At 55.8% G+C, this 50236-nt stretch carries 41 protein-coding genes, 2 pseudogenes and 2 riboswitches; of the genes and pseudogenes, 25 read left to right on the forward strand and 18 right to left on the reverse strand.

Features of this window, described 5'->3' with window-relative positions; all coding sequences use genetic code 11:
* Nucleotides 1-677, forward strand: a 677-nt coding sequence (locus THISIDRAFT_RS00435) for an RNA-guided endonuclease TnpB family protein (RefSeq protein ID WP_221913923.1), incomplete at its 5' end; no start/stop codon positions are given.
* Nucleotides 678-829: 152 nt separating this feature from the next.
* On the opposite strand, the gene hisG is transcribed toward THISIDRAFT_RS00435, so the two are convergent.
* The 4 genes from hisG to THISIDRAFT_RS00455 all read right to left on the reverse strand — a co-directional run bounded on the left by hisG (nucleotide 830) and on the right by THISIDRAFT_RS00455 (nucleotide 3761).
* Nucleotides 830-1474: an ATP phosphoribosyltransferase gene (gene hisG / locus THISIDRAFT_RS00440; RefSeq protein ID WP_006787209.1), complete on the reverse strand. Its 645-nt coding sequence runs from the start codon at nucleotides 1472-1474 to the stop codon at nucleotides 830-832.
* Between the two features lie 14 nt (nucleotides 1475-1488).
* Nucleotides 1489-2748, reverse strand: a complete 1260-nt coding sequence (murA, locus tag THISIDRAFT_RS00445; RefSeq protein WP_040852052.1) for a UDP-N-acetylglucosamine 1-carboxyvinyltransferase — start codon at nucleotides 2746-2748, stop codon at nucleotides 1489-1491.
* 67 nt (nucleotides 2749-2815) lie between these two features.
* A complete protein-coding gene (locus THISIDRAFT_RS00450) occupies nucleotides 2816-3136 on the reverse strand; it encodes an STAS domain-containing protein (protein WP_050984871.1) in 321 nt (106 codons plus the stop codon).
* Nucleotides 3120-3761: an MlaC/ttg2D family ABC transporter substrate-binding protein gene (locus THISIDRAFT_RS00455; RefSeq protein ID WP_006787212.1), complete on the reverse strand. Its 642-nt coding sequence runs from the start codon at nucleotides 3759-3761 to the stop codon at nucleotides 3120-3122. Before THISIDRAFT_RS00455 ends, THISIDRAFT_RS00450 begins: the two co-directional genes overlap by 17 nt.
* Nucleotides 3762-3924: 163 nt before the next feature.
* Here THISIDRAFT_RS00455 and dut point away from each other — a divergent pair, with 163 nt between their 5' ends.
* The 3 genes from dut (at nucleotide 3925) to THISIDRAFT_RS00470 (ending at nucleotide 7536) form a co-directional block, all read left to right on the forward strand.
* Entirely contained in the window at nucleotides 3925-4404 is a 480-nt protein-coding gene (dut, locus tag THISIDRAFT_RS00460; RefSeq protein ID WP_006787213.1) for a dUTP diphosphatase, read from the forward strand.
* Nucleotides 4405-4416: 12 nt separating this feature from the next.
* Nucleotides 4417-6702 (forward strand): carbamoyltransferase HypF, encoded by a 2286-nt coding sequence (hypF, locus tag THISIDRAFT_RS00465; protein ID WP_006787214.1) that lies wholly within the window; start codon nucleotides 4417-4419, stop codon nucleotides 6700-6702.
* 41 nt (nucleotides 6703-6743) lie between these two features.
* A protein-coding gene (locus THISIDRAFT_RS00470) for an IS5 family transposase (RefSeq protein WP_169312427.1) occupies nucleotides 6744-7536 on the forward strand; the annotation gives its coding sequence in 2 pieces (ribosomal slippage) (nucleotides 6744-7003 and nucleotides 7002-7536; 795 coding nt in all).
* 9 nt (nucleotides 7537-7545) lie between these two features.
* On the opposite strand, the pseudogene THISIDRAFT_RS14550 reads toward THISIDRAFT_RS00470, so the two are convergent.
* The 10 genes and pseudogenes from THISIDRAFT_RS14550 to THISIDRAFT_RS00515 all read right to left on the reverse strand — a co-directional run.
* Nucleotides 7546-7718 (reverse strand): annotated as a pseudogene (locus tag THISIDRAFT_RS14550) (nicotinate-nucleotide--dimethylbenzimidazole phosphoribosyltransferase); the annotation flags it as partial.
* Between the two features lie 8 nt (nucleotides 7719-7726).
* Nucleotides 7727-9022 (reverse strand): cobyrinic acid a,c-diamide synthase CobB, encoded by a 1296-nt coding sequence (locus THISIDRAFT_RS00475; RefSeq protein WP_006787218.1) that lies wholly within the window; start codon nucleotides 9020-9022, stop codon nucleotides 7727-7729.
* Nucleotides 9019-10422 (reverse strand): siroheme synthase CysG, encoded by a 1404-nt coding sequence (gene cysG / locus THISIDRAFT_RS00480; protein WP_006787219.1) that lies wholly within the window; start codon nucleotides 10420-10422, stop codon nucleotides 9019-9021. The genes THISIDRAFT_RS00475 and cysG overlap by 4 nt, the downstream gene beginning before the upstream one ends.
* A gap of 37 nt (nucleotides 10423-10459) precedes the next feature.
* Complete coding sequence (gene cobJ / locus THISIDRAFT_RS00485) at nucleotides 10460-11710, reverse strand: precorrin-3B C(17)-methyltransferase (protein ID WP_006787220.1); 1251 nt, start codon at nucleotides 11708-11710, stop codon at nucleotides 10460-10462.
* On the reverse strand, nucleotides 11703-12113 hold the full coding sequence (locus THISIDRAFT_RS00490; protein WP_006787221.1) for a cobalamin biosynthesis protein: 411 nt from the start codon (nucleotides 12111-12113) through the stop codon (nucleotides 11703-11705). Before THISIDRAFT_RS00490 ends, cobJ begins: the two co-directional genes overlap by 8 nt.
* Complete coding sequence (locus tag THISIDRAFT_RS00495) at nucleotides 12114-12854, reverse strand: cobalamin biosynthesis central domain-containing protein (RefSeq protein ID WP_006787222.1); 741 nt, start codon at nucleotides 12852-12854, stop codon at nucleotides 12114-12116.
* Nucleotides 12844-13569, reverse strand: coding sequence for a precorrin-2 C(20)-methyltransferase (gene cobI / locus THISIDRAFT_RS00500; protein ID WP_040852055.1), 726 nt, complete (start codon nucleotides 13567-13569; stop codon nucleotides 12844-12846). The genes THISIDRAFT_RS00495 and cobI overlap by 11 nt, the downstream gene beginning before the upstream one ends.
* Nucleotides 13566-14897 (reverse strand): bifunctional cobalt-precorrin-7 (C(5))-methyltransferase/cobalt-precorrin-6B (C(15))-methyltransferase, encoded by a 1332-nt coding sequence (locus THISIDRAFT_RS00505; RefSeq protein ID WP_006787224.1) that lies wholly within the window; start codon nucleotides 14895-14897, stop codon nucleotides 13566-13568. Before THISIDRAFT_RS00505 ends, cobI begins: the two co-directional genes overlap by 4 nt.
* 8 nt (nucleotides 14898-14905) lie before the next feature.
* The gene (gene cbiM / locus THISIDRAFT_RS00510) at nucleotides 14906-15529 is read right to left on the reverse strand and encodes a cobalt transporter CbiM (RefSeq protein ID WP_006787225.1); all 624 of its coding nucleotides are present in this window, start codon (nucleotides 15527-15529) and stop codon (nucleotides 14906-14908) included.
* 14 nt (nucleotides 15530-15543) lie between these two features.
* Nucleotides 15544-16389 (reverse strand): sirohydrochlorin chelatase, encoded by an 846-nt coding sequence (locus THISIDRAFT_RS00515; RefSeq protein ID WP_006787226.1) that lies wholly within the window; start codon nucleotides 16387-16389, stop codon nucleotides 15544-15546.
* Between the two features lie 278 nt (nucleotides 16390-16667).
* Nucleotides 16668-16897: riboswitch (cobalamin riboswitch) on the reverse strand.
* A 281-nt stretch (nucleotides 16898-17178) separates the two neighbouring features.
* Here THISIDRAFT_RS00515 and THISIDRAFT_RS00520 point away from each other — a divergent pair.
* Genes THISIDRAFT_RS00520 through THISIDRAFT_RS00530 form a run of 3 tightly spaced genes read left to right on the forward strand, consistent with a single transcriptional unit; the run spans nucleotide 17179 to nucleotide 19854 of the window.
* Nucleotides 17179-18879, forward strand: a complete 1701-nt coding sequence (locus tag THISIDRAFT_RS00520) for a choice-of-anchor I family protein (RefSeq protein ID WP_006787227.1) — start codon at nucleotides 17179-17181, stop codon at nucleotides 18877-18879.
* Between the two features lie 28 nt (nucleotides 18880-18907).
* Nucleotides 18908-19498: a molybdenum cofactor guanylyltransferase MobA gene (gene mobA / locus THISIDRAFT_RS00525; RefSeq protein WP_006787228.1), complete on the forward strand. Its 591-nt coding sequence runs from the start codon at nucleotides 18908-18910 to the stop codon at nucleotides 19496-19498.
* 44 nt (nucleotides 19499-19542) lie between these two features.
* A complete protein-coding gene (locus THISIDRAFT_RS00530) occupies nucleotides 19543-19854 on the forward strand; it encodes a hypothetical protein (RefSeq protein WP_006787229.1) in 312 nt (103 codons plus the stop codon).
* Nucleotides 19855-19890: 36 nt separating this feature from the next.
* Here the strand turns inward: THISIDRAFT_RS00530 and rlmB are convergent, their stop codons facing one another.
* Together rlmB and rnr are read right to left on the reverse strand one after the other, a co-directional pair.
* Nucleotides 19891-20661: a 23S rRNA (guanosine(2251)-2'-O)-methyltransferase RlmB gene (rlmB, locus tag THISIDRAFT_RS00535; protein WP_006787230.1), complete on the reverse strand. Its 771-nt coding sequence runs from the start codon at nucleotides 20659-20661 to the stop codon at nucleotides 19891-19893.
* Nucleotides 20658-23075 carry a ribonuclease R gene (rnr, locus tag THISIDRAFT_RS00540; RefSeq protein WP_040852068.1) on the reverse strand — a complete coding sequence of 806 codons (2418 nt, stop codon included), beginning with the start codon at nucleotides 23073-23075 and terminating at the stop codon, nucleotides 20658-20660. The genes rlmB and rnr overlap by 4 nt, the downstream gene beginning before the upstream one ends.
* A 201-nt stretch (nucleotides 23076-23276) precedes the next feature.
* Between rnr and rsxA the strand changes: the two genes are divergently transcribed.
* From rsxA to THISIDRAFT_RS00595, 11 genes are all read left to right on the forward strand, one after another.
* Nucleotides 23277-23855 carry an electron transport complex subunit RsxA gene (gene rsxA / locus THISIDRAFT_RS00545; protein ID WP_006787232.1) on the forward strand — a complete coding sequence of 193 codons (579 nt, stop codon included), beginning with the start codon at nucleotides 23277-23279 and terminating at the stop codon, nucleotides 23853-23855.
* A complete protein-coding gene (gene rsxB / locus THISIDRAFT_RS00550; RefSeq protein ID WP_006787233.1) occupies nucleotides 23852-24412 on the forward strand; it encodes an electron transport complex subunit RsxB in 561 nt (186 codons plus the stop codon). Before rsxA ends, rsxB begins: the two co-directional genes overlap by 4 nt.
* Nucleotides 24413-24419: 7 nt before the next feature.
* A protein-coding gene (locus THISIDRAFT_RS00555) for an IS3 family transposase (RefSeq protein WP_139064041.1) occupies nucleotides 24420-25593 on the forward strand; the annotation gives its coding sequence in 2 pieces (ribosomal slippage) (nucleotides 24420-24715 and nucleotides 24714-25593; 1176 coding nt in all).
* A gap of 168 nt (nucleotides 25594-25761) precedes the next feature.
* On the forward strand, nucleotides 25762-27183 hold the full coding sequence (gltX, locus tag THISIDRAFT_RS00560) for a glutamate--tRNA ligase (RefSeq protein WP_006787235.1): 1422 nt from the start codon (nucleotides 25762-25764) through the stop codon (nucleotides 27181-27183).
* 9 nt (nucleotides 27184-27192) lie between these two features.
* Nucleotides 27193-28572, forward strand: a complete 1380-nt coding sequence (locus THISIDRAFT_RS00565; RefSeq protein ID WP_006787236.1) for a DegQ family serine endoprotease — start codon at nucleotides 27193-27195, stop codon at nucleotides 28570-28572.
* 134 nt (nucleotides 28573-28706) lie between these two features.
* A protein-coding gene (prfB, locus tag THISIDRAFT_RS00570) for a peptide chain release factor 2 (protein ID WP_006787237.1) occupies nucleotides 28707-29802 on the forward strand; the annotation gives its coding sequence in 2 pieces (ribosomal slippage) (nucleotides 28707-28778 and nucleotides 28780-29802; 1095 coding nt in all).
* Nucleotides 29803-29854: 52 nt separating this feature from the next.
* Nucleotides 29855-31360 carry a lysine--tRNA ligase gene (gene lysS, locus THISIDRAFT_RS00575; RefSeq protein WP_006787238.1) on the forward strand — a complete coding sequence of 502 codons (1506 nt, stop codon included), beginning with the start codon at nucleotides 29855-29857 and terminating at the stop codon, nucleotides 31358-31360.
* A gap of 233 nt (nucleotides 31361-31593) precedes the next feature.
* Complete coding sequence (locus tag THISIDRAFT_RS00580; protein ID WP_006787239.1) at nucleotides 31594-33228, forward strand: methyl-accepting chemotaxis protein; 1635 nt, start codon at nucleotides 31594-31596, stop codon at nucleotides 33226-33228.
* A gap of 513 nt (nucleotides 33229-33741) precedes the next feature.
* Nucleotides 33742-35769 carry a HAMP domain-containing methyl-accepting chemotaxis protein gene (locus THISIDRAFT_RS00585; RefSeq protein ID WP_006787240.1) on the forward strand — a complete coding sequence of 676 codons (2028 nt, stop codon included), beginning with the start codon at nucleotides 33742-33744 and terminating at the stop codon, nucleotides 35767-35769.
* Between the two features lie 96 nt (nucleotides 35770-35865).
* Nucleotides 35866-37266, forward strand: a complete 1401-nt coding sequence (gene cysS, locus THISIDRAFT_RS00590) for a cysteine--tRNA ligase (RefSeq protein WP_006787241.1) — start codon at nucleotides 35866-35868, stop codon at nucleotides 37264-37266.
* Between the two features lie 70 nt (nucleotides 37267-37336).
* Nucleotides 37337-39289 carry a PIG-L family deacetylase gene (locus tag THISIDRAFT_RS00595; protein WP_006787242.1) on the forward strand — a complete coding sequence of 651 codons (1953 nt, stop codon included), beginning with the start codon at nucleotides 37337-37339 and terminating at the stop codon, nucleotides 39287-39289.
* Here THISIDRAFT_RS00595 and hcp read toward each other — a convergent pair.
* The gene (gene hcp, locus THISIDRAFT_RS00600) at nucleotides 39286-40584 is read right to left on the reverse strand and encodes a hydroxylamine reductase (RefSeq protein ID WP_040852082.1); all 1299 of its coding nucleotides are present in this window, start codon (nucleotides 40582-40584) and stop codon (nucleotides 39286-39288) included. The two genes, THISIDRAFT_RS00595 and hcp, sit on opposite strands and share 4 nt — an antisense overlap.
* 396 nt (nucleotides 40585-40980) lie before the next feature.
* Nucleotides 40981-41199, forward strand: a riboswitch (cobalamin riboswitch).
* 316 nt (nucleotides 41200-41515) lie between these two features.
* Here hcp and THISIDRAFT_RS15220 point away from each other — a divergent pair.
* From THISIDRAFT_RS15220 to THISIDRAFT_RS15015, 7 genes and pseudogenes are all read left to right on the forward strand, one after another.
* Nucleotides 41516-41735, forward strand: a pseudogene (locus THISIDRAFT_RS15220) (transposase); the annotation flags it as partial.
* A gap of 478 nt (nucleotides 41736-42213) precedes the next feature.
* Complete coding sequence (locus THISIDRAFT_RS00610) at nucleotides 42214-43539, forward strand: hypothetical protein (protein WP_006787245.1); 1326 nt, start codon at nucleotides 42214-42216, stop codon at nucleotides 43537-43539.
* A gap of 772 nt (nucleotides 43540-44311) precedes the next feature.
* Nucleotides 44312-45319 (forward strand): antA/AntB antirepressor family protein, encoded by a 1008-nt coding sequence (locus tag THISIDRAFT_RS00615; RefSeq protein WP_006787246.1) that lies wholly within the window; start codon nucleotides 44312-44314, stop codon nucleotides 45317-45319.
* A gap of 604 nt (nucleotides 45320-45923) precedes the next feature.
* The gene (locus tag THISIDRAFT_RS00620) at nucleotides 45924-46538 is read left to right on the forward strand and encodes a hypothetical protein (protein WP_006787247.1); all 615 of its coding nucleotides are present in this window, start codon (nucleotides 45924-45926) and stop codon (nucleotides 46536-46538) included.
* Nucleotides 46535-47851, forward strand: a complete 1317-nt coding sequence (locus THISIDRAFT_RS00625; protein ID WP_050984874.1) for an Lcl domain-containing protein — start codon at nucleotides 46535-46537, stop codon at nucleotides 47849-47851. Before THISIDRAFT_RS00620 ends, THISIDRAFT_RS00625 begins: the two co-directional genes overlap by 4 nt.
* A 46-nt stretch (nucleotides 47852-47897) precedes the next feature.
* Complete coding sequence (locus THISIDRAFT_RS15090; protein ID WP_006787249.1) at nucleotides 47898-48545, forward strand: type II secretion system protein GspG; 648 nt, start codon at nucleotides 47898-47900, stop codon at nucleotides 48543-48545.
* 257 nt (nucleotides 48546-48802) lie between these two features.
* Complete coding sequence (locus tag THISIDRAFT_RS15015; protein ID WP_269468765.1) at nucleotides 48803-49546, forward strand: type II secretion system protein GspG; 744 nt, start codon at nucleotides 48803-48805, stop codon at nucleotides 49544-49546.
* Between the two features lie 62 nt (nucleotides 49547-49608).
* On the opposite strand, the gene THISIDRAFT_RS00640 is transcribed toward THISIDRAFT_RS15015, so the two are convergent.
* Nucleotides 49609-50236 (reverse strand): E3 ubiquitin ligase family protein (locus tag THISIDRAFT_RS00640; RefSeq protein WP_221913924.1); only part of this gene is annotated, 628 nt, incomplete at its 5' end.

Consider the following 50236-nt stretch of genomic DNA (forward strand, 5'->3'; position numbering starts at 1 on the left):
CCGTGTCGAAGGACACGGCGGGGCGGTATTTCGTGTCGCTGCTGTGCGACGACACAGTATCGCCGAAGCCCGAAGTCACCGGCAAGGTGGGCATCGACCTGGGCCTAACCCACTTTGCCATCCTCTCGACCGGCGAGAAGATCGCCGCGCCGAACACGTTTCGCAAAAATGAAGCCAAGCTCGCGAAGCTGCAGCGGCGGCTGGCGAAGAAGCAGAAAGGCTCACGCAACCGGGCCAAGACACGTTTGAAGGTTGCACGGCTGCATACACGCATCACAGACGCCCGCAAGGACTTCCTGCACACGCTTTCAACCCGGCTGGTCAACGAGAACCAAGTGATCGCCGTCGAGACGCTGGCCGTGAGCAACCTGCAGAAGAACCGCTGTCTGGCAAAGTCGATCAGCGATGCAAGCTGGTCGGAGTTCGTCCGGCAGTTGAAGTACAAGGCGCAATGGTGTGGGCGAATGCTGGTGGGTATCGACCGCGGGTATCCGTCGAGCAAACGCTGTTCTGAGTGTGGACACACCGTAGCGAAAATGCCGCTGTCTGTCCGAGAGTGGGTCTGCCCGGAATGCGGCAATCTCCACGACCGCGATGTGAATGCAGCGCGCAATGTGTTAACCGCCGGGCTGGCGGGGTTAGTCTGCACAGAGAACGTAAGTCCCGTGTTGCTGTAAAGCGGCATCGGCTGATCTCGTTGAAACAGAAAGTCCTGATCGTGAGGTTAGGAATCCCCCGCCTTCAGGCGGGGGAGGATGTCAATCTACGAATGTGCTATTGAGTTGGGGCCTGGATGGGTAGGCAACCACCGCCCGCGCAGAGGCCAATGCTAGGGCCCCTGCTGGGCAACCGCTTGCCTGAGCTGCTCAATCAGGGTCTTGATCTGCTGTGAATGCAATTTCAGCGAGGCCTTATTGACAATCAAACGCGAGCTGATATCGGCGATATGTTCCAGGGGCACCAGGCCATTGGCCTTAAGCGTGTTGCCGGTATCGACCAGATCGACAATCGCATCCGCCATGCCCACCAACGGCGCCAGTTCCATGGAACCATAAAGCTTGATCAACTCAACCTGCTTGCCCTGGGCGGCATAATAGCGGCGGGTGATATTGACGAATTTGGTGGCGATACGCAAACGGGTATTGCTGTCATTGGCGCCCGGTCGCCCTGCCACCATCAGGCGGCAGCGGGCAATGCGCAGATCCAGTGGCTCATACAGGCCCTCGCCGCCATGCTCCATGAGCACGTCTTTACCCGCCACGCCCACATCAGCTCCGCCATATTGCACATAGGTCGGCACATCGGTGGCACGAATCACCACCAGCTTGACCTCCGGCTGGTTGGTATCCAGGATCAGTTTGCGGCTTTTTTCCGGGTCATCTTGCGGCACAATGCCCGCGTGAGCCAGCAAGGGCAGGGTGTCTTGATAGATGCGCCCTTTGGAGAGCGCGATCACGAGCGTTGATGTTGACATATCAGACTTGCATATTATCCGGGGACACGGCGAATGGTCGCGCCCAGTTGGGAGAGTTTTTCTTCGATGCACTCATAGCCACGGTCGATATGATAAATCCGGTCCACCAGCGTTTCCCCTTGAGCGACCAATCCGGCCAGAATCAGACTGGCAGAGGCACGCAGGTCGGTAGCCATGACGGGAGCAGCGGTCAGGCGCTCAATGCCGCGCACAATGGCGGTATTGCCTTCGATGCGAATATCCGCCCCCATGCGCTGCAGTTCCAGGGCGTGCATAAAGCGATTTTCAAACACCGTTTCCGTGACCGCTGCCGTGCCCTCGGCAATGGTATTCAGGGCCATAAATTGCGCCTGCATATCGGTAGGAAAGCCCGGATAGGGCGCGGTGCGCAGATTGATCGCCTTGGGGCGCTGGCCGCGCATGTCCAGGCTGACCCAATCCGTGCCGGTATCGATCCAGGCTCCGGCATCTTCCAGCTTGACCAGCACCGCATCCAGCAGGGTGGGGTCGGTGTTTTTCAACCGCACCCGCCCGCCGGTGATGGCCCCGCCAACCAGGAATGTGCCGGTTTCGATACGATCGGGCAAGACTTCATAATCGCAGCCCGTGAGCTGCTCGACCCCCTCGATGGTGATTTTATCGGTACCCGCCCCCTGAATATGGGCACCCATCCGTTGCAGACAGCGCGCCAGATCCAACACCTCGGGTTCACGGGCAGCATTTTCAATCACCGTGATGCCATCGGCCAGGGTCGCCGCCATCATCAGGTTTTCCGTGCCCGTGACCGAGACGATATCCATGACAATATGCGCGCCATGCAGGCGTTTTGCGCGTGCATGGATATAGCCGTTTTCGGTGCGAATCTCGGCACCCATCGCCGCCAGGCCGTTAATGTGCAGGTTGACCGGACGAGAACCGATGGCACAGCCCCCCGGCAAGGACACCTCTGCCTGTCCAAAGCGCGCCAGCAAGGGCCCAAGCACCAGAATCGAGGCGCGCATGGTCTTGACCAGATCATAGGGTGCCACGCAGGCCCGCACCATGGAGGCATCGACCTCAATGCGCATTTTTTCATCGACCGTCAGGGCAACGCCCATGCTGCCCAGCAGTTCCATGGTGGTGGTGACATCCTGTAAGTGTGGCACATTGCCGATGGTCATCGGAGTACTGGCCAGCAGGGTGGCCGAGACAATCGGCAACACCGCGTTTTTGGCCCCCGAGATGCGCACATCCCCCATCAGCGGCTGACCGCCGCAGATCATCAATTTATCCATCGTGTTGTTGTCGGCTCATGCAGGGAATGGCGCTAAAGTGTACGGGTTTAAAAGGATTCACGAGGCGTTAATCCATCGGTAACAGGCCATCTAAGTCACTGACCTCGATAATGGCCCGCGTTTCCGGGGAAATGCCGGTATAGCGGATATCCTTGCCCGCTGCCCGGCGCAGGCGCAGCCACTCCACCATCAAGGCCACCCCGGCACTGTCAACGCGCGCCAGCTGACTGCAATCAATCTGACAGGGATCGGCGGCGGCTTCAAGCACCGGAGTGGAATGCACCAGCACCTCGCCGACGGTGGCAAAACTCAACTCGCCCAGGATGCAAAAGCCGCCGTTTGCATCGGCTTCCAGACGCGCCGGGGAGGGCTTAGGAGGGTTGCTCAATGATTTTCTCCACGAGGGACTCATCACCGCGTTCCAGGCGTGCAATCAAGGCCTCCAGGCCGTGACGGTCAATCTCGGCGCCGAAGTTGGTGCGAAAATTGGTGATAAAGCTCAGGCCCTCCACTTCCACATCAAAGACCTTCCACTGCCCCTGCACCGGGCGCAATTTGTAAGTCACCGGGATGTTCGGACGGCCCTGACCGACGATGATTTCTGTAGCCACCAGCGCCAGGCGATCCGTGGTCTGTGAGCGCTGCGCAATCACCCGCACCCGCTTGTCGGCATGCTCCGCCAGTTGCAGGGCATAGGCGCGTACCAGGGTATTGCGAAAAGCCACGGTAAAGCGGGTGCGCTGTTCGGGAGTAGCACTGCGCCAATGTTGTGCCAGAATCAGGCGCGATACCCCGTCAAAATCCAAAAGCGGAGTGAGCATCTCATTGACCAGATCGTATAAAAACGCCGGGTCAGTGCGAATGCGGGCCGCGTTTTCATCCAGCGCCGCAAATAATTGATCGGCGCTTTCTTCTACCAGGCGAAGCGGTGCATCATCGGCTTTGCTCGGCAGGCTGAAAATCAGGGTGAAAAACAACAAACTGATAAATAAGGCAAAACTTCGCAAGCCCATGAAAAATCTCCCGTGATGGATGCAAGCAAACGTGCTGTGCGGCATCATGCCTCAAGCAGCACAGAGGCATCCTGAATAAAATCAAGCGTGCTAATATAGCGCCTAAACCGCTAAAAACCAAACCGCCGTCCGCGCAAGGCCGGCACAGCACCGAAAACACCCAATGCATACCGTTGAACTTAAACTGCTTGACCCGCGCCTGGGAACAGAGATTCCCCATCCGGCCTATGCCACGCCCGGCTCTGCCGGACTGGATCTGCATGCCTGTCTGCAAGTCCCATTGACCCTGCATCCCGGCGAAACCACCTTGATTCCGACCGGCTTTGCCCTGCATCTGCACGATCCCAATCTGGCCGCATTGATCTTGCCGCGTTCCGGGCTGGGGCATAAGCATGGCATTGTTCTGGGCAATCTGGTGGGGCTGATTGATTCAGACTATCAGGGACAGATCATGGTTTCATGCTGGAATCGCGGACAAACCCCTTTCACCATTCCCGTGGGGGAGCGCATCGCGCAACTGGTTCTGGTGCCGGTAGTGCAGGCACAGTTTCAGTGTGTCGAAGCATTCAGCCAGGACAGTAGTCGCGGCAGCGGCGGTTTTGGCTCCACCGGTCGCGGCCCCCTGTCACCCGCATCAAGTTAAGGTGCTCGTCGGATGTCCGCCGCAGACAGCCGCCTGCTGACGGTGGGCGGACAGGTTCAGGGGGTGGGCTTTCGGCCCTTTGTGTATCGGCTGGCGCATCAGCATGGCCTGAGCGGCTGGGTACGCAATCAGGGCGGGCAGGTGCAGATATTGATACACGGCCTGCCCACCGCGCTGGATGCCTTTGAACACGCGCTGTGGCAACACCCGCCACCGCTTGCACAGCCCCAGCGTCTGGCATCCATGCCCGCAGATGCCAGGGCTGATCTGCAGGGCTTTAGGATTCTGCCCTCTGCGACGCATGAGCAGGCAGAGATTTACATCCCGCCGGATTATTTTTGCTGTGATGAGTGCATCGCTGAATTAAACGACCCCCAGGCCCGCCGTTATCGCTACCCCTTCATCAACTGCACCCAATGCGGCCCGCGCTATACCCTGATTCAGGCGCTACCTTATGACCGCCCGCACACCAGCATGGCGGCTTTTGCGCTCTGCCCGGCCTGCGAGGCGGAATACCACAACCCGCTGGACCGGCGTTTTCATGCCCAGCCGCTGGCCTGTCCACAGTGCGGGCCACAGTTGCACCTGCACTATCAGCACCAGCATAGCCACGATACGCAGACCGCCCTACGCGAGGCTATCACCCTATTGCAGGCCGGGCAGATTCTCGCGGTCAAGGGCGTCGGCGGCTATCACCTGCTGTGCGATGCCTGCAATGATCAGTCCGTAAGCCGCCTGCGCCAGCGCAAACAGCGTCCCCATAAACCCTTCGCGGTGCTGTTTGCGTGGCAGGGCGCTGATGGCCTGGACTCCGTGCGTACCCATCTGCACCTTGACCCGCACAGCGCCCAGATCCTCACCGATCCGCAGCGTCCGATAGTATTACTGCCCAAACACCCGCACAGCCGACTTTCTGCACAACTGGCACCGGGGCTTGACGAAATCGGCGCCCTGTTGCCCTATAGCCCCTTGCATCATCTGCTGGCGGCAGACTTTCAAGGGCCATTGCTGGCCACCTCCGCCAATCGCAGTGGTGCCCCGGTGCTCATCGACCCCGCGCAGGCCGAGCAGGAACTTGCCGACATCTGCGATGGCTTTTTGCATCATGATCGCCCGATTCTTCGCCCGGCGGATGACAGCGTAATCCGCGTCATTGCCGACAAACCCCGATACCTGCGCGCCGGACGTGGCCGGGCACCGCTGAGCCTGCGCTTGCCCAGTGCCGTGAGTGAGCCGATGGTTGCCCTGGGTGGGCACGATAAAAACACTGTGGCACTGGCCTTTGAGCAGCGCGTTGTGATTTCGCCCCATATCGGTGATTTGGGCAACCCGCAATCCCTGGCGCTGTTTGAACAGCTGATCCATGCGTTGTGTCGCCTGCATCAGCTACGCCCCCGCCACATCGTCGGCGATACCCATCCCGGCTACGCCAGCACCCAGGCCGCCGCCCGCCTGTGTAGTCACTATGGCGCGCAATGGCACCCGGTGTATCACCATCATGCCCATGCCGCCCAGCTTGCCGGAGAATATCCCCACGAAACGCGCTGGCTGGTGTTTACCTGGGATGGGGTGGGACTGGGCGAAGATCATACCCTGTGGGGCGGCGAGGCCCTGCTTGGACAGGCCGGAGCATGGCAACGTGTCGGAAGTGTCCGCCCTTTTCATCTGCCCGGCGGCGAACGCTGCGCCCGTCAGCCGTGGCGCACCGCCCTGGCACTATGCTGGGCCAGCGACCTGGCATGGACACCGGCCAAGATCCCACTTCAGACACAAACACTGTTGCAACAAGCCTGGCAACGCCGCATCAACAGCCCGCAAAGCAGCGCCGTGGGTCGGCTGTTTGATGCTGCCGCTGCCTGGCTGGGGTTACTGACCGAGGCCAGCTACGAAGCCCAGGCGCCCATGCTTTTAGAAACCCTCGCCCGACAGGCCAAGATCAGCGCACCATCCTCCATCCGCCTGCCGCTGTATGAAAGAGACGGCCTGTGCTGCATCGACTGGTCCCCGCTGCCCGCACTGATGCTTGATGGCACACCGCCCACCGCCCAGCGCGCCTTATGGCTACATCACCTGCTGGCCCAGGCACTGCTAGATCAAGCCTTACACCTACACTCACAGCACGGCGACTTTGCCATCGGCCTTAGCGGCGGCGTCTTTCAAAACCGCCTGCTCAGCGAACACGTCCTGCACTTGCTGCAACGCCACGGCCTGCGCGCCTATCTCCCCCAAACCCTCCCCTGCAACGACGCCGCCCTAAGCTATGGGCAAATCATCCACGCCAGCACCGGCTGTGCTTAGAACCTGTTCAAAGTCTTCTAAAAATAGCCGACAATAGCAAGATGAGACATACCTATCCCAGTGACCTCCGTCGAGAGCCGTTCGAGCAGATTCGTGCCTTACTGGAAAGTGGACGCAAGAAGACGGCCCCCCGGCGGGTGGATCTGTACGATGTATTCTGTGCGGTGCTGTATCGGCTAGGTACGGGTTGTCAGTGGCGAGCCTTGCCAAGCGAGTATCCGAAATGGCGCACAGTGCATCACTCTTTCACGATCTGGAGTGAGCCGCGCGAAGGCGGCAGCCTGCTGGAGCAGGCTTTAAAAAAATCAGGTGAGCGCAGCCCGCAAAAAACAGGGGCGCAATGCCAGTCCCACGCGGTTAATCGTGGACGCACAAAGCGTCAAGAACGCAGACACCGCAGAACACAAAGGTTATGATGCGGGCAAGAAGGTTTCAGGCATCAAACGCCCTGTGGCGGTGGATACACAAGGTCTACCCCATGCCGTGGCGGTGACGACAGCCGAGGTCACAGATCGCCAAGGCGCCGTGCAAGCCTTGGCGTGCTGCAAGACGGGGTTGGGTTGTGTGCCAAGCGTGCTGGCCGACGGTGGCTATACCGGCCGACCCTTTGCCGAGCACGTGCAAAAGACCCTGGGCGAGCACGTGACCGTACACATCGCCAAGCGCAGCGAATTGCATACCTTCAAGGTCATCCCCACGCGCTGGGTGGTAGAGCGCAGCTTCGCCTGGCTGGAAAAGCACCGGCGATTTTGGAAAAACGCTGAGCGCACGCTCAACACGAGCTTACCATTTATTCACCTGGCCTTCCTGGGCATCTTGCTTAAGAGACTTTGAACAAGTTCTAAGCAAGGGTTCTGCGTTGAGGGCCTGCAAGATATGCTGATGGCCGGTTCGGCGGAGGTATGCGCAAACAGCATCCATTGCGTGGCCTGCGGGCAGATGCGCGCCGTCACCAAAGCGGCGGCGGTGCTGATAAAGCCATCAATCAGCGTCGGCAGGCCCATCTGTGCGCTCGCGGCTGGCTTCACGCGCCCAGTAATGCGGCCACGGCCTGCGGACTGGATGGAAAATACCAATGCACATAACTCGCGGTCACTCGGCCTGTGCGGTATACCGCCTCGCGATGGGGCCGGCCGTTGGGGCATACGGTCTGGGCCCAGGGGGTAAGCGGCGTGTGCATGGTGGAATAATGAAAGCGATGCCCGCGCAGTGTGCCTTCTGGCAGGCTTAGCGCCTGTGGCCCCAGACCGGCCAGGCGCTTTTGCATCCGCGCCTCACCGGGCAAAATTCCGGCCAGCGGCGCCGTGTGTCCAGCCAGATCGGATAAATATTCCAGCAGATACAGCATCCCGCCGCATTCTGCCAGCACGGGCCGACCGGCCTGCACATGCCCGGTGAGATCAGCTTTGAGCTGTTGATTGGCGGCTAATGCCGATAAATGCAGTTCGGGATAGCCGCCGGGCAAATAAACGGCATCCACGGACGGCGGCAATCCTTCCCCGGCTACGGGTGAAAAAAAGTGCAAATGCGCACCCAGCTGTTCAAGGGTTTCCAGATTGGCCGGATAGATAAAGGCAAAGGCGGCATCACGCGCCACGGCGATATGCTGCCCGGCCAGCAGAGGCGGGGGCGGGCTGTCGGCGACCGGCGCAAAGGCCACTGGCGGTGGCAAGGCAGGCTGGGTCCACTGCAGTTGGGCCGCCGCGTGATCCAGGCGCGTTTCCAGGTCCGCCACTTCACTTGCTTGCACCAAGCCCAGATGACGGCTCGGCAGGGCAAAATCCGGCCTGTCTGGCAGATAGCCAAAGGCGGTCAAGCCCGGCGCCAGGCCTTCTTGCAGCAGCGCATAATGGCGCTCTCCGCTGACCTGATTGGCAAAGACCCCGGCCACCGGCAATCCGGGGCGATACGTTGCCAGACCGTGGGCAATCGCGGCAAAGGTCTGCGCCATCGCGGCCCCACGGATGCACAGCAGCACAGGAATCCCCAGCGTGCAGGCGATGTCGGCACTGGAGGGCTGGCCATCAAACAGCCCCATCACCCCTTCCAGCAGAATCAGATCTGCCTCGCCGGCCGCCTGATACAGACGCCGGCGGGCATCGGCCTCGCCAGTGATCCACAAATCAATGGAATGCACTGGCGCGCCGCTGGCCTGCTCGTGAATCATCGGATCAAGGAAATCTGGCCCGGCCTTGAACACGCGCACCCGCCGCCCCTGTTGGCGGTGATAACGGGCCAGTGCCGCCGTCACGGTGGTCTTGCCCTGCCCGGACGAGGGCGCCGCCAGCAGCAGCGCGGGACAATGACGCAGCAGACTCATGCGGTGCATCCGGGGGCGCGATACTGCGGACTGAGCGTGACCGTCTGGCCAATAATCACCAGACCGGGATGGGTGTGATCCATCGGTGGCTGGCGGCTGAGATGTGCGAGCGTGCTAAAGGTCAGTTGCTGATTCGCCAGACTGCCATTTTGCACAATAGCCACCGGCGTTTCCGCTGCCATTCCCGCACGCAGTAAACGCTGACACAGACTTTCCAGATGGAAAACCCCCATATAAAACACCAGCGTATAGCCCGACTGGGCCAAGGCTGGCCAATCAAAGGCGCTGGCTTCATCGGCACAATGTCCGGTTAAAAACAGACAGCCCTTCGCTACCTCACGATGGGTCAGCGGAATCCCGGTACTGGCCGCACAGCCGGTGGCTGCGGTAATCCCCGGCACAATATGAAATACAATCCCGGCGGCCTGCAAGGCCAGCATTTCCTCTCCGCCGCGTCCAAATACGAAAGGATCGCCGCCTTTCAGGCGTACTACCTTATGCCCGGCCTTGGCGTATTCGATCAATAACTGATTGATGGTTGCCTGTGTGCTGGAGTGATGCGCTCGCGCCTTGCCCACATAATAACGCCTGGCATCTTTACGCAAGAATTTAAGGATTTCAGGGCCAATCAGGCGATCATAAATCACCACATCGGCCTGCTGCATGACACGCAACGCTTTTAAGGTCAATAGCTCAGGATCACCAGGTCCGGTACCGACTAAATAAACCTCACCCTGCGTAGCATAAATATCTTTTGCAATACGCTGCTTTACCAACTCACACGCATCATCATAGCGTTGTGAAAACACTGTTTCTGCAATCACGCCATCCACAATTTTTTCATAAAAATGTCGTCGTTTATGTATATCAGGAAAGTGGGTTTTTATGCTTTCACGAAAGCGCTGCAACAGCTTTGCCAGATCACCATAATGCTGCGGAATCAGCGCATCCAGATAGGCACTGAGACGACGCATCAGCAGCGGTGACGCCCCACCACTGCACAGAGCAATCTGCACAACGCCGCGCCGCAAGGTGTTAGGCAAAAGCAGGGTGCTGAGATGACCAGGATTGGCAACATTGACCGGAATATTCAAGCGCTGGGCCACCTGGGCAATGCGCGTATTCAGCACCGCATCATCCGTTGCCGCAACAATCAGCTGATAATTCTGCATATCTTCTGCCGTATAGCAGCGTGGCTGATACTGTATCTGTGCAGGATAGGCCTGCATCAGCCGCTGCATGGGGGCACTGAGATCCGGGGCAATGAGCGCCAAGTGTGCGCCGGCCTCCAGCAGCTTTTTGGCTTTGCGTGTTGCCACGCGCCCGGCACCCACGACCAGACAGCGACAGGACGTGGTTGCCAGAAAAACCGGCAACCATCCGCTTACATCATGCGCCATACATCATTTTACAAACAAGGTATATCAAAGCGTAACCTCAAGCAGGATGTGATTTTGCAGAAAACACCAGTGCATCTTTTTGATCAATCGCATAAACGATTTCTCCCATTGGCGCACGCAATAACCAGGCGCTGTGAATGCGCCCCATATCTACACTGATCTGCATTGATTCATTCTCTATGGCTATCTGATTTTTATCGGGTTTAAAGTCACTGGCATTCACGCTTAAACATCCCGTCAATCCCTGATGAGGCAGCTTAATATCCACGCGCCCCCATGCCTGAAAAATCGCCAAAATCTCTGCCTGATCTGCCAGACTGATTGGCGTAGCATGTATATTGAGCGCCTCTTTAGCTGCATCACGAAAAATAAGATCCAAAGCCATGCCTATCGGCATCTCAATAGCCTCGGTAATCTCTTCAAGTTTAGCATCTGATTCTTTTTTTAGCGTCGCAAAAAAATGATTTTTCCAGCCATCCAATCCCATGCGCAATGAATGACCCGGCCTCTCATCATTGATGCTGCGCTCATCGGAGATATTATATTTGTGCGCATAGCCACGCGGGGTCAGCATCAAGCCATCTTGCATATAACTTTGGCTATTGCCGATCAACACCAGGCTTTGCATATTGATAGCGGCGCTTTGCAAATCAGCCAAAGTACAGGCGTCGATATTCTGCGTTGAACGATACGCCGCCTGTACAATCATCACCGGGGTTTCAGGCTGGCGATATTGCGCAATAATGCGCTGAGCTTCGTTGATCTGTTCGGTGCGGCGGCGGCTTTTAGGGTTATACAAGGCGATCACATAATCAGCCTGTGCGGCGGCCTGCAAACGCTTGGCAATCACCGCCCAGGGGGTCAGCAAATCGGATAAGGAGATGGCACAAAAATCATGTGCCAGCGGCGCCCCGACCAGTGCCGCACTGGCTGATAGGGCGCTGATGCCCGGAATCAGCTCAACCGCGATGGCGTCCCCCGGACGCCATCCGGCCTGCAAAAATATCTCATACGCCAAGGAAGCCAAGGCATAAATCCCGATATCCCCGGAAGATACCAAGGCCACGCGGCAGCCCTGCTGTGCGTAGGCATAGGCCGCTTTGCAACGCGCAATTTCCTCCGTCATGCCGCTGGCGATCACAGTTTGTCCAGTGAGCAGCGGCTTACAGAGCTCAATATAGGCGTGATAACCGATCACGATCTCGGCCTCACATAGCGCCTGCTGGGCCCGCACGCTCATATATTCCGGCGCGCCTGGCCCGAGACTGACAAGAAAAATCTTAGCCATTTGCGCAATTCATATCTTGGCATGCAATCGCGAGTGTGACATGCTTTGCATCCTTCCCACGATATTTATATTTTTCCAATATCAGATTTTCCATAGTAGTTTGTGCGCCAAGCAACGCCGCAGCCTCAGCAACCGCCGGGGTTGCCATATAACGCTGTACCGTGCTGGATGGATTGGGTACACTGACCTTGGCTAAGATCGGCGCATCGAATATATGAAGTGGGCATTGCAGGTCATGTGCTAATTGCAGAATTGCCGGCTCTTCTGACTTTTTTTCAATCGTGGCAAGCGCAACAATCTCATGTATTTCAATATTCACCTGCTGCAACACATGATGTAAGGCTTCTTTTACCGTTTGTACGCTGGTATTACGATCACAGCCAATGCCAATAACATACTTCATTTAATTTCCAAATCCAGGACGATAAACGACCAGACGTTCATGTAATTGCTGCCATATATCAGGAGGGATGGCGGCGTGCGTTACCCATAAAATACCCTGATATCGCTGTAAATTGACGGCGGTAAACTGGCTAAAGCGGGTGACATTTTCAGGCCAGGCATAAGGCCAGTCATACAAGCATTCATCCTCTTCGATCAAGGCAATCGGTTCTGCATTCACCAGCATTGCCGCGACGCGGGTTAGATTGATGTTTGGCGCCTCAACCTGCCAGCCTTGTTCACGTCCAAGAATATCCACACTAAAGGTCTGGCTGGCATCAGAAGCGGTGGTTAATATCGCCTGCGCATCGATTAAGGCTGCAATTTTTTCTGCATAGGCATTGGCATAGCCCACATGGCCGGAAAGCACCGGAATGACAAAACGCGTTTCCTGATCAATCACCAGCACGCCAGGATCTTGATATTTGCAGCGTAGATGGGGGGCCACTAAACGCACCACAGCGCCCAGCGCCAGAAAAAAAATCAGCTGATCAAAGGCTTTGAAAATCCGCTCTATATGTGTGTTAAGCGCATTTTCATACAGGCAAATATCCCTGCTTTCAGGTTTTTTTGCAGACAGCAGATAACCGAATTTTTGGGGACAAAAAAGCGTTCCATGTCCTATTTTTAAAGCCAGTCTTTCGCCAGACATGACGCCTTTTTTTGTGACCGTAATCAAGGCAACTTTTTTATCAGCCGTCATGTTTGTTTTTTATCATCAGCAAAGATAGATAATGCATTTCTTTTGCAGACAGTGTTCTGAGATCATGCGTCACACGCTCCATCGACGTTCCCATCCGCTCACCAAAATACACTTCCGGCATTTTTTCAAGCAGATTGAGCTGTTGAAAAATCTCACGCCAGTGAGGCTTTATTTTCAATAAAACAATGGTATTAAAATTTGCAAACAGGCTATCCCACTGCACCAAAGCGCGCACTGCGGGTAAAATCGCAATGGCATCATGCGCACACGCCAGCGGCTGATTGAGCTTCGCGGCGAGATCTTGATATGCACTGATACCGGGCAGGGTCACAATGACAGCAGCAGGGTTGATGCTTTGCAAGGTGCGCGCAAGATAAGTGAAGCTGGCATAGGTCGATGCATCACCTTCCACCAAAAAATGGACATCCTGTCCGCACAGCAAGCGATCATTGACATAGGATGCGGCCTCAAGCCAGGCTTGCGTCAAACAGGCTGAATCATGGGTCATCGGAAACAGCAAAGGCGTGGCATTGATCGGAATCTTTAGCCCGCTGCGCTGGAGAATTTCCAGGGCATAACTGGGTCGATTGATCTGACTCACTGGATACACCCACTGGGCATTCTTTTGTAATATCTCCCAGGCTTGGCGGGTAATCAGTGCAGGATCACCCGGCCCCAGAGAAACACCATATAATCTGCCGAGTTCTTGCATCATTGCAGCTGGGATTTAAGCAGTGAGGACGTCTGTACAGACATCATCCAAACGGGATTATCTGCGACAAAGCGATGCATATTTAAAATAGGTCGCGTCTGTGCGCTTTGTAATTGTGTAATTTTCCAAGGAACGTGCCATTTTTTTAAACACGCTATGGCGCTATGCAGATTTTCAAGCGTCACAAAATTCATGAGCAAAAAGCCGCCGTTTTTTAAACGATGCAGACTTAAACGCATCAGCTCCGTGAGCTGGCCATCCGAACCGCCGATAAACACAGCATCAGGGGCGGGCCAATGTTCCATGCCATGAGGGGCTTTATTCAATACCAAGGAATAATTATATACACCAAGCTTGATCGCATTCTGTAAGGCAATCTTATAGGTTTTTGGATTTTTTTCAATCGCATAAACATAGCCATCCGGGCAAAGTCTTGCGGCCTCTAAACCCAGCGCACCAAAGCCCGCGCCGATGTCCCAAACAATGCTATCGGAACATAACTGCATCTGTGCCAGCGTCACTGCTCGCACGTCGCGCTTGGTCAACAGGCTGTGTGGATTGTCTGCCGGTTGATAGTTTTCGTCGTCCAAACCAAAGCGCACCACCGATTTCACTGCAGACATACGCCATAATAAAACCAGATTAGGCGCAGAGAATGTTATTTTGGCAATGTCAGAAACGCTGCAATTATCCACAATACGTTCAGCAGTTCCGCCGAGTTTTTCAAAGATGACCATCTTGACACTATCCGCCAAACCTGCAGCAAGCAAAAGCCGGGCGATACGATCCGGACTATTTTCCGGACTGGTAAAAATCGCCATGTGTGCATGTGTATGACAGGCTTTAATAATGGGATAAAGATGATGTTCAGGGCCTGCCGTCGGCGTCCATTCCCCATCATCCCGATGATGCACGGAAATAAGCTTGATATTTTGCCAGGGACGGTGAATCCGCGCACAGGCAAGTTGCACTGCTGATAGATTAGGAATCACCGTCGCACGGTATTTGCTGTTTTTGCTTAAATAGCCCCCGATACCATAACACAACGGATCACCACTGGCCAGTACCACAAGCTGCTTTTGCTGGGATAATGCAGTATCTATCCAGAGCGGAACCTGCGCTAAAACCTCGTCCAGTTCATAACATTGTGCGCTGGCCTTGATGTGCTCATGCACTAAGGCCAAAAGATGGACCGCCCCAATCACAACATCTGCATTTTGCAGGCATCGTAATGCCTGTTGGCACAGACTGGAAGAACCGTCCCCCAAGACACCAATAATATGGTAAGTGGGCGCATTGACAGGCGTGCAGGTATCTAAAGCGGTGTTCATTTTAAGGTTTATGGTGTTGTGTTTTTCCAGAAGGTTCTGGCAAAAATATCAGGCTTTACTTTTTTGATCAAAATGACAGCAACTGCGCACAATAAGCCTTCAATGATCATCACGGGAAGATGTGCAATGATGGCAAACTTGGCGATCATGAAAAACGCCTCACCTGAGAGCATCAGCACCAGCGCAATGCTCAAAGCCGTCAAGAGAATCGCACCGCCGCCGGCAATGGCACCCCACACAGCCGCAATCCGTATATCTGGATGACGCACGCCGTGAATACACAGGTAATGTAAAAGTACCGCAGGCAAGGCAACGCTTAAAGTATTGATCCCTAATACCGTTATTCCACCGAACCCCAAAAACACCGCTTGTAGAAGCAGCGCAATGAATAATGCAGGAAAGGCTGCAAATCCGAGTATCAGACCCGCCAGGCCATTCATCAAAAGGTGAACACTGGATGGCCCTAAAGGCACATGAATCAATGAAGCAATGAAAAATACCGCTGAGATAACCCCGGCAGCCGGGATATTTTCCAAGGTCAAGCGATGCAGGCCGATAGCAATCCCGGCAATGGCGAGAAGACTGCCTGCAATCAGTACTTCATGTGTAACCACACCATCAACGATATGCATAAATCTGGATTTTTTCAGTGTTGATGATGGCTGTGATGATGATCATGATGATGCGTATGATCAGACGCCGCTTTGTGTGGGCAACCATCACAAGGCATGTGATGCTCTGGTGTATCAGCCTGTGTGACGCGCTGCGAAACCAGCATGAAAATCTCGTCTTCAAAACCAAAATAATCACCACAGCTAAACCGTATCTGCGGGTATTGTTGTTTTAAATGCTGTACTTGCCGCTGGATTCGTTCGATCAAAACGCCTGTAAATAAATAATACGGCAAAATAATCAGCTGCATCATTCCCAACCGTACCTGCTGCTGCACCACTGTTTCCAGGCGCGGATAGGTAATTCCGGTAAAGGCGATATCAATCATGTGCCGATGCTCTGTGCTTTCCTGTAGCCAGCGCGCTATTTTTGCCACATCGCCATTGGCCATAGGATCCGATGAACCACGACCGAGAAGGATAACTCCAGTGCGTGTGGGGTCAGGATGATCCAAATCACGCATGGCCTGCTGCAGGCGTCTTTTTAAAATCGAAAAAATGGCATCACAGGCGCCCAAAGGTGGCATATAAATAAATTCAGTCTGCGGATATTGCCTACGCGCCGCTGCAATATATTCAGGGATCTCGGCTTTGACGTGACCCGCCGCGTTTAAGATCAATGGCACGACAATGACACGTTCAGCCTGTTTGGCCGCTTTTTCCAGACCTTCATCGAGCAAAACCTCTGCAAGCTCGATAAAACAAACCTCAATATGCCATTCAGGCATCTGGCGTTGCCAGCGTTGGGCAAAGGCTGTGATTTCTTCATTACCCGGTGCATGACGTGATCCGTGACCCACTAATAAAATGGTTTCTTGCATAGCGTATTACACCTGAAGCAATAATGAAGTCTATGGATGGTACACCACGCGACCGTCAGCCTGAACACCACCAAGGCCCGCCACGTCGATACATGAGCTGTTAGAGGGAAAAGCAAAGGGGGATGGATAGCGAGAACATCGCACGCTAACGACAACAGCAAACGCATTGCTGCCGCGCTGACTCGGCTGGAGATTGTTTTTCAGGTTATCCGGCATGAACTACCACGCCGCACACACCCAAGGTCCAGTCGGCCCATTCCACACCCCGTGGCATGTACCTCTAAAACACTCAACAGGTCGGTCTTCTGGCTTACCCTGCAAACGGTTTGCGCTTGCCTTCCCAAGTGATAAAACCACTCAGTGGCATAGATGAACGCAATACCTCAGGCTTACAGCAGCGGGGGCTGCGCCGGAATGGTTTAAGCCTGTTGGCTCAAACGGCACCGGTCTTCCCGTTTCACCCTGACACGCGATCGCCTGTCAGGACTCCTGATGAACGTGCGCGCAAGAATAGGCGATCTTTCGCCATGAATCAAGGTATCTGCTTAATTTTCCGCTTGCTCAGTTCGAGCGCCGGCGTGGAACGTTCATCCATTTTGTGCGAAAAATTCGGCCTTGCATATTGAGGTGGGGTAGTACGTCGGTGCAAGCTGACCCTAACGCACCACGCACCCGGCGGGTGTTCCGCGCCAAGATCGTCTTTGCCGCTTCATCTGTTCGTCATGGGCATTTCATCATTTATTCATGCGGATGGTTGAGACTCTCGTATTTTGGCAGGAGATCACGTCTATGCAAGCACGTTTATTGACAACCACGGCGGTGACGCTTATCGGCGCAGCCGTTTTATTATCTGGCTGTAATTCTTCCTCATCTTCATCCAGTGCCACTGAGCCAAGCGATGGCGCGGATTCTGCGACCACGGTTTCTTTGTCGGTACTGGGCCAATATCGTAGCGGGGAATATGCCCGCAGTGCGGCCGAGATCGTAAGCTATGATCCGGCAAGCCGCCGGGCCTTTGTGATCAATGCCGCCACTCGGCAGGTGGATGTGCTGGATATGAATGATCCGGCCAATCCGGCGCGGCTGTTTTCCATTGATGTCTCCGATATCGGTGCTGATGCCAATAGTGTGGCGGTCAAAGATGGCATGGTTGCCGTCGCGGTCGAAGCCTATGAGCGAACGGATAACGGTTTTGTGGTGTTACTGGATACGGATGGCAACCGCTTGAACGTGCTTGAGGCTGGCGCTTTGCCGGATGCCCTGACCTTTTCGCCCAATGGACGCTATGTGCTGGTGGCCAATGAGGGCGAGCCCAACGGGGAGTATACGATTGATCCTGAAGGCTCGGTTTCCATTATTGACCTTAGTGGCGGTGCGCAACAGGCCACAGTGCGCACGGCTGATTTTCGTGCCTGGAATGGCCGCGAGGATGCGCTGCGCGCTGCCGGTGTGAGAATCTTTGGACCCAATGCCAGTGCCGCTCAGGATCTTGAGCCAGAGTGGGTGGAGGTGACACAGGATTCCCGCACGGCGTATGTTTCTTTGCAGGAAAACAATGCCATCGCGGTGATTGATATTGAGCAGGCCACGGTGACGAATATCTTTGCGCTGGGATTTAAAGACTGGTCAGAAAATGGCGCGTGGTCAGGGCGTGGTTTTGATGCCAGTGATCGTGATGGCGGCATCTATATCCGCCATTGGCCTGTGCGGGGGATTTATCAGCCTGATACCATTCGTCTGTATGAAACCGCTGGCCAGACCTATATCGTGACCGCCAATGAAGGCGATGCCAGGGATTATCCCGGCTGGACGGAGGAGTTCCGGGTAGGCCAGTTGCAGCTTGATCCGCAGGCCTTTCCAGATGCGGCGGTATTGCAGCAAAACGATCAATTAGGCCGCTTGCGGGTGACGTCTACCATGGGGGTGAGCAATGGCTGCAATCCTTCAGACAAAGCAACCCATGTGGTGACGGAGTGTGTCTATGATGCCCTCTATGCCTTTGGGGCGCGCTCCATGTCCATCTTTCGTGTGACTGACAATGGATTGGTCAAGGTCTATGATACAGGCTCGCAGATGGAGGAGATCACCGCACAACGCTATCCGCATGATTTTAATGCTAATAACAGCGAAAACAACAGCTTTGATAGCCGCTCTGATGATAAAGGCCCCGAGCCAGAAGGCATTGCGCTGGGTGAGGTTGATGGGCGCATGTATGCCTTTGTAGGTCTTGAGCGCATTGGTGGGGTAATGGTGTATGACATTACCGAACCGGAGCAGACGGTTTTTGTGCAATACATCAATAATCGTGACTTTAGCCTGCCCAACACCCCCGAGGCACTGACCACCACGGATCTAGGCGCTGAAGGTCTGCATTTCATCCCGACGGTGCACAGTCCCGACCGTGAAGGACGGCCTTTGCTGCTGGTGGGCAATGAAGTCAGCGGGACCACCACCGTTTTTGTGATCGATCGCGTCGCGGTTGAGGATTGATCGTCTCTCATGTGAAAACCGGAGCTTTATGCAAAGCATCACAGGCATTGTGCTGGCGGGTGGATTGAGTCAGCGCATGGGCGGGGAAGATAAGGGCTTGCGGCTATTGGCGGGGCAGCCTTTGATTTGTTACGCCCTGGCGCAGTTGGCACCGCAGGTTGATGAGGTGGTAATCAGCGCCAATCGCCATCTGGCGGCTTATCAGGCCTTGGGTTATGCGGTGGTTTGTGATGATCCGCGCTTTGCCCGGCAGGGGCCGTTGAGCGGGGTGCTGGCAGTGATGCAGACCCGACCTTCGCCGTGGTTTGCGCTCAGTGCCTGTGATACGCCGATGCTTGCCGGGGATTATGTGCAACGGTTGCAGCAGCAGGCTATGGCACACGGAGTGCCGTTGGCCTGTGCGCATGATGGGCAGTCGCTGCAACCGTTGGTGGCTGTGCTGCATCGGGAACTTTTGCCGGATTTGGCTCACTATCTAGCCAGTGGCGGGCGCAAGGTGGGTCAGTGGTATGCCCGCCACCCTTATCGGTGTGTCGATTTTGCCGATACTACTGAGCATTTTGTCAACCTGAACACCCCGTTGGAATTTGCGCGCTTTGCACGACAAAATATGCTATAATATTATTTCCATATAACAATAAATATTGTTGCAGGAGAGTGATCGTGGATAAACATAGCTTTGCTGTGGATCATCATTACACCGTAACCCTACGCGAGGCCGGTGATAAATTGCGGCCTGCCAATCTGTATGTGCATCAACTGGCAGACGCGTATATGATCGCACGTCGTACCGACGGCACCCGTTCGGGTGTGCTGTTCAAGATCAACTATGAGGACATTCAGCGGGTAGTCAAGGATATGGAGGTGGGCAGTGAAAAGCGCTTTCAACTGCCACAGGCTTTGCTCAATCCCAAGGTCTGGGCTGAGCGCGATGTCTTTAATGCCTACGCCTCTGGCCCTGGCTTGGGTAAATAATCACCGCAACTCATCACCATTTCCCATCCTGCGATGTTAAGCCGTCCTGGCCTGAGTGTGTCGCTGACGCAGGGCTTCGTATAAGCAAACCCCCGTCGCCACGGAGACATTCAGGCTTTCTACCTGGCCGAGCATCGGGATATGCACCAGCACATCACAGGCCTCCTGGGTCAGGCGCCGGGCGCCTTGGCCCTCCGCCCCCATCACCAGCGCCAGTGGCCCATCCAGTGGGGTGGCATACAGGCTCGCCGGGGCTTCTCCGGCGGTGCCGACAATCCATACGCCAGCCTCTTTCAACGCTTTAAGGGTGCGTGCCAGATTGGTGACCTGCACCAGCGGGACGATCTCTGCCGCCCCACAGGCCACTTTGCGCACCACCGGAGTGAGTCCCACGGCCCGATTGCGCGGAATGATGACCGCCATCACACCTGCGGCCTCGGCGGTGCGCAGACAGGCGCCCAGGTTATGTGGATCGGTCAGGCCATCCAATACCAGCAGCAAGGGCGCGGATTGATGACTCACGGCGTCCAGCAAATCCCCTTCTGACCACGCCAAGGCGTGATCACGCTCCGGGGCGCGACACTGCGCCATCACCCCTTGATGTACGCCGCCGGGACAGCGTTTGTCCAGCGTTTTTCTATTGACCCATTGAATCTGCACCCCCGCAGTTTTGGCGGCCTCAATCAACGCCTTGACCCGTTGATCCTGGCGTTGCTGGTCGGCCAGCAGGGTTTTGATGCGTAAAGGCTCATGCTGCAACAGCGCCAAGACCGCATGCCAACCAAACACATCATGCGAGGCGCTCATGGCGTATCTTTAGCGGCGGGTTTGCGCCGTCTGGAACGACCTGAGCGCGAGCGCCGCCCCGGAGAGGCCGTGTCAGCAGCTTTGGTTTTCTTTTCGGCAGGCAGCTCGGTTTGGGTCTGAGTCTGGGCCTGTGTTTTGGCCTTATGGCGCTTTCTTCTGGACTTTTTCGGTGCGCTGCCTGGCGTGGCCGCTGGGAGCTGCGCAGCTGGCTTTTTGCCAGAGGCGCTGCTTGGACCTTCTTCCAGGGCAAAATCAATCTTGCGTTCATCCAGATTAACCCGCGCCACCCGCACCCGCAGACGGTCCCCCATGCAGTAAACCCGCCCGCTGCGTTCACCGCGCAGACGGTGCCCGGCAGGATCAAAGACATAGTAGTCATTGTGCAGGCTGGTGACATGCACCAGACCTTCGACATAGATCTCTTGCAGCTCGACAAACAGTCCAAAAGAGGTCACGGTGGTGATCAGGCCATCAAAACATTCGCCGATCTTGTCCTGCATGTATTCGCATTTGAGCCAGCCGATGGCATCCCAGGTGGCTTCATCGGCGCGCCGTTCGGCCATGGAGCTGTGTTCACCCAGACTCACCATGTCGTTCAGGCTGTAGTGAAATTCGCGTGGCTTGCCGCCATTGAGCACATGACGAATCCCGCGATGCACGAGCAGATCAGGATAGCGGCGAATCGGTGAGGTGAAATGGGCGTATTTTTCATGCGCCAGGCCAAAATGGCCGATATTGTCCGGGCTGTAGACGGCTTGCGACAGCGAGCGCAGCAGCAGCGTCTGGATCAGTGAGCGATCCGGGCGCTCAGCAATGCTATGCAGCAGCTGGGCGTAATCTTTGGGGCTTGGCACCTCGCCGCCGGGCAGACTTAGCCCCTGTTCGCCGAGAAAACGGCGCAGATCCTGAGCCTTTTCCTCGGTGGGGCCTTTATGGACACGATACAGGGTGGGCATGCGGTAACGGCGCAAAAAACGCGCCGCGCAGACATTGGCGATAATCATGCATTCTTCGATGATCTTGTGAGCGTCATTGCGCTCATAAGGCACGATGCGCTCAATTTTGCGGTTTTCGCCAAAGACAATGCGGGTTTCGGTGGATTCAAAATCAATTGCCCCGCGCTTTTCTCGCGCCGCCCGCAGCACCTGATATAAGCCATACAGCGCCTGCAAATGCGGCAAAAGGGCCTCCAGACGCTGGCAGGTTTTAGGCTCCTGATCCATCAGGGCCTCAGCGACCTCGGTATAGGTCAAACGGGCATGAGAGCGGATCACCGCCTCATGAAACTGATAGGATTTCACATTGCCGCGTGAGGTGATGTGCATCTCGCACACCAAGGCCAGCCGGTCCACCTTGGGCTTGAGCGAGCACAGGCCATTAGACAGCGCCTCGGGCAACATCGGCACCACCCGTTCAGGGAAATATACCGAGGTGGCGCGGTGCTGGGCCTCTTTATCCAGGGCATCCAGAGGCTGCACATAATGCGAGACATCGGCAATCGCCACCCACAGCCGAAAGCCGGAACGCGGCAGGGCTTCGCAATAGACGGCATCATCAAAGTCCTTGGCATCTTCACCGTCAATGGTCACCAGAGGCATTTGCCGCAAATCCAGGCGTCCCTGCTTGGCACGGGGATTGACCCGTGTGCCCATGGCATTGGCCGCCTCCACGACAGCATCCGGCCACTCAAAGGGAATGCCGTGGGCGCGAATGGCAATGTCGATTTCCATGCCCGGCCCCATGTGTTCGCCGATGATCTCCACAATCTGGCCAATCGGGCGGGTGCGTTTGGAGGGCTGCTCACGGATCACCACCATCACGATCTGCCCCGGTTTGGCGCCATTAAAGTGTTCCGGGGGAATCAGAATATCCTGGGTGATGCGCTTGTGATCCGGCATCACAAAGCCGATGCCGCCCTCCATGAACAAACGGCCCACCACTTGCTGGGTATTGCGCTCCAAGACCTCAATCACCGCCCCTTCGCGCCGGCCGCGATGATCAATGCCAATCACCCGCGCCAGGGCACGATCACCGTGAAACAAGGCGCGCATCTGTTTGGGCGATAAAAACAAATCTGCCCCCCCGGCATCAGGCACCAAAAAGCCAAAGCCATCAGGATGACCGATCACCCGGCCCCGCACCAAATCCGCCTGATTGACCGGGAGCCACGCGCCTTTGCGATTGCAGACCAATTGTCCGTCGCGTTCCATCGCCCGCAAGCGGCGGCTCAAGGCTTCCAGGGCCTGCTCATCGTTGAGCTCCAGCATCTGCGCCAAGGGCGTAAACTGCATCGGGCCATCGGCCTGCGCGATCACCTCCAGGATGAACTCACGGCTGGGGATGGGGTTTTCGTATTTTTGCGCCTCACGCTGAAAATGTGGGTCATGCAAGGTTTTTTTGTTTTTCTTGGTCATATCACTGAACACTTGAGTGGATTCGCCCACGGGCGCGAGATGCCTCGATGCTTAGGCCGAGGGCGTTGAATTTGGAGTCGGTTTCGGCGGATCGTGTGCCGTGTGTGGCGCGCTCCAAGGATGTGCATGCCGTTGCGTTGCTTGTACTGCCCATGATTGCGCTTTATTCTACGCTTTACTCTCAGATGATGCACATTGAGCATGAGCGAATATCTTTTAATTCTGGTCGGCACGGTCTGGGTGAATAATTTCGTGCTGGTGAAATTTTTAGGCCTGTGTCCTTTTATGGGGGTGTCGCGCAAGGTCGAAACCGCTATGGGTATGGGGCTGGCGACGATGTTTGTGCTCACCCTGTCGGCGGTATGCAGCTATGTGCTCAATGCCTATCTCCTGGTGCCGCTGGGACTTGAGTTTTTGCGCATTCTGGCGTTCATTCTGGTGATTGCCGCCGTGGTGCAGTTGACTGAAATGGTCGTACAGCGTACCAGCCCGCTGCTGTATAAGGTCTTGGGGATTTTCTTGCCATTGATTACCACCAATTGTGCCGTGCTGGGCGTGGCCTTGCTCAACGTGCGCGAAGATCACGGCTTTCTCGCCTCGGCGCTGTATGGCTTTGGTGCGGCCAGCGGCTTTGCCTTGGTGCTGGTATTATTTGCGGCCCTGCGCGAGCGGGTCGCCGCGGCGGATGTCCCGGTGCATTTTCGCGGCAGCGCCATCGGCCTGATTACCGCCGGTCTGATGTCTTTGGGGTTTATGGGCTTTAGCGGCCTGGTGCCATGAATACCGCATCACTGTTCATGCTGGCAATGGTGCTGATGGCGCTGCTGGCAGGGGTGTTTGGGCTGATTCTTGGCATCGCACATGCCCGTTTGCGGCGGCAAGGCGACCCGGTGGCCGAGCAAATCGACGCCCTGCTGCCGCAAACCCAGTGCGGTCAATGCGGCTATCCGGGGTGTAAGCCCTATGCCAATGCCATTGCCAAGGGCGAGGCGGATATTAACCGCTGCCCACCGGGTGGCGAGGCAACAGTATTGGCCTTGGCCGATCTGCTGGGCCGTGAAGCTACACCCTTGCAAGGCACGCCTCAGGAAAAGGCGCTGGCAGTGATTGATGAGCCGCGCTGTATCGGTTGCACTTTGTGTATTCAGGCCTGCCCGGTGGATGCCATTATGGGCGCACCACGTCAGATTCATGCGGTGATTGCACCGCTGTGTACCGGCTGTGCGCTGTGTATTGCCCCGTGCCCGGTCAGCTGCATTGAGATGGTGCCGGTGTATAGTGGACCCCGAAATCTGGACAACAGCTTAAGCGATGACAAAGCCTCCAGCATGGGGTAGCGAAGAGATGAGCGAAAAGAGGAAGCGGAACACATACAACGCCGAGTTCAAGGCCAAGGTCGGGCGTGAGGCGATCCATGGGGTCAAGACCGTCAACGAGATGGGTCAAGCCTACGGGGTTCACCCGGTGCAGGTCAGCAAGTGGAAGAAGGCAATCGTTGAGCAGGCAGGTACGCGCTTTGAGGGCAAGCGTGGTCCGAAACCGGCAGCGGAGCAGGACTCGCCGGATCGGCTCTACAGCGAGATGGGCCGCCTGAAGATGGAGCTGGACGGGGACTGGCTCAAAAAAAAACAGGGATCACCCTGCCATGAGCCGCCAGGGCTGGATTGAGGCGGAGGGTGCGCGCTCCATCGTGCGGCAGTGTGAGCGGGCGGAGGTAGCTCGAGCGACCGTATACGCGCATCGCCATCCATCACAGGAGAACGCGACGGCGCTGCTGCTGTGCCGTCTGCTCGACGAAATCTATACGCGGCGACCGCTCTACGGGAACCGCCGGATAGTAGCCGAGCGGCGGGCACAGGGCCATGAAGTCAACCGCAAGTGCGTGCAGCGACTGATGCGCCGGATGGGACTGGCGGCGATCGCGCCGGGCCCTCACACCCGCCGCCCGCACCCGCAGCACAAAGTCTATCCGTACCGGTTGCGTGGCATTCAGGTCATTCGGCCCAACCAGGCCTGCAGCACTGACATCACGTACGTGCGGCTAGCGCGAGGCTTTTGCGACCGGGTCGCGATCATCGACGGGTACAGCCGAAAGGTCTTGAGTGAGCGGCTCAGCAACACCATCGATGCGAGCTTTTGCCTCGACTGTCTTGAGGAAGCCCTGCGGCTGAACCGCCCTCCTGAAGTCTTCAACAGCGACCAAGGCGCTCAGAACACGGCGGAGCCATTCACCAGCGTGCTCAAGCGTGAAGGCATGACGATCAGCATCGATGGCCGAGGGCGAGCCTTTCACAACATCTTCGTAGAGCGGCTCTGGCGAACGGTGAAGCATGAGGACACCGACCTCAAAGGCGACGCTGACCTGCGTGAGGTGACTCTTGGGCTACTGGAAGACTTCTCATTTTACAACGAAGAGCGCCCGCACCAAGCACAGGCCGACGAGACGCCAGCAACGGTCTACAGGACCCGGCAGGGAGGAGGTGCATTGATCGTAGACAAATACGGCCCGGGGCGGTGACGCCTACCGACGGTGAATCTGCGGCATCAGGGCAGCGCTGTGCAGCTGCGAGTGAGGGGCAGGCGATAACTTTAACTCGGCCACCTTTTGTCTTGACAATGGGGTACACCTCACCTTTCAGCGACGGGCGCTCTTTTGCCGCAAGCGGCTTTGCGCTAAGATTAGTCCATGTCTACCAATACACTCACCAAAACACGTTTTGCTCCCAGCCCGACCGGTCATCTGCATTTAGGTAATCTGCGCACGGCTTTGTTTAATGCCTTGTTGGCGCGCCGTGATCAGGGCGTTTTTTTGCTGCGCATTGAGGATACCGATGCGGCCCGCAGTCGGGAGGATTTTGCCCAGGCTTTGCAGGAGGATTTGCAGTGGCTGGGTCTTGCCTGGCAGGAAGGTCCACAGGTTGGCGGGCCGCAGGCACCCTATGCCCAGGCGGCGCGGGGGGCGATTTACCAGCAGTATTATCAGCAGCTTGAAGACGCTGGTCTGGCCTATCCCTGTTTTTGTTCGGAGGAGGCGCTGAAGCTGTCGCGCAAGGCCCAGCTTTCTGCCGGACGGGCGCCGCGCTATGCGGGCACCTGTGCGCGCTTGTCTGCGACCGAGATTGAGGCGCGTTTGGCGCAAGGTATCAAGCCCAGTCTGCGTTTTCGGGTCAGCGATGAGGAAAGCATTGCCTTTGATGATCTGGTGCGCGGGGCGCTGTATTTTAACGGGGCGGATATCGGGGATTTTATCATCCGCCGTTCCGATGGTTCGCCGGCGTTTTTTTTCAGCAATGCCCTGGATGATGCCCTGATGGGGGTTAGCCATGTGCTGCGCGGTGAGGATCATCTCACCAATACCCCGCGTCAGTTGTTGATTCTGCGTGCCCTGGATCTGCCGATGCCGCGTTATGGGCATATTTCCCTGATCATGGATGCCCACGGCGCGCCGCTGTCCAAGCGCCTGGGGGCTTTGAGTGCGCGGGCTTTGCGGGCACAGGGCTTTTTGCCGCTGGCGATTTTGAATCATCTGGCCCGCCTTGGGCACACTCTGGACAGTGATGCGCTGCTCAGTTTTGCGGAACTGGCACAGGCTTTCAGTGAGTCCCGTTTGGGGCGGGCTCCGGCGCGTCATGATGAAACCCAGTTGCAGCATTGGCAGCGGCTGGCGGTCAATGCCCTGGATGAGACCGCCTTGCAGCAATGGCTGGAACACAGCGAGGTGTTGCAGGAAATCCCGGCGGCGCAACAGCAGGCCTTTCTGGCCACCATCCGCGACAATATCGAGCTTCCCGCAGATGCCCGCGTCTGGGCACAGCGTTTGTTGGTTGATCCGCTGGATCATGAGCCTGCCGCCCGCGAGGCCGTGGTGCAGGCGGGTGCGGCCTTTTTTCACAGCGCCATCAAGCTGTTAGATACGCAACCGAATTGGGATTTTCGCGAGTTCAGCAAAACCCTGGGCCAGCAAACCGGTCTTAAGGGACGTGCGTTGTTCATGCCCCTGCGGGCGGCCTTAAGTGGCGTGGATCATGGCCCGGAAATGGCCCGCGTGTGGCAGTTTTTGGGGCCTGAGCGGGCGCGGATACGTTTTATCCAGGCGACTGATCTTTAGGAGGTTCTGATGTCGGTGTTGCCGCGTCTGCATTTAGGGGCTGCGTGGCTGTTGTGTATCGTGCTGCTCAGTGTGCTGGGCTGTGCGCAGGCGCGTCTGCCAGTGATGGTCGATGAACAGCCCGTGCCCTCACTGGCGCCGATGCTTGAGCGCACCATTCCCGGTGTGGTGAATCTGGCCACGCGGGGGCGGGTGGTGGAGCAAAGCCCGTTATTTGATGACCCCTTTTTCCGGCGTTTCTTTGATGTCCCGCAGTTGCAGCGCGAGCGCCGCACCCAGGGGCTGGGCTCCGGGGTGATTCTTGACGCTGCACGCGGTTATATCCTGACTAATCATCATGTGATCCATCGCGCTGATGAGATCATCGTGACCTTGCATGACGGGCGACGCTTTGATGCCACGGTGGTGGGCAGTGATGCAGATACCGATCTGGCGGTGATTCAGATTCAGGCCAGCGATCTGGTGGCGCTGCGTGCGGCGGATTCCGATCATCTGCGGGTGGGGGATTTTGTGGTGGCGATTGGCAACCCCTTTGGCCTGGGGCAGACCGTGACCTCGGGGATTGTCAGCGCGCTGGGGCGCAGCGGTCTAGGGGTGGAAACCTATGAGGATTTTATCCAGACCGATGCCTCCATCAATCCGGGCAACTCCGGCGGGGCGTTGGTGAATCTGCGCGGGGAGCTGGTCGGTATCAATACCGCCATTCTGGCGCGGGGCGGCGGCAATATCGGCATTGGTTTTGCCATTCCCATCAATATGGCCCGCGAGGTAATGACGCATCTGGTCGAATATGGCGAGGTGCAGCGCGGTCGTCTGGGGATTGCGGTGCAGGATCTGACCCACGATCTGGCACAAGCCTTCGGGCTTTCCGGACGTGAGGGCGCGGTGATTACCCGCGTAGAGACGGGCTCACCCGCCGCCCAGGCCGGTTTGCGCGAGGGTGATGTGATTGTGCGCATCAATGGCCGTGTGGTGCGCCATGCAACCGATGTGCGCAATGTCATTGGGCTGTTGCGCATTGATAGCACGGTGCGTCTGGATATTCTGCGCAACGGCCAGCCCCTGAATCTGCACGCCAATGTAGCCCGGCGGGCGGGACAGCAGCTGGATGCCGCTAGCCTGGATGCCCGCCTGCAAGGCGCTATGTTGGCCGATCTGGATGATGATTCGCCGCTGTATGGTCAGGTATCTGGTGTGGTGATCAAAAGCGTTGCGCGTAATTCACGGGCGGCGCGAGCGGGCTTGCGCGAGGGCGATGTGATTTTGTCGGTCAACCGGCAGGCGGTGCAAGACCTGGCGCATATACAGCGGCTGCTGGCCTCACCAACGCGCAATCTGCTATTAAACATACGCCGCGAGCAGCAGGCCTTCTTCCTGCTGTTACAATAGCCAGCCCCAACTGCTCCCAGGGAGAGTCCCGCCACAGGCAGGGAAGGAGCTTATTGCTAAAACTTAACCATCCGCCCCAACGGGGCACCTCTCCTTGAAATAAGGAGGGGTGTTTTTTTATATAGAGCGTGTTCATGGAACTTAATCCATTATTTCAACAAATTGATGATCTTGAAGGCCGCCTGGACGCCTTGAGGGGGTATCTTTGACTACGATACCAAGGCCGAGCGTCTCGAAGAGGTATGCCGCGAGCTAGAACAACCCGATGTCTGGAATGATCCGGAGCGGGCGCAATCTTTGGGACGTGAGCGGGCGCAGCTTGAGGATGTGGTACTTGGCAGCCAGCGTCTGGTGAGCGGCTTGAGCGAGGCCCGCGAGCTGCTGGAGCTGGCACAGCTGGAACAGGATCATGACACGGTCGCGGCCGTGCAGACGGATTTGCAGGGCTTTGAGCGCACCGTTGCTGATCTGGAATTTCGCCGGATGTTCTCCGGAAAAATGGACGCCAATAATGCCTTTGTGGATATTCAGGCAGGCTCTGGCGGAACCGAGGCGCAAGACTGGGCCAGTATGTTGCTGCGTATGTATCTACGCTGGGGCGAGCAGCGCGGCTTTCAGACCGAGATTTTGGAACTCTCTGACGGCGAAGTGGCCGGGATTAAAAGCGCAACCATCAAATTTGATGGTCAGTATGCCTTTGGCTGGCTGCGCACCGAAACCGGGGTGCATCGCCTGGTGCGCAAATCGCCCTTTGATTCGGGTAATCGCCGCCATACCTCCTTTGCGGCAGTGTTTGTCTCCCCGGAGATTGATGATGACATCGAGATTGACATCAATCCGGCAGATTTGCGCATTGATACCTATCGCGCCAGCGGCGCTGGCGGTCAGCATGTTAATCGCACCGAATCGGCCATTCGCATTACCCACCTGCCCAGCGGCGTCGTCGTGGCCTGCCAAAGTGACCGCTCGCAGCATAAAAACCGCGATTTTGCGATGAAACAGCTCAAGGCCAAACTCTATGAGCTGGAGATGCAAAAGCGCAACGCCGCCAAACAGGTCCTGGAAGACAGCAAGTCAGACATCGGCTGGGGCAGCCAGATTCGCTCCTATGTGCTTGATCAGTCGCGTATTAAAGATTTGCGCACCGGCGTGGAAGTCGGCAATACCCAGGGCGTGTTGGATGGTGATCTAGACCCCTTCATTGAGGCCAGCCTCAAAAGTGGCCTGTGATGTCTGTCTGCCGCATGGCCTTACGCCAACCCCAGCATAACGAGAAAAGCCCGTGACCCAGACCGAAACGGCTGCAAGCCCAGATGAAAACAAGCTGATTGCCCTGCGACGTGAAAAACTACAGCAGTTGCGCGCCCAGGGACCGGCATTCCCCAATGATTTTCGCCGTGATGCGCTGGCCGCTGAGGTGTTGCGTGATTACGCAGAGCAGCCGGCGGAATATTTTGACGAAACCCGTATCGAAGTCTGCATGGCCGGGCGGATGATGGCCAAACGGGTGATGGGCAAGGCCAGCTTTGCCCAGCTTCTGGATATGTCCGGGCGCATTCAGGTCTTTATTGAGCGTGACACCCTGGCAGAAGGCGTCTATGCCGCCTTTAAAAGCTGGGACATCGGCGATATTGTCGGCGTGCAGGGGGTCTTGTTTAAAACCAAGACCGGGGAGCTATCCGTGCGGGTGGCGACGCTGCGCCTGCTGAGCAAATCCTTGCGCCCCTTGCCGGAAAAATTTCACGGCCTGCATGATCTGGAAACGCGCTACCGTCAGCGCTATGTCGATCTGATCATGAATGAGTCGGTGCGCGAAACCTTCCGCCTGCGCACGCGTGTCATCCAGTTTCTGCGCGATTACCTCAATGCACAGCACTTTCTGGAAGTGGAAACGCCGATGATGCAGCCGATTCCCGGCGGTGCGGCGGCCCGGCCTTTTATGACGCATCACAACGCCCTGGACATGCCGCTGTATCTGCGCATTGCCCCGGAGCTGTATCTCAAGCGCCTGGTTGTCGGTGGGCTGGAGCGGGTTTACGAGATCAATCGTAATTTTCGCAACGAAGGCCTGTCCACCCGGCACAATCCGGAATTCACCATGCTTGAGTTTTATCAGGCCTATGCCGACTATGCAGACCTGATGGATCTGACCGAGCAGATGTTGCAGGCATTGAGCCTGGAGGTCTTGGGGCGCACCGCGTTTAGCTATCAGGGGCAAACCATTGATCTGGGACAACCCTTTGTGCGCATGAGCGTACTGGAGGCGGTTTGCCACTACAATCCGGCTCTCCAGGCCAGCGACCTTGAACACCGCGCCACCGCCGCCGCTCATGCCAAGGCCCTAGGCATTGAGGTGGCACCCGAATGGGGGGTTGGGCGGATCTGGCTGGAATTATTTGAAACCACGGTGGAAAGCAAATTGCTGGCGCCTACCTTCATCACCGGCTATCCGACGGAAGTCTCGCCGCTGGCGCGCCGCAGTGATCACAACCCGCTGCTGACCGATCGCTTTGAGTTATTCATCGGTGGGCGCGAAATCGCCAATGGCTTCTCCGAGCTCAACGACCCCGAGGATCAGGCCGAACGCTTCCAGGCACAGGTCAATGCCCGTCAGGCGGGGGATGCCGAGGCGATGCATTTTGATGCCGATTATATCCGGGCGCTGGAATATGCCATGCCGCCCACGGCGGGCGAAGGCATCGGCATTGACCGCCTGGTGATGCTGCTGACCAACGCCCCCTCAATCCGTGATGTGTTATTGTTTCCCCATCTGCGTCCTGAAACCTAGCGTTTAGCGGTTGGGAGCGCCGAGCACCCGCCCGGCAGGCTTTTCACTGATGCCACGCGGGTGCGTGGCGCGCCATAATGCCGCTCTGGTGAGCGGCGTTTCATGGGAAGCGCCGGGATGTCCCCGGCACCGGGAGTACTGACCGGCGCACCAGCAAGTTTTTTGGCGCTGTTTTTGCTAGGTATCGGTAACGATCACGCAAGCGGCAACCTTTAACCGTCTGGACTGTATTGATGGCTGGTTTTTTTGCAATCTCCTCATACTCGGTAGGTCGTAAACTCGGCCTCTCCTTTGCCTTGGTCCTGCTATGTATTCTCATCGTAGCGGTGGTCAGTTTTATGGCCTTGGGGCGCGTGAGCGCTGTGTATCAGGACATGCAGGAAAGCCTTGAGCAGGCGGTGTTTCAAACAGAAAAAGAAGTGGATCACTTGGCCTGGGCCAATCAGCTCTCGGCGCTGCTTTTATTGCAGCGGCGCTTTACCGGCGAGCTGAATCCGCAGCACTGTGATTTTGGGCGCTGGTATTATGACTTTCGCGCAACGGATGCCTATGCACAGGTCAGCCCAGCCTTTCGCCAAGCCTTTGACGCCATCGAGCAGCCGCACCGGATCTTGCATGAAAGCGCCCAGCAAATTATCGCGCTCAATACCCAAGGGCAGGCTGCCGAGGCACTCGTGGTGTATCGCGATACCACGTTGCCTCACCTGGAACGCTTGCGCGGCTTGCTGGAACAGCTCAAGCACGCTGGCAGTGAAGAGCGCCAGCATCTGGCACAAGCGGCGCACCGCATCAGCACGACCGCCCATTGGACCATTGTGATTGCCGTGCTGGCGGCCCTGTCATTGGCCTTATGGCTGGGGATTGCCTTAACATGGGCAATTACCCGTCCACTGTGCGGCCTGAAACAGCGGGTGGAAAGCATGGCGCAAGGGGATTTGCGCAATGAGGGCTGGATACGCATTGAATCCAGGGATGAAATTGGCCAAATGGCGAGCGCCTTGCAAACCATGCAGCAGGAAATAGGCGGCTTGGTTGAGCAGGTGCAAAACGCTGCCGAAATGTTGGCCTCGGCCACTGAAGAGCTGTCTGCCATTGCCTCGATTTCTACCCGGGGTGTGGAACGCCAGCGCGATGAAACCGAAAATATGGCCACTGCCATGGGCCAGATGACGCATACGGTCAACACCATTGCCCGCAGTGCCCATCAAGCCACAGAAGCGGCTGATATGGCCCATCAGGCAGCCCAGTCCGGGCAGGGCGTGATTATGGCGAATCTGCGCTCGATGGAAACGATGGAGGCGGACGTTCGTCATACTGCACACGTGGTGCAAAGTGTGCATCAACAAAGCCAGGAGATCGGCACGGTGCTGGATGTGATTCGCGGGATTGCCGAGCAGACCAATCTTTTGGCGTTAAACGCCGCCATTGAGGCTGCCCGGGCCGGTGAGCAGGGGCGCGGATTTGCCGTCGTGGCTGATGAGGTGCGTACCCTGGCCGGGCGAACCCAGGATGCCACCCTTGAGATTCAAAGCATTATTCTCAAGCTGCAAGAGAGCGTCAATCAAGCGGTGGCGCTGATGCAAAAGGATCAAGGCGAGGTGCAACAGGCGCAGCTCGTGGTGGAGGTGCGCGAGACGCTTAACCAGGTGCTGGCAACGATTGAGCGGATTCGTGACATGAATCATCAGATTGCCAGTGGCGCCGAGGAGCAGAGTGTGGTGACCGAACAACTCAACCGCAATGTCCATATCATTCGTGAAGTGGCCGAAGAAAACACCCGTGGCTCCCATGAAACGGCCTCGGCCAGTGGTGAGCTGACACGCCTTGCGCAGCAGTTGCGCCAACGCATTCAGCGTTTCAAGGTTTGACATCCTCCCCGCCCTACCTGCCTGCGCCGCGTGCGTCGCGGCAGGCAGGACGGGGATTCCTAACCTCACGATCAGGATTTTCTGCTTCGCCGAGACCTGCCAAATGCCTCAAAGAGACACCGGACTTACAGTTTCTCCACAGACTAACCCCGCCAGCCCGGCGGTTAAAATAAAGATAGCATCCATGTATAAAGAGAGCAAGCTACCAAAGAGGAGGCGTCGGGAACAGGAGCACGCTTTGCGTGCTGCGCTATCCCTCCCCGGCCTTGCGGCCGGGGTTTCCCGCGCAAACTGATGAACATCAAAGCCTCAAAGAACCAGGGAATTTATCATGCAGACCCATCACCGCAGCCCGCGCTTGCGCCCCAAAGCCAAGGGTGTTGATCCGCCGGGGCCTGGCATCCCCATCCCGTGCGGGCCAAGGCCCATCATGACCGTTACACTGCCGCTTTGCTTAAGCGGCTCGCTATCCTTTCCCAAGGCCACTGGCCGGGATTTCTCGCGGAGAGACTGATGAAAATCGGTGTTCGACTGACTGCAGGCTTTGTCATCGTCATCCTCCTGTCTGCCATGCTGGGGGTGTTGGCCATTGTGCAGATGGGCGGTATTCGCACGAATGCAAGCCAGGTACAAGATGAGGTCTTGCCAGGGCTGGAATCTGCCCTGAAGATTCAGGATCATGTCACCAAGGCTGCGCACTACTGGCATGTCTATGGTCTGACCTATCGCCCGGAAGATGCGCAGCGCGGAACCGAGCAGCAGAGAATGGCTGAGCGAGAGATTCAGACCCTGATTAGCCTGGCCAGCCAGCAGCACGATAAAACCCTGCTGGAATTTGCCCAGCAGGTGGCGGCCTATATGAAAGAACACAGCGAGGCGGCTCAGGATACGCTCAATACCGTGAACCAGCGCGCCCAACTCATGCAGCGCACCGTGCACACTGGTGAAAAGGTGCTGACCGAGATTCGTGCCCTGCTGGATCTGCATAATCAGGCCATGTGGACCGAAACCCGCGATGATTTCTTTCCCCCGGCAGGCCAGACCTTGGGCGATGTGCTGCATGCCCGTCTGCAAAAGCTCAATCATCTTAACGAAGCCCTGGAGCTGATGAACTATGTAGGACGGGCCAATCTGTCCTCACAGATCAACCGTGATCCGCAAATCATGCTCATGAGCTTGGTACGCTTTGCTCAGGCGCATCAGAATATCGACACCGTAGAACAAAGCTCACGCGAAGAGCACACGCTCCAGCAGGTCGCCGTCATTCGTGCCGCCATCAATGAGTATCAAAGCGAGGCGGTGGATCTGGCCGGCACCCTGGTCTTGCTGGATGCGCTCAATGAGCGCCGCGCACAGGCTTATACCAATGCCCTGTCCTCTGTTGATGATCTGGCCAATCTGGCCGTACAGGAAGGCAACCGGGCGGTGGGCGGTGTGGTGAATATCGTACATCGCTCCAGCTCCTCCATGCTGTTGGGCCTGATTGTGGTGGGTGTCATTGGCGTGGGAACTGCAATTTTTATTACCCGTTCCCTGCTACAGCCGATCAATGCCCTGGTGCATCGCCTGCGCGATATTGCTGAAGGTGAAGGTGATTTGACCCAGCGGGTGGATGAAAAACGCCCCGATGAGCTGGGCGAACTCGGGCGCTGGTTTAACTCCCTGATGGCCAAGATTCACGATGTGGTCTTGCAGCTTTCGCAAGCCACCCGCGATGTCGCCACCGCTGCGACCCAGATTGCCACCACCAACGAACAGATGGCCGCCGGGATGCAAAATCAGGCGGATCAGACCATGCAAGTTTCCAGCGCCATTGAGGAAATGAGCGCCTCCATCACCGATGTCTCGCGGCAAAGTGCAGACGCCGCCGACACCGCCAGCGAGGCCGGACGGCGCGCCGGAGATGGTAATCAGATTGTTTCTCACATGGTCAATGAGATGCGCAGTATCGCCGAGCGCGTGGACACTTCCGCCAAAGACATCAACGCCTTGGGTAAAAACAGTGAACAAATCGGACAGATTATCTCGGTGATTGACAGCATCGCCGAGCAAACCAATCTGCTGGCCCTCAATGCCGCCATTGAAGCCGCCCGCGCCGGTGAACATGGACGCGGCTTTGCCGTAGTCGCCGATGAGGTGCGCTCCCTGGCGGAACGCACCGTTGAAGCCACCAAAGAAGTCGCCACTGCCATTGCCGGCATTCAAAAACAAACCGCCGACGCAGTACGCAATATGACCGAAAATGCCGAGCGTGTGACCACCGGGGTGAAGCTGGCTGAGCAGGCGGGAGAATCGCTTAATCAGATTGTGCTCGATTCACAAAACGTGGCCTCGTATGTGCTATCCATTGCCACTGCAGCCGAACAACAGGCCGCCGTTTCTGAACAAATCGCGGCCAACGTCGAGGCGGTCAACGCGGTCACCCGGGAAACCACCTCGCGCGTATCCCAGGCTGCCGATGCCGCCAGCGAGTTGAGCAACAAGGCTGTGCAACTCAAGCGCCTGGTGAGCCTGTTCAAAATTGATGAATCCAAAGCTTAAGCCCGGCAAGCTCTTGAAATGACGCGGCGAGGTGTTTATGCCGGGCGGGTGCCCGGCGTTTCATGTTTTCCGCGCAAACTGACGAAATAAAGCCCTATGCTACATATTTACAATAGCCTGACGCGCAAAAAAGACCCGTTCATTCCGCTGACCCCCGGTCATGTGCGCATGTACGTCTGCGGCATGACCGTCTATGACTACTGCCATCTCGGTCATGCCCGGGTCTTGGTGGTGTTTGATGTGGTCTATCGCTATCTGCAGGCACAGGGGTTTAACGTCACCTATGTGCGCAACATCACCGATATTGATGACAAAATCATCCAGCGGGCCGCACAAAACCACGAACCCATCGAACAACTGACCGAACGCTTCATCGCCGCGATGCACGAAGATGCCCAAGCGCTCAACATCCTGCCGCCGACGCACGAGCCTCGCGCCACCCAGCATATCCAGCCGATCCTGCACATGATTGAGCAGCTTCTGGCCAAAGGGCACGCCTATCAGGCCAGCAACCAAGATATCTATTACGCCGTCAACAGCTTTAAAGACTATGGCAAACTTTCAGGCCGCCAGCTTGAAGACCTGCGCGCCGGGGCGCGGGTTGAACCCGATGAAGCCAAGCGCGATCCGCTGGATTTTGTCTTATGGAAACGGGCTAAGCCCGGCGAACCGAGCTGGGATTCCCCGTGGGGTCTTGGGCGGCCCGGCTGGCATATCGAATGCTCCGCCATGTCAGGCAGCTATCTGGGCCAGCATTTTGATATTCACGGCGGCGGACAAGACCTGCAATTCCCGCATCATGAAAATGAAATCGCCCAAAGCGAGGCCAGCCATGACTGCACCTATGTCAATTACTGGATGCACAACGGCTTTGTGCGCGTCAATGAAGAAAAAATGTCCAAATCCCTGGGCAACTTCTTCACCGTGCGCGAGATTTTGGCGCGTTATCAGGCCGAGGAAGTGCGCTACTTCATTCTTGGTAGTCATTACAAAAGCCCATTGAACTATGGCGATGAGCAGCTGGAACAGGCCCGCAACGCCCTGACACGCCTGTATACCGCCTTACGCGGCTTAGACCGCCAGCCCCCTACAACACAAAGCGAGCAGGATCAGACCCAGGCCTACCGGCAACGCTTTCACGCCGCCATGGACGACGATTTCAACACCCCCGAGGCCCTCGCGGTATTGTTTGAACTGGCCCACGAGATCAACCGCGTGCGTTCGCAAGACCCTGCCTACGCGCAGTACCTGGCCGCCACGCTCTACCAACTCGGCGGCATCCTGGGACTGCTGACCCAAGACCCCCAAAGCTACCTGCAAAGCGGCAGCGGCAGCGATACCATCGACGCTTCCCAGATCGAAACCCTCATTGCCCAACGCCTGCAAGCCCGCGCCGACAAAGACTGGCCGGAAGCCGACCGCATCCGTGACCACCTCAAAACCCAAGGCATCATCCTCGAAGACAGCGGCAACACCACCACCTGGCGCCGTCTATAAACCCCACTGAAAACGCTGTGGGAGCAGCCAGGTCCAGCCCAGCATCGTAATGTCTCCATTAAACGGTTCAATGCCTGCCATCAAGCTGTTGGTTGTTACCCGCGAACGGGCAGGTGACCAACGCTATGGTTTGGGCAAAAGTTTGCAACCCGTTCTGGCCGCGCTACGTGCCGAGGGAGTGTCCTGGCGCTATCTGTCTCAGGCAGATCTGGGGCCGCGCAGTCAGTTAGCGCTGCGTGGGCTGCAACGCGGGCTTGTCCCTTGGATGGCAAAAATACTGCGCGGTACGCAGACGGACGCGCTGGTGCAGGGGTTGTATGAACGCATCAATATGGGGCGTCTGGCGGCCAAAGTGGCGCGGCGTGAAGACTATACCCATGTGCATTGCCATGATCCCTTTATTGCCTGGGGATTTTTATGGGCGTCTCGATTGGCGCGCCGCCGTCCGCCGATACGCGTAGGCATCACCCAGCACGGCTTTGGCAGCTATACCCAGTCCTTTCACGAAGACGGCATTGCCTTGGGGCATCATGTCATGCGCTGGCTGCGCGCCAGAGAACGCTCGATTCTGGCGCAGCTTGATTGGGTCATCGCCCCTACACAGGCCGCTTTAGTACAGTTGCAGCGTGATTTGGCCCTGCCCGCACGGCCTGCACATTGGCATTGCATCCCGCACCCGTTGCCGCGCTTGCCAATACTTGAGCGCGCTTTGGCACGCCAGCATTTAGGCTGGGAGGCGCATGCCTGTGTTCTACTTGCGGTAGGCCGACTGGTGGCGCTCAAGGATTTTGCCACTCTTATTCAGGCCTTGGCGCAGCTGGCCCGGTCGGATGTGCGGCTGGTAATTTTAGGGGAAGGCGATGCCACACCTCTGCTGGACTTGGCACAAGGTCTGAATCTGAGAGATCGAGTACAGATTAGTGTCACAGACGAAATGGCGCATTATTACGCGGCCGCCGATATCTATGTCAGCACCTCCTTGACCGAATCCTTTGGACTGGCCAATCTGGAGGCGATTAGCCAAGGCTTGCCGACGGTATGCACTGCCGTGGGTGGGGTTCCCGAAGTGCTTGGTACGGGTGCCTGCCTGATTGCCCCCGGCGATGTCGCTACCTTGGTATACGCACTGGATACGCTATTAAGCCAGCCGGTTATCCGCCATCACTATCAACAGCAGGGACAATTACGCACCCGTCAGTGGCCGACGGATGCCCACATCGTGCAGCAATATCTGGCCCTTTATCGGGGCAGCCCGCCCTCGCCTGCACCGGTTGTACACGCCGCCATTGCCGCTGAACTTGTCGAGGCGCAGATCAACGCCCGCCCGCCTTTTTGCAGTCCGGCACCGTTGCCATTTATGCCGGGGCTGCGGGTGTTGATCTTTGCCCCTCATGCCGATGATGAAAGCCTGGGGTGTGGTGGCACCATTTGCCTGATGCTGGCCGCTGGTATGGAGGTCTGCGTGGTCTGGGTCAGTGATGGATCGGCAGGCGACCCTTATGATTACTGCGACGGACAGGTGGTGGCGGTGCGTCAGCAAGAGGCGCTGTCGGCTGCAGGCATTCTGGGCGTCAAGACATCGGTGTTTCTGGGATTCAAAGACGGTGAATTGCGCTGTGAGCCCGCCTTGCGGCAGGCGATTTCGCAGCAATTCGAGCAATACCAGCCCGATTGGGTATTTGCGCCGCCGCCTCACGATGCACACCGTGATCATGCGGTGGTCAGTCATCTGGTACGCCACTGCTGTACTGTGCATAACCCGGCAATACGGCTGTTTTTTTATGAAATATGGACGCCGCTCACGGCCAATTATCTGGTCGATATCAGCGCCGTCTATCCGCGCAAACAGGCGGCCATGGCAGCCTATGCCTTACCCTTGCGTTATATGAACTATCTGGAGATGGCTCAGGCGCTGGCGCGCTATCGGGCGATGCATCTGGCAGACGGCAAAGGCTTTGCCGAGGCCTTTGCCGAGGTGCGTGGCGTTGAACACGGCCACGTTAGGTATAGCAGCGCGAGTTAAGCCGCCTGGATAATGACCTGAACATCATTGGGTGCGTCGCTGCCAATGGCTTGCAGATCATAGCGTTGTTGCAACAGCGCCAGGACATTCGGGGTCACAAAGGCCGGCAGACGTGGGCCAATACGGACGCCCTTGACATCCAGCGCCAGCAGGGTCAGCAACACCGCCACCGCTTTTTGCTCAAACCAGCTCAATACCAGCGTCAGCGGTAAATCATTTACGCCACAATTAAAGGCCTTGGACAAAGCCACCGCCACCTGAATCGCGCCATAGGCATCATTGCATTGGCCCATATCCAGCAGGCGCGGCAACCCGGCGACGGTGCCGTAGTCATGATCACGGATGCGGAACTTGCCACAGCCCAGGGTCAGAATCACCGACTCCTCTGGCGTAGCACGGGCAAAATCTGCGTAATAATTGCGCCCCACTTCAGCGCCATCACAGCCGCCGATCAGGAAGAAATGCTTGATCTGGCCGCTTTGCACCGCCTCAACCACTTTGTCGGCAACGCCTAAAATCGCCCCATGATGGAAGCCAACCACGGACTCTTTCAAGGGCGTTGGGCTCAATGGGCCGATGGCCTTGGCCTGCGCGATGACCTCGCTGAAATCACTGTTGTGAATCACTTTGGAACCGGGCACCGCCGAGGCGCGCATAGTATACAGCCGGTCGCCATAATGGGTCTGCGTTCCCGGAATCAGCACGCAGTTAGTGGTGGCGATGACTGGGCCGCCAAACTCTTCAAATTCCCGCCGCTGCTTTTGCCAGGCACCGCCATAATGCCCGGCCAGATGCGGATAGGCGCGCAGCTTGGCGTAGGCGTGTGCAGGCAGCATCTCGCCGTGCGTGTAAACCTTGATGCCGGTCTCTTTGGTCTGCTCCAGCAGATCACGCAAATCCAGCAGATCGTGCCCGGTGATCAAAATCCCCGGACCTTCCTGAATGCCTTCCTTCACCGTAGCAGGGCTTGGCGTTCCGAACAGTTCGTTATGCCCTTCATCCAGCAATTGCATGGTCTTGAGATTCATGCGCCCGCATTCCAGCACCATCTCCAGCAGAGATTCCATGTCAAAGTTGACATTGGTCATGGTGGCAAACAGCGCCTCTTCAATAAAGGCCTCCACCTGCGGGTCAGTCTTGCCAAGACGGCGCGCATGGTGCTTATACGCCGCCATCCCTTTTAAACCGTAGAGCAGAATTTTCTGCAAAGACTCCACATCCGCATCTTTGCCGCACACGCCGCGGTCGGTACAGGCAATCCCGCCTTTGGTCTGTTCGCATTGATCGCAATACATCTGGCTCATGTCGCTGCCTCTTTGAAGTCGGTGGCTGGTCTAAACGCGTTGAAAAGATAAACAGGACAAACTTTATCCTGTTTTGATGCAAAAAACAAGTACAATCTTTGCAAACCTTCCTACGCGCCTGCTTTAAAGCCTGTAGTCCACCCAGACGGCAGCGGCTTTAACAGGCTTGCAAGACCTCAAATGCACACATCTGTGAACTCGACGATTACATAACCACCCGCGCCGGGTGGCGGCTTTTTCCAGCAATGGCACACAAGCCGCCGATGAGTTTGAGCTTGACCTTTTTACAGAAACACAATCTCAGTGCTTTACTGTCATTGTTGTAATCTCACTGAAATCAGACATGGATTACGGTAAATTTCGGGTTGAATGACCGCGATCCATAGCGTATTATCCGCCCCTGACGGTTCCCCTTCGTGGGATCAAAAGGGAACACGGTGTGTTGGTGTTGTAAAAAGCCAGCACGCAAACCGTGGCTGCCCCCGCAACTGTAAGCGATGAGCCGGTACTCACGATATGCCACTGGTCGATGTGACTGACTGGGAAGGCGGAGTACACAGGCGATGACACGCAAGCCAGGAGACCTGCCGTCAACTGCGTCACCTACCTTTGAACGGGGTGTTTCAGGGGTGCGGGCTACCGTTTGGGTGACGCCTTGTGCGTTGCTATGCGTGGAGTCCGTTGGGGTGTTTTTTATCTCCTTCCTTTGATGCCTTGAAGCGTGATCCTGCGGGCGTTTTGCCTGTACGGTGTGCTTTTGGGTATTTGTCTTGCGCCTAGCAGACGCTGTTTTCATTTGTCTTTACAAGTGCCAACGGAGTCTGTCTATGTTTTCTGGTTTTGCCCCGCTGTGTGTTTATAACGCCTTCAGCTGTGTACGGCTGCTTGCCCAGTGCCCGTCGAATCAAGGAGTCATTCAGCCATGACCCAACGGCTCTATGCCCTCAGTGATGCGCAATGGGCGCGTATTCAAGACGTTGTTGCCTGGTCGCCCCGGTCATGTGGGCGTTACCGCCCGTGATAACCGCTTATTTGTTGAGGCGGTGATTTATCGGTATCGCGCCGGTATCCCGTGGCGCAATCTGCCTCAGTGCTTTGGCGATTCTCGCGCTGTGCGTATCCGTTTTGCACGTTGGGAGCGCAACGGTGTTTGGCAGCGGGTATTTGGGCGTCTGGCCACCGATGGCAATCCTGAGTGGGCCATGATTGAGAGCGCCATCATGCGCGAACTGCTACACAGCGCGGCTACTCCAAAGCAAAAGACAACCAAGCCCTCAGCCACTGCAAAGAGGCCTGAGCGTCCAGATTCATATCCCTATGCATGCTTTGAATAATCCGAACGGTTTTATGTGAACGGCGGGCAGACATCTGTTTGAGGCGGTACTAATCTCACTGACTGGCTGTTTGATCTAGAGGCCGACGTTGTTGCCTGGTTAAGCACTTTTCGCCAATCTTGGCACAGAAAAAATATAGTTATACTATAACATAACCTTTATACTGCCTTTGGCGGCTGCGAGGCGTAGCCGCTATCCCTCCCCGCGCCTTGCGGCCGGGGTTTCTCGCGGAGGAACTGATGACCTGGATACACCTGCAAACCCTAATCGTGAGGATCAATCGAATATGACCAACACGCCACACGGCAAACTGCGACCATCTAGGCTTGCCATCATCACCGCTTTGGCATTTTGCGTAGGCGCTCCCAAAGCCTTTGCCGACTCACCCTTAGACGTGCAGCTCTCCATCATTTTAGAAGGCATTTACCACGAACGTTTAAGCAAAGGAAATACCGAACCCGCCGGATTTGGCCATGACCACCATCACGACCACGGTCACCACCATGACCACGATCACGGCCTTGATAGCGGATTCAATCTGGGGCATTCCGAGCTTGCCTTTGAGGCACGCCTGGGAGATTTGCTAGACGGCGCGGTCATGCTTGGTTTTGATGCCAACCATATCGAGGTTGAGGAAGCCTATATACGCACCTTGAGCCTGCCGGCAGGTTTCCAGCTCAAGGGTGGTAAATTTCTTTCTGATATTGGATATGTCAACAGCCACCACGGACATGATTGGCATTTTGTGCAGCGTCCTTTGGTCAATGAGTATCTATTTGGCCATCACGGCCTGCTCGATACGGGTTTGCAGGCGAGCTATGTACCGGCTACAGCATGGTATACGCAGCTGGGTATTGAGGTCTTCCAAGGACAAGAAGATGAGGGGATCGCACGCCTGGACGATGGCTTACCCATCAATCTCAAGGATGGGCCTCGTCTATTTACTGCCTTTGCCAAGCTAGGGCCTGACTTGGGCGACTATCACGCATTGCAAACCGGTGTCTCGGCCGGGTATGTGCGTGACTATGGACGCATTGAGGATCATGGCAACCACGCACACGCCGTAACCGGCAATGCCTTTTTTACCGGTGTAGATGCAGTTTATCGCTATTATGCCGGACGGGGTTATGGGCATGGCGACTGGCGTATTGCTGGTGAGTATTTTTTGGTTGAACGCAATGTAGACGAGCATCTAGAGCGTATACATGGAGGACATCAATATTGGGTTAAACGTGATCGATACACAGAACAGCAGGATGGTATGTATTTGGAAACGGTGTATGGATTCAGGCCACGTTGGGAATTGGGGCTGCGCGCTGAGGCGCTTGGTCTGAAAAATCGTGTACTGGACTTTCATCCAACCGCCATACAAGCGTTTGATACCTCTTATCGTTATGCCGCGCAATTAACGTTTCGCCCCGCCGAACCCGTGTTTATTCGTGCGCAATTAAGCTATGACGACTTTGCTTTTGACGATCATCACCATGATCACGACCATGGCCATGCGCATGAGCATCATGAGGGTCGCAATCTAAGCTTCTTGCTACAACTCAATGTGGCCTTGGGTGCGTGCGGGGCTCGCCGCAGCACTCGCCTCGCCAACACCCCTTGAAAAAAAGTCCAGACCCAACGCGACCCCCAGCATTGGACCTTCAGAAAAGCCTCCCGCAGTCTGGCTTCCTGGTTTAAACGCGCTCTGCGCCATCTGAAGCGCTGCCTTTAAAACAACATCCCGTTACCTGATTTTTATGCCCGCAAATAACTGATAGGTGGTAAGCGTAGATAAGCATCCTCGTTGACAGCGCAGGGGAAAACCGCTACTTTGCGCCATAGGAGCAAAAAACAGTTCTTGATTTTTTCTTCATTGTTTATCAGAATTCTCCATTGTAGATAGGTTATCTACAAACGCGAAGGTTTCGCGTTCTATGGTCGGGGTCGAAGTCGAATCGCAAAGTTGTTCTCTGTTCAGGATGAACGCCGAGGCCACTTTTATGGCGCAAGCTGGGTTTCGACGGCTGAAACCGCCCATGTTGCCGGTGTTGACCGGCCATTCGGTTGGGACTGCTCAACCAGGACTCCAGTTGCTCGCCCGCAAGGGTGTTATCAACGGAGAGCGAAGTGCCTAAAAATCGCATAAGCAACTTTGTTTAGGTTTTTAGGAGCAGCGTCAGAACTCCTTCATACTCGGAATATCCCCACGCCCGTCAGTCGTGGTTTTTTTGTGCGCGCACCTGCCCAAAGTGTGCCTTTATTCCTGCCTGATGGCTGGGATGTTGCCGAATACAAAACCCGCAAGGGAAATCAGGCAAGCCGAAGTATGACGGTTCTGAACATCCCGGCCGCCCTCAGCCGAGTGCGGTCAACCTCATTGAGAGGCAAACATCATGACGGCACATTCCCTACCTCTTGTTCACATTGCTGGTACACCCGTTCAGCCCATCCTGTATCAGGCGCAACCGGTCTTAACCCTGGCCATGATGGATCAGATCCATCAGCGTCCTAAAGGGACGGCCCGCAAGCGCTTTAATGACAACAAGGGTCGCCTGCGTGAAGGCGTGGACTGGTTTAAAGTCAGTGCGTCCGAAATTCGGACGCACTCACCGGATGCCATCCCTAAAGCGCGTAAAAGCGATGTCATCCTCGTCAATGAATTCGGCTACCTGTTATTGGTGAAATCCTTTACGGACGATCTGGCCTGGGAAATACAGCGTCAACTGGTGACGGTATATTTCCGCCTCAAAGATCAGGTGCAGCCAGCACCCAAGCCACTACCCAGCACCTGGGTGGTATTGCGACAGCAACGCTTGGGGCAGTGCGTCCAAGACACGCTGGATGCCCGCACCCTGCACCACGTCCTGGGCAACAAACGCCACTACAGCGACTGGATCAAACAACGCCTCAGCCGCTACCCCTTTATCGAAGCGCAAGACTTTGTGAGTTATTCACAGCCTTGCGATCATCCCCGTGGTGGGCGACCTTTACAGGAATATCAAATCAGCATCGACATGGCCAAAGCGCTGTGTATCATCGAAAACACCGCCGCCAGTTGGGTTGCCTACCGCGATCTGTGTGAACACAGTGGCTTGACGGATGACGCTGCAACATCCTCATCCTCGCTCACCGAGCAATTAAACCACCTTCATCAGCAACTAAAACGCCTTAATCACCGCTTGAGCACTCCCGGCCTGCAGCTCACCTCAGATCCACTGCACCAGCGCCTCGCCGCCTGGCTTGCGGGACGCCAGCACTGCACCTTGGCGGAAATCTCAGCGGCCTTATTTGACCTGCCTGTGGAAAACCTCTCATGCCTTGGAAAAATGCGAATCCATTGCCTGTTGCAGGAATTAGGCTGGCACATCGGACAGGACGGCAGCTTTCAGCCGCTACAATAACCACCCCAAAGTCATTTTTTAACCACAAAAAACCGCGATAACACGTCGATAGATACACGACCCAAACCCTGGTGGCTAAATCCTTGAGCTCGGGATAACGGTTTTCCAGGGTTTCAACCACGCTGGCTTATATATCTGCAAGCATGAAGTCCACAGCGGCCATGAAATCAGAGCGGTTGAGCCAAGTTCTCAATCTTTCGTCATGGAAGCGTTTGGCACATAAAGCGGTATACCCTGCGAAGAGTGGCGATCTTTTTCTTGCTGGCGGGCTGTGGAGTGTGGGCCAAGCGTTTGCATGGCAGGTGCTGAAGTATCTGGGCGAAGCTGTCAGTGTCTCGCTATTCAATAAAAATCTATCCAATTATTGCGCAAGATCAATAGCCATCAGGCAGGGTATAGACTATCTTTAAATTAAGTCGCTACGGCAAGACTGTCATGCGCATTACCGCTAATTTTTCTGTATCATCTTACCTCTAAATAAGGACGGAGCATCGCGCAAACCTTAATGTTGTCTATTTAACGCCATAATTCAAAAGGTATTTTTACATTTTACGGAGGCACTGTTTACCCTGTTATCTTTGCAGGGGGAGCTGTGATACACACCATGACGACACGCAAATTCTCTCGCCGCCGCTTTATCTGCAGTAGCGCTGCTCTGTTTGGCGGAGCGCTCATTCCATCAGTGACACCCGCGCTGAATATGAATTACCTGCAAATTCAACGCCTTCATCCTGTGCGTTTTATAGCAGGTCTGGTTTTTAATCTGGCGCAAGCCGTTGTTATCAAGGTGGTTGCGGATGAGGTTGTGCAGGCATTAAAACAGCATGATTTTCGGTTCCTAGCCCAAAAAACCCGTTTAGAAACCTGTGATCATGGGATATGCATTGAGGGCAGTAATTTTCAGCATCCAAACTACAAAGCCTCCATGGTTGTCCTGGGTGTTGCAAATTATGAGGCACACAAAGAGCGTCAGTTACGTTTGCTGATGGAAGATCAGGCACAACAGGAGCGTATCAGAGATACCCTGCAATACCTGCGTGATGAACGCATTGACGTTCGCTTGCACGGCGATCTGTATTCACGCCGGGTCAGCCTGGATACGGAGCCTGATGATTTGTTTACGCTGGATTATTTGTTGATGGCCTCACATCAAGAGCAACATTATATGAACTTGATTGATATTACCGGTACACAGGCTTTTAAAGGGTGGAATGCATGATGCAAAAATATGGGATATGCGGGTCAATCATTGGGGCTATTCTGTGGGTCAGCATAAATGCTGCCTGGGCGGTTGATTTTACACGCGAAGAAATCGCCATTATGCACCGTCATGAGGTTCGCATGGCGCTACCCGATGAAAAACAGCCCTATGTGGTGCCGGTGGAGATTGCGCCAGCTTTGTTGGTATACACAGAGCTGCTGGATTTTTCCAACCGACCACTGTACGAAGCACCCGCCTGGCTTGCCCGCTTCAAAAACCTTCGTAAACTGGATCTTTCCAATACACGGTTATCGGCACAGGGGCTTGTTGCCATATTAAGCGAGTTGCATGAGCTTGAAGTCCTGAATCTATCCAATAACCCGCTATTTGTAGAAGATGCCTCACTGGCGGAGCTATGGGCGCATCTGCCCCGTTTGTCTGAATTAAATTTATCGCAGACGGGTTTGCAGCCTGCTCATTTAGGCGCCCTCACCGCACTTAACCTGGTCAGACTGAATCTTGCAGATAATCCTGATCTGGGAGCGCTGGATGATTTAGGCATTGGGCAGCTTAATCGGCTGCGGGAATTGAATCTGTCCAATACCGGTCTTGCATCCATCAGTCCGCAACACCTACCCGCAGCCTCCCTGATTCGTCTGGACCTCAGCCATAATACATTAAAAGACATACCTTTTATGGATTTTGCAGCACTGGAGCAATTAAACATCCTGGGCAATCGGCGCGTTACTTTGGCAGAGCGCTACGCCAGTATCCTGAGTGTACCCCGCTTGATGCAATTATTGGCGCATGATGATGCCGTGATTCCCGATGGCTTGATAACGAAGCTAAACATGCAGGTCTATTCCATGGAAGATTTTACCGATGCGGGTCATGGTACTGTGATTGATACGCGCACGAATCTGCAATGGATGCGTTGCGCCATTGGGCAAAGCTGGAATGGCTTCAGTTGTGCGGGTGAGGCGGAACGGGTGCCTTGGGCGGCCACCGCAAATGTGGTCAGAGCCGTCAATCGGCGATCCCAGGAAGGTGATTGGCGCTTACCTACCGTGACTGAACTGAAAAGCATCGTGTATTGTAATAACACACCGGATAACCCACCACAGCGCGGTATGCACTGTGCAAGCTTTGGTCTGTATGCCGGTGGCCCCAGCATCAATCCCCTGGCCTTTCCCAATGCCCCGGCGAGCTATTTCTGGTCACAGACGGCTTTAAAGGATGATTATAGCTGGGGTATTGATTTCAATAGCGGACGCGATCACTGGGATTTGCAAGCGATCCCCGCACACATTCGTTTAGTCAGAACCCCCTGAAAGGTTGAAAGTCATATTATGGACATAATACTAAGAGCAGAAGTTGATGCAATGCGTTACATATAGCATATTTAAGAAGCTGATTTTTTGTGTTTTATTGAGCTCTATAGTGATGGTGTTATCAGGCTGTTTGTCCTCACGCACCGACAAAGCTGAGCGCGATATTCAAGCGCTGGTTGCAGCGATGCATGCCTATCGCCTGGATGTCGGTGTCTATCCTGAACGTAATCAGGGTTTGCAAGCCTTGCTGGCAAGACCGCCGGGTGTGCGCAACTGGAAAGGGCCTTATGTCGGCAAGCCAAAAGACCTGATAGACCCTTGGGGTAATCCATATCAATACATAATACCCAGTCGGTGGGGCGCACCTTTTGATATTCTTACTGTAGACCCGACAGACCCGACTGGTCCACTTATTAGGGCTTGGCGGTTGGGCGATACAGAGGTACAAATCAACCTAGGGTTGCGTTTTGCAAATGGGCGAAACGTTGCCCAGGATTATGCCGAAGCGGTTTACTGGTGGCGTATGGCTGCTGAGCAGGGAAATGCACGGGCACAATCTATTCTAGGGTTTTCATACGAAAAGGGGCGTGGTGTATCTCAAGATGCTACTGAGGCTGTGCGCTGGTATCGCCTGGCTGCCGAACAAAGTCATGAATCCGCCCGTCAAGCGCTTATTCGGCTTGGCGTAGATTAACCAACGGAACAGAAAACCCAAAGCAGCGCGGCTCACACCTCGCGAGATTTGGTTTATGTCGTCACCCCAGCATCAATTCGCTGGTATTCTCCAATGCCCTGGCGCGCTATTTTTTGTCACAGGTAGCTTTAAAGGAAGGTTGTAGCTGAGAGTAGGAATTTGTAAGCTGTCCCTGCGCACATGTTTAATTAAGGCAGAAACGAAGAGCTATTGAAGGTCTGAAAACTATATTATGTACATTCTATACAGAGCAGAAAATGATGCATCGCATTACATACAGCATAATTAAACAACTGATTTTCTGTGTGCTATTAACTTCTCTACTGATAGCGTTATCAGGCTGTTCCTCACGCACCGATAGAGCTGAACGCGATATTCAGGCACTGGTTACAGCGATGCATGACTATCGCATTGATGTAGGAGATTATCCTGAGCGCGATCAAGCTTTACAAGCTTTGTTAGCGAGTCCCCATGGTGCATCCAACTGGAAAGGGCCTTATGTGAAAAAAGTAAAAGACCTGATTGACCCTTGGGGTAATCCGTATCAGTATGCAATACCCGGTCAATGGGGTGCGCCGTTTGATATCTTTACCGCTACCCCAGATGGATCGCCTATCAGAGCTTGGCAGATGGCTAATGCAGAGATGCAACTTAACATGGGTTTTGATTATGCAAACGGTCATGATGTTTCCCAAGACCATGCCGAAGCCATTTATTGGTGGCATATGGCTGCTGAGCAGGGGAATGCGCAGGCGCAATCTATTCTAGGTTCCTTATATGAAGAAGGTCGCGGGGTTATCCAAGACGATGCCGAGGCAGTACGGTGGTTTCGTTTAGCGGCTGAGCAGGGTGATGCATTAGCGCAAAATAATCTTGGTATGATGTACCGCCGAGGTCGAGGTGTTCCGCAAGATAATGACGAAGCCTTATGGTGGTTTAGCTTGGCAGCCGAGCAAGGTCATATCCCAGCACAAAGGAACCTTAGACGTATGGGTCAATAATGGCTAAAAACTCCGTTGCGCTCGATTACAGCTGGTATATGTAGCAGCATTAAGGAATGCGTTTAGGCTAAATTCCAAACCAACATTACCAGCATCGCTAAGCTTAAGGTGCCAAAACTGGCCATGCCCAGGGCTGCGAGGATGGCCCAACGCAAGTAATGGCCAATGATACGTTTTTCCGGTTCGGCGTCTGCCGATAAGATAAAGGGACGGCTGCGGTCGGGGCCGCGTGAGAGGAGGTGGACGGCGGGCAGGGTGGTGCGTTGGGCGCGAAGCATTAAGGCTTCCTGTGCGGCGGCGGCGCGCACGGCTTCCCAGGCATTTAAATCAATCGGCCCGCGGGGTGACAGGCCAAAACTGGCCATTTTTTCCGGGTCTTTTTTCCAGGCACGCAGGAGGCTGGTGATCTCGTCTTGCAGCGCGTGCTGATCATCATAGCCGTGGGTGCGAAAGTAGCCGATGGCATAGAGGCTGTCACCGCTTTCCAGGCGGCGTTCGGTGTAGCGATAGCTCCCCAGATCCAGAAAGGTGCGCGCCTGTGGCCCAAATTCAGGCCAGCGGCTGGAGCCACTCCAGCGATCTTGATGGTGTGCAAAGATGGTGGCTTTGTGTGGGTCTATCACGCACACGCCGGTGTCATCTTGCAAATAAAACAGGTCTTCGCTGCGTCCTTTATCTACCGATTTCCAG

The sequence above is a fragment of the Thiorhodospira sibirica ATCC 700588 genome (assembly GCF_000227725.2).
GTDB lineage: Bacteria > Pseudomonadota > Gammaproteobacteria > Ectothiorhodospirales > Ectothiorhodospiraceae > Thiorhodospira > Thiorhodospira sibirica.

Bases quoted from the DNA above. Each gene is read 5' to 3' on its own strand.
- hcp (WP_040852082.1), bottom strand. From the start codon at position 40,584: ATGTATTGCGATCAATGCGAACAGACCAAAGGCGGGATTGCCTGTACC.
- THISIDRAFT_RS00520 (WP_006787227.1), top strand. From the start codon at position 17,179: ATGCAAGCACGTTTATTGACAACCACGGCGGTGACGCTTATCGGCGCA.
- THISIDRAFT_RS00585 (WP_006787240.1), top strand. From the start codon at position 33,742: ATGAAAATCGGTGTTCGACTGACTGCAGGCTTTGTCATCGTCATCCTC.
- cysG (WP_006787219.1), bottom strand. From the start codon at position 10,422: ATGGCGCATGATGTAAGCGGATGGTTGCCGGTTTTTCTGGCAACCACG.
- THISIDRAFT_RS00565 (WP_006787236.1), top strand. From the start codon at position 27,193: ATGTCGGTGTTGCCGCGTCTGCATTTAGGGGCTGCGTGGCTGTTGTGT.
- THISIDRAFT_RS00455 (WP_006787212.1), bottom strand. From the start codon at position 3,761: ATGGGCTTGCGAAGTTTTGCCTTATTTATCAGTTTGTTGTTTTTCACC.
- gltX (WP_006787235.1), top strand. From the start codon at position 25,762: ATGTCTACCAATACACTCACCAAAACACGTTTTGCTCCCAGCCCGACC.
- THISIDRAFT_RS00475 (WP_006787218.1), bottom strand. From the start codon at position 9,022: ATGAGTCTGCTGCGTCATTGTCCCGCGCTGCTGCTGGCGGCGCCCTCG.
- THISIDRAFT_RS00615 (WP_006787246.1), top strand. From the start codon at position 44,312: ATGACGGCACATTCCCTACCTCTTGTTCACATTGCTGGTACACCCGTT.
- THISIDRAFT_RS00505 (WP_006787224.1), bottom strand. From the start codon at position 14,897: ATGAACACCGCTTTAGATACCTGCACGCCTGTCAATGCGCCCACTTAC.
- hypF (WP_006787214.1), top strand. From the start codon at position 4,417: ATGTCCGCCGCAGACAGCCGCCTGCTGACGGTGGGCGGACAGGTTCAG.
- THISIDRAFT_RS15090 (WP_006787249.1), top strand. From the start codon at position 47,898: ATGCAATGCGTTACATATAGCATATTTAAGAAGCTGATTTTTTGTGTT.
- THISIDRAFT_RS00620 (WP_006787247.1), top strand. From the start codon at position 45,924: ATGACGACACGCAAATTCTCTCGCCGCCGCTTTATCTGCAGTAGCGCT.
- cobJ (WP_006787220.1), bottom strand. From the start codon at position 11,710: ATGGCTAAGATTTTTCTTGTCAGTCTCGGGCCAGGCGCGCCGGAATAT.
- dut (WP_006787213.1), top strand. From the start codon at position 3,925: ATGCATACCGTTGAACTTAAACTGCTTGACCCGCGCCTGGGAACAGAG.
- rlmB (WP_006787230.1), bottom strand. From the start codon at position 20,661: ATGAGCGCCTCGCATGATGTGTTTGGTTGGCATGCGGTCTTGGCGCTG.
- rnr (WP_040852068.1), bottom strand. From the start codon at position 23,075: ATGACCAAGAAAAACAAAAAAACCTTGCATGACCCACATTTTCAGCGT.
- murA (WP_040852052.1), bottom strand. From the start codon at position 2,748: ATGGATAAATTGATGATCTGCGGCGGTCAGCCGCTGATGGGGGATGTG.
- THISIDRAFT_RS15015 (WP_269468765.1), top strand. From the start codon at position 48,803: ATGATGCATCGCATTACATACAGCATAATTAAACAACTGATTTTCTGT.
- mobA (WP_006787228.1), top strand. From the start codon at position 18,908: ATGCAAAGCATCACAGGCATTGTGCTGGCGGGTGGATTGAGTCAGCGC.
- THISIDRAFT_RS00490 (WP_006787221.1), bottom strand. From the start codon at position 12,113: ATGAAGTATGTTATTGGCATTGGCTGTGATCGTAATACCAGCGTACAA.
- cobI (WP_040852055.1), bottom strand. From the start codon at position 13,569: ATGATGCAAGAACTCGGCAGATTATATGGTGTTTCTCTGGGGCCGGGT.
- cbiM (WP_006787225.1), bottom strand. From the start codon at position 15,529: ATGCATATCGTTGATGGTGTGGTTACACATGAAGTACTGATTGCAGGC.
- THISIDRAFT_RS00625 (WP_050984874.1), top strand. From the start codon at position 46,535: ATGATGCAAAAATATGGGATATGCGGGTCAATCATTGGGGCTATTCTG.
- rsxB (WP_006787233.1), top strand. From the start codon at position 23,852: ATGAATACCGCATCACTGTTCATGCTGGCAATGGTGCTGATGGCGCTG.
- THISIDRAFT_RS00595 (WP_006787242.1), top strand. From the start codon at position 37,337: ATGCCTGCCATCAAGCTGTTGGTTGTTACCCGCGAACGGGCAGGTGAC.
- cysS (WP_006787241.1), top strand. From the start codon at position 35,866: ATGCTACATATTTACAATAGCCTGACGCGCAAAAAAGACCCGTTCATT.
- THISIDRAFT_RS00495 (WP_006787222.1), bottom strand. From the start codon at position 12,854: ATGACGGCTGATAAAAAAGTTGCCTTGATTACGGTCACAAAAAAAGGC.
- rsxA (WP_006787232.1), top strand. From the start codon at position 23,277: ATGAGCGAATATCTTTTAATTCTGGTCGGCACGGTCTGGGTGAATAAT.
- THISIDRAFT_RS00515 (WP_006787226.1), bottom strand. From the start codon at position 16,389: ATGCAAGAAACCATTTTATTAGTGGGTCACGGATCACGTCATGCACCG.
- THISIDRAFT_RS00580 (WP_006787239.1), top strand. From the start codon at position 31,594: ATGGCTGGTTTTTTTGCAATCTCCTCATACTCGGTAGGTCGTAAACTC.
- hisG (WP_006787209.1), bottom strand. From the start codon at position 1,474: ATGTCAACATCAACGCTCGTGATCGCGCTCTCCAAAGGGCGCATCTAT.
- THISIDRAFT_RS00610 (WP_006787245.1), top strand. From the start codon at position 42,214: ATGACCAACACGCCACACGGCAAACTGCGACCATCTAGGCTTGCCATC.